This window comes from Pseudomonas sp. ADAK13, from assembly GCF_012935715.1.
Lineage (GTDB): Bacteria > Pseudomonadota > Gammaproteobacteria > Pseudomonadales > Pseudomonadaceae > Aquipseudomonas.
Genome location: NZ_CP052860.1, coordinates 341,615 through 397,671 on the forward strand (window position 1 = coordinate 341,615; position 56,057 = coordinate 397,671).

At 60.9% G+C, this 56,057-nt stretch carries 60 protein-coding genes and 1 tRNA gene (1 of these 61 cut by a window edge); 11 read left to right on the forward strand and 50 right to left on the reverse strand.

The genetic code is table 11. The features are described 5' to 3' along the window. Positions 1-126, reverse strand: the 5' portion of a protein-coding gene (locus tag HKK54_RS33885) for a DUF4160 domain-containing protein (RefSeq protein ID WP_169385986.1). Its footprint begins 108 nt before the window's first position; the window shows 126 of its 234 coding nt (coding positions 1-126); the start codon lies at positions 124-126; the stop codon falls past the left edge of the window. Positions 127-237: 111 nt separating this feature from the next. After that, a tRNA-Ser gene (locus tag HKK54_RS01595) sits at positions 238-327 on the reverse strand. A 333-nt stretch (positions 328-660) separates the two neighbouring features. Between HKK54_RS01595 and HKK54_RS01600 the strand changes: the two genes are divergently transcribed. The 3 genes from HKK54_RS01600 (at position 661) to HKK54_RS01610 (ending at position 3,421) form a co-directional block, all read left to right on the forward strand. Further along, on the forward strand, positions 661-1,350 hold the full coding sequence (locus HKK54_RS01600; protein ID WP_102369687.1) for a crotonase/enoyl-CoA hydratase family protein: 690 nt from the start codon (positions 661-663) through the stop codon (positions 1,348-1,350). A 215-nt stretch (positions 1,351-1,565) separates the two neighbouring features. Then, positions 1,566-2,321 (forward strand): lysophospholipid acyltransferase family protein, encoded by a 756-nt coding sequence (locus HKK54_RS01605; protein ID WP_169385987.1) that lies wholly within the window; start codon positions 1,566-1,568, stop codon positions 2,319-2,321. A 128-nt stretch (positions 2,322-2,449) separates the two neighbouring features. Further along, complete coding sequence (locus HKK54_RS01610) at positions 2,450-3,421, forward strand: magnesium and cobalt transport protein CorA (RefSeq protein WP_169385988.1); 972 nt, start codon at positions 2,450-2,452, stop codon at positions 3,419-3,421. Between the two features lie 126 nt (positions 3,422-3,547). On the opposite strand, the gene HKK54_RS01615 is transcribed toward HKK54_RS01610, so the two are convergent. From HKK54_RS01615 to HKK54_RS01625, 3 genes are all read right to left on the reverse strand, one after another. Beyond that, a complete protein-coding gene (locus HKK54_RS01615) occupies positions 3,548-4,276 on the reverse strand; it encodes an amidotransferase (protein WP_169385989.1) in 729 nt (242 codons plus the stop codon). Between the two features lie 95 nt (positions 4,277-4,371). Next, positions 4,372-6,516, reverse strand: a complete 2,145-nt coding sequence (locus HKK54_RS01620) for a 3-hydroxyacyl-CoA dehydrogenase NAD-binding domain-containing protein (protein ID WP_169385990.1) — start codon at positions 6,514-6,516, stop codon at positions 4,372-4,374. A gap of 16 nt (positions 6,517-6,532) precedes the next feature. After that, complete coding sequence (locus HKK54_RS01625; RefSeq protein WP_169385991.1) at positions 6,533-7,738, reverse strand: acetyl-CoA C-acetyltransferase; 1,206 nt, start codon at positions 7,736-7,738, stop codon at positions 6,533-6,535. Between the two features lie 681 nt (positions 7,739-8,419). Between HKK54_RS01625 and HKK54_RS01630 the strand changes: the two genes are divergently transcribed. Further along, complete coding sequence (locus HKK54_RS01630) at positions 8,420-9,223, forward strand: c-type cytochrome (protein ID WP_169385992.1); 804 nt, start codon at positions 8,420-8,422, stop codon at positions 9,221-9,223. Positions 9,224-9,328: 105 nt separating this feature from the next. Here HKK54_RS01630 and HKK54_RS01635 read toward each other — a convergent pair whose 3' ends face one another. The 14 genes from HKK54_RS01635 to HKK54_RS01700 all read right to left on the reverse strand — a co-directional run bounded on the left by HKK54_RS01635 (position 9,329) and on the right by HKK54_RS01700 (position 20,877). Beyond that, the gene (locus tag HKK54_RS01635; protein ID WP_010165966.1) at positions 9,329-10,132 is read right to left on the reverse strand and encodes a transglutaminase family protein; all 804 of its coding nucleotides are present in this window, start codon (positions 10,130-10,132) and stop codon (positions 9,329-9,331) included. Further along, the gene (locus HKK54_RS01640) at positions 10,129-11,079 is read right to left on the reverse strand and encodes an alpha-E domain-containing protein (RefSeq protein WP_010165965.1); all 951 of its coding nucleotides are present in this window, start codon (positions 11,077-11,079) and stop codon (positions 10,129-10,131) included. Before HKK54_RS01640 ends, HKK54_RS01635 begins: the two co-directional genes overlap by 4 nt. Before the next feature lie 3 nt (positions 11,080-11,082). After that, entirely contained in the window at positions 11,083-12,492 is a 1,410-nt protein-coding gene (locus HKK54_RS01645; protein WP_010165963.1) for a circularly permuted type 2 ATP-grasp protein, read from the reverse strand. A 425-nt stretch (positions 12,493-12,917) separates the two neighbouring features. After that, the gene (locus HKK54_RS01650; RefSeq protein ID WP_003193463.1) at positions 12,918-13,259 is read right to left on the reverse strand and encodes a ribonuclease E inhibitor RraB; all 342 of its coding nucleotides are present in this window, start codon (positions 13,257-13,259) and stop codon (positions 12,918-12,920) included. A 213-nt stretch (positions 13,260-13,472) separates the two neighbouring features. Further along, positions 13,473-13,733, reverse strand: coding sequence for a hypothetical protein (locus HKK54_RS01655; RefSeq protein WP_010165954.1), 261 nt, complete (start codon positions 13,731-13,733; stop codon positions 13,473-13,475). A gap of 79 nt (positions 13,734-13,812) precedes the next feature. Continuing rightward, on the reverse strand, positions 13,813-14,418 hold the full coding sequence (locus tag HKK54_RS01660; protein ID WP_010165952.1) for an START domain-containing protein: 606 nt from the start codon (positions 14,416-14,418) through the stop codon (positions 13,813-13,815). A 44-nt stretch (positions 14,419-14,462) separates the two neighbouring features. Beyond that, positions 14,463-14,717, reverse strand: a complete 255-nt coding sequence (locus tag HKK54_RS01665; RefSeq protein ID WP_010165950.1) for a YkgJ family cysteine cluster protein — start codon at positions 14,715-14,717, stop codon at positions 14,463-14,465. Positions 14,718-14,879: 162 nt separating this feature from the next. Next, positions 14,880-15,380, reverse strand: a complete 501-nt coding sequence (locus HKK54_RS01670; RefSeq protein WP_169385993.1) for a translation initiation factor 2 — start codon at positions 15,378-15,380, stop codon at positions 14,880-14,882. A 104-nt stretch (positions 15,381-15,484) separates the two neighbouring features. Then, positions 15,485-16,924 carry an aminotransferase-like domain-containing protein gene (locus tag HKK54_RS01675; protein WP_008434911.1) on the reverse strand — a complete coding sequence of 480 codons (1,440 nt, stop codon included), beginning with the start codon at positions 16,922-16,924 and terminating at the stop codon, positions 15,485-15,487. Positions 16,925-17,115: 191 nt separating this feature from the next. After that, positions 17,116-17,928: an OmpA family protein gene (locus HKK54_RS01680; protein WP_010165945.1), complete on the reverse strand. Its 813-nt coding sequence runs from the start codon at positions 17,926-17,928 to the stop codon at positions 17,116-17,118. Then, positions 17,925-18,287 (reverse strand): DUF4398 domain-containing protein, encoded by a 363-nt coding sequence (locus HKK54_RS01685; RefSeq protein WP_169385994.1) that lies wholly within the window; start codon positions 18,285-18,287, stop codon positions 17,925-17,927. The genes HKK54_RS01680 and HKK54_RS01685 overlap by 4 nt, the downstream gene beginning before the upstream one ends. Before the next feature lie 9 nt (positions 18,288-18,296). After that, a complete protein-coding gene (locus tag HKK54_RS01690) occupies positions 18,297-19,112 on the reverse strand; it encodes a substrate-binding periplasmic protein (RefSeq protein ID WP_169385995.1) in 816 nt (271 codons plus the stop codon). An 83-nt stretch (positions 19,113-19,195) separates the two neighbouring features. Beyond that, a complete protein-coding gene (locus HKK54_RS01695) occupies positions 19,196-20,125 on the reverse strand; it encodes an electron transfer flavoprotein subunit alpha/FixB family protein (protein ID WP_169385996.1) in 930 nt (309 codons plus the stop codon). A 2-nt stretch (positions 20,126-20,127) separates the two neighbouring features. Then, complete coding sequence (locus HKK54_RS01700; RefSeq protein WP_004371224.1) at positions 20,128-20,877, reverse strand: electron transfer flavoprotein subunit beta/FixA family protein; 750 nt, start codon at positions 20,875-20,877, stop codon at positions 20,128-20,130. Positions 20,878-21,409: 532 nt separating this feature from the next. Between HKK54_RS01700 and HKK54_RS01705 the strand changes: the two genes are divergently transcribed. Beyond that, positions 21,410-23,074: an electron transfer flavoprotein-ubiquinone oxidoreductase gene (locus HKK54_RS01705; RefSeq protein WP_008434918.1), complete on the forward strand. Its 1,665-nt coding sequence runs from the start codon at positions 21,410-21,412 to the stop codon at positions 23,072-23,074. A 54-nt stretch (positions 23,075-23,128) separates the two neighbouring features. On the opposite strand, the gene HKK54_RS01710 is transcribed toward HKK54_RS01705, so the two are convergent. Beyond that, entirely contained in the window at positions 23,129-24,019 is an 891-nt protein-coding gene (locus HKK54_RS01710) for an AraC family transcriptional regulator (protein WP_010165933.1), read from the reverse strand. Between the two features lie 181 nt (positions 24,020-24,200). Between HKK54_RS01710 and HKK54_RS01715 the strand changes: the two genes are divergently transcribed. After that, positions 24,201-25,253 carry an NAD(P)-dependent alcohol dehydrogenase gene (locus tag HKK54_RS01715; RefSeq protein ID WP_010165931.1) on the forward strand — a complete coding sequence of 351 codons (1,053 nt, stop codon included), beginning with the start codon at positions 24,201-24,203 and terminating at the stop codon, positions 25,251-25,253. On the opposite strand, the gene HKK54_RS01720 is transcribed toward HKK54_RS01715, so the two are convergent. The 6 genes from HKK54_RS01720 to HKK54_RS01745 form a co-directional block, all read right to left on the reverse strand. Then, positions 25,254-26,057, reverse strand: a complete 804-nt coding sequence (locus HKK54_RS01720; RefSeq protein WP_169385997.1) for an IclR family transcriptional regulator — start codon at positions 26,055-26,057, stop codon at positions 25,254-25,256. Between the two features lie 257 nt (positions 26,058-26,314). Beyond that, on the reverse strand, positions 26,315-27,280 hold the full coding sequence (araH, locus tag HKK54_RS01725) for an L-arabinose ABC transporter permease AraH (protein WP_169385998.1): 966 nt from the start codon (positions 27,278-27,280) through the stop codon (positions 26,315-26,317). A 19-nt stretch (positions 27,281-27,299) separates the two neighbouring features. Next, complete coding sequence (araG, locus tag HKK54_RS01730; RefSeq protein WP_169385999.1) at positions 27,300-28,808, reverse strand: L-arabinose ABC transporter ATP-binding protein AraG; 1,509 nt, start codon at positions 28,806-28,808, stop codon at positions 27,300-27,302. Then, the gene (locus HKK54_RS01735) at positions 28,805-29,794 is read right to left on the reverse strand and encodes a substrate-binding domain-containing protein (RefSeq protein ID WP_169386000.1); all 990 of its coding nucleotides are present in this window, start codon (positions 29,792-29,794) and stop codon (positions 28,805-28,807) included. Before HKK54_RS01735 ends, araG begins: the two co-directional genes overlap by 4 nt. A 36-nt stretch (positions 29,795-29,830) precedes the next feature. After that, positions 29,831-30,652 (reverse strand): SDR family oxidoreductase, encoded by an 822-nt coding sequence (locus tag HKK54_RS01740; RefSeq protein ID WP_010165923.1) that lies wholly within the window; start codon positions 30,650-30,652, stop codon positions 29,831-29,833. Positions 30,653-30,801: 149 nt separating this feature from the next. Next, positions 30,802-31,281: a GNAT family N-acetyltransferase gene (locus HKK54_RS01745; protein WP_010165922.1), complete on the reverse strand. Its 480-nt coding sequence runs from the start codon at positions 31,279-31,281 to the stop codon at positions 30,802-30,804. A 112-nt stretch (positions 31,282-31,393) separates the two neighbouring features. Here HKK54_RS01745 and HKK54_RS01750 point away from each other — a divergent pair, with 112 nt between their 5' ends. The 4 genes from HKK54_RS01750 (at position 31,394) to HKK54_RS01765 (ending at position 34,093) form a co-directional block, all read left to right on the forward strand. Further along, positions 31,394-32,038, forward strand: a complete 645-nt coding sequence (locus HKK54_RS01750; RefSeq protein ID WP_169386001.1) for an HD domain-containing protein — start codon at positions 31,394-31,396, stop codon at positions 32,036-32,038. Positions 32,039-32,151: 113 nt separating this feature from the next. After that, a complete protein-coding gene (locus HKK54_RS01755) occupies positions 32,152-33,345 on the forward strand; it encodes an MFS transporter (RefSeq protein WP_169386002.1) in 1,194 nt (397 codons plus the stop codon). 85 nt (positions 33,346-33,430) lie between these two features. Then, complete coding sequence (locus HKK54_RS01760; RefSeq protein WP_010165919.1) at positions 33,431-33,778, forward strand: hypothetical protein; 348 nt, start codon at positions 33,431-33,433, stop codon at positions 33,776-33,778. A gap of 48 nt (positions 33,779-33,826) precedes the next feature. Then, positions 33,827-34,093 (forward strand): hypothetical protein, encoded by a 267-nt coding sequence (locus tag HKK54_RS01765; protein ID WP_010165918.1) that lies wholly within the window; start codon positions 33,827-33,829, stop codon positions 34,091-34,093. Between the two features lie 5 nt (positions 34,094-34,098). Here the strand turns inward: HKK54_RS01765 and HKK54_RS01770 are convergent, their stop codons facing one another. The 21 genes from HKK54_RS01770 to HKK54_RS01870 all read right to left on the reverse strand — a co-directional run bounded on the left by HKK54_RS01770 (position 34,099) and on the right by HKK54_RS01870 (position 52,444). Further along, on the reverse strand, positions 34,099-34,827 hold the full coding sequence (locus tag HKK54_RS01770; RefSeq protein ID WP_010165916.1) for a class I SAM-dependent methyltransferase: 729 nt from the start codon (positions 34,825-34,827) through the stop codon (positions 34,099-34,101). Between the two features lie 38 nt (positions 34,828-34,865). Then, positions 34,866-35,786, reverse strand: coding sequence for a PfkB family carbohydrate kinase (locus tag HKK54_RS01775; RefSeq protein WP_169386003.1), 921 nt, complete (start codon positions 35,784-35,786; stop codon positions 34,866-34,868). After that, positions 35,779-37,245: a purine-cytosine permease family protein gene (locus HKK54_RS01780; protein ID WP_010165912.1), complete on the reverse strand. Its 1,467-nt coding sequence runs from the start codon at positions 37,243-37,245 to the stop codon at positions 35,779-35,781. The genes HKK54_RS01775 and HKK54_RS01780 overlap by 8 nt, the downstream gene beginning before the upstream one ends. Positions 37,246-37,443: 198 nt before the next feature. After that, positions 37,444-38,445 (reverse strand): ADP-ribosylglycohydrolase family protein, encoded by a 1,002-nt coding sequence (locus tag HKK54_RS01785; protein ID WP_010165910.1) that lies wholly within the window; start codon positions 38,443-38,445, stop codon positions 37,444-37,446. Then, positions 38,442-39,155, reverse strand: a complete 714-nt coding sequence (locus HKK54_RS01790) for a GntR family transcriptional regulator (protein ID WP_029615719.1) — start codon at positions 39,153-39,155, stop codon at positions 38,442-38,444. The genes HKK54_RS01785 and HKK54_RS01790 overlap by 4 nt, the downstream gene beginning before the upstream one ends. A gap of 70 nt (positions 39,156-39,225) precedes the next feature. Beyond that, on the reverse strand, positions 39,226-39,786 hold the full coding sequence (locus HKK54_RS01795; RefSeq protein ID WP_010165906.1) for a DUF1285 domain-containing protein: 561 nt from the start codon (positions 39,784-39,786) through the stop codon (positions 39,226-39,228). Between the two features lie 17 nt (positions 39,787-39,803). Then, entirely contained in the window at positions 39,804-40,409 is a 606-nt protein-coding gene (locus tag HKK54_RS01800; protein ID WP_010165905.1) for a DUF4823 domain-containing protein, read from the reverse strand. A 75-nt stretch (positions 40,410-40,484) separates the two neighbouring features. Continuing rightward, on the reverse strand, positions 40,485-41,453 hold the full coding sequence (locus HKK54_RS01805; protein ID WP_169386004.1) for a GTP 3',8-cyclase MoaA: 969 nt from the start codon (positions 41,451-41,453) through the stop codon (positions 40,485-40,487). A 114-nt stretch (positions 41,454-41,567) separates the two neighbouring features. Continuing rightward, entirely contained in the window at positions 41,568-42,224 is a 657-nt protein-coding gene (locus HKK54_RS01810) for a TetR/AcrR family transcriptional regulator (protein WP_010165901.1), read from the reverse strand. A gap of 437 nt (positions 42,225-42,661) precedes the next feature. Then, entirely contained in the window at positions 42,662-43,447 is a 786-nt protein-coding gene (locus HKK54_RS01815) for a TatD family hydrolase (RefSeq protein ID WP_169386005.1), read from the reverse strand. 63 nt (positions 43,448-43,510) lie between these two features. Beyond that, entirely contained in the window at positions 43,511-44,500 is a 990-nt protein-coding gene (locus HKK54_RS01820) for a DNA polymerase III subunit delta' (protein WP_169386006.1), read from the reverse strand. Continuing rightward, positions 44,493-45,125: a dTMP kinase gene (gene tmk / locus HKK54_RS01825; RefSeq protein ID WP_010165894.1), complete on the reverse strand. Its 633-nt coding sequence runs from the start codon at positions 45,123-45,125 to the stop codon at positions 44,493-44,495. The genes HKK54_RS01820 and tmk overlap by 8 nt, the downstream gene beginning before the upstream one ends. A gap of 19 nt (positions 45,126-45,144) precedes the next feature. After that, entirely contained in the window at positions 45,145-46,269 is a 1,125-nt protein-coding gene (gene mltG / locus HKK54_RS01830; protein ID WP_169386007.1) for an endolytic transglycosylase MltG, read from the reverse strand. Between the two features lies 1 nt (position 46,270). Next, positions 46,271-47,086 carry an aminodeoxychorismate lyase gene (pabC, locus tag HKK54_RS01835; protein ID WP_169386008.1) on the reverse strand — a complete coding sequence of 272 codons (816 nt, stop codon included), beginning with the start codon at positions 47,084-47,086 and terminating at the stop codon, positions 46,271-46,273. Continuing rightward, on the reverse strand, positions 47,086-48,330 hold the full coding sequence (gene fabF, locus HKK54_RS01840; protein ID WP_010165889.1) for a beta-ketoacyl-ACP synthase II: 1,245 nt from the start codon (positions 48,328-48,330) through the stop codon (positions 47,086-47,088). The genes pabC and fabF overlap by 1 nt, the downstream gene beginning before the upstream one ends. A gap of 110 nt (positions 48,331-48,440) precedes the next feature. Beyond that, positions 48,441-48,677, reverse strand: a complete 237-nt coding sequence (acpP, locus tag HKK54_RS01845; RefSeq protein WP_010165887.1) for an acyl carrier protein — start codon at positions 48,675-48,677, stop codon at positions 48,441-48,443. 192 nt (positions 48,678-48,869) lie between these two features. Beyond that, a complete protein-coding gene (fabG, locus tag HKK54_RS01850; RefSeq protein WP_004371297.1) occupies positions 48,870-49,613 on the reverse strand; it encodes a 3-oxoacyl-ACP reductase FabG in 744 nt (247 codons plus the stop codon). A gap of 27 nt (positions 49,614-49,640) precedes the next feature. After that, a complete protein-coding gene (gene fabD, locus HKK54_RS01855) occupies positions 49,641-50,579 on the reverse strand; it encodes an ACP S-malonyltransferase (protein WP_169386009.1) in 939 nt (312 codons plus the stop codon). Positions 50,580-50,705: 126 nt separating this feature from the next. Then, the gene (gene plsX, locus HKK54_RS01860) at positions 50,706-51,716 is read right to left on the reverse strand and encodes a phosphate acyltransferase PlsX (RefSeq protein ID WP_081480041.1); all 1,011 of its coding nucleotides are present in this window, start codon (positions 51,714-51,716) and stop codon (positions 50,706-50,708) included. A gap of 4 nt (positions 51,717-51,720) precedes the next feature. Next, complete coding sequence (gene rpmF / locus HKK54_RS01865; protein ID WP_004371305.1) at positions 51,721-51,903, reverse strand: 50S ribosomal protein L32; 183 nt, start codon at positions 51,901-51,903, stop codon at positions 51,721-51,723. Positions 51,904-51,916: 13 nt separating this feature from the next. Then, positions 51,917-52,444 (reverse strand): YceD family protein, encoded by a 528-nt coding sequence (locus HKK54_RS01870; protein ID WP_169386010.1) that lies wholly within the window; start codon positions 52,442-52,444, stop codon positions 51,917-51,919. A 105-nt stretch (positions 52,445-52,549) separates the two neighbouring features. On the opposite strand from HKK54_RS01870, the gene HKK54_RS01875 reads away from it, so the two are divergent. Continuing rightward, the gene (locus HKK54_RS01875; protein ID WP_169386011.1) at positions 52,550-53,128 is read left to right on the forward strand and encodes a Maf family protein; all 579 of its coding nucleotides are present in this window, start codon (positions 52,550-52,552) and stop codon (positions 53,126-53,128) included. A 71-nt stretch (positions 53,129-53,199) separates the two neighbouring features. Here HKK54_RS01875 and HKK54_RS01880 read toward each other — a convergent pair whose 3' ends face one another. From HKK54_RS01880 to rluC, 3 genes are read right to left on the reverse strand one after another with little or no spacing between them, the layout of a single operon-like run. After that, positions 53,200-54,192: a S49 family peptidase gene (locus HKK54_RS01880; RefSeq protein ID WP_169386012.1), complete on the reverse strand. Its 993-nt coding sequence runs from the start codon at positions 54,190-54,192 to the stop codon at positions 53,200-53,202. Between the two features lie 21 nt (positions 54,193-54,213). Next, on the reverse strand, positions 54,214-54,876 hold the full coding sequence (locus HKK54_RS01885; RefSeq protein WP_169386013.1) for an HAD-IA family hydrolase: 663 nt from the start codon (positions 54,874-54,876) through the stop codon (positions 54,214-54,216). Beyond that, the gene (gene rluC / locus HKK54_RS01890) at positions 54,863-55,822 is read right to left on the reverse strand and encodes a 23S rRNA pseudouridine(955/2504/2580) synthase RluC (RefSeq protein ID WP_004371325.1); all 960 of its coding nucleotides are present in this window, start codon (positions 55,820-55,822) and stop codon (positions 54,863-54,865) included. The genes HKK54_RS01885 and rluC overlap by 14 nt, the downstream gene beginning before the upstream one ends. Between the last annotated feature and the right edge of the window lie 235 nt (positions 55,823-56,057).

Here is a 56,057-nt window from a genome sequence, read left to right on the forward strand (position 1 = left end):
AACCACCAGCCCTTCTATCTGAACCAACGACTCTCCGTCTGGCGTTTGCACGTGAAAGTGCGGCGGCGCGTGGTCGTCGGGATAGATTTTTATTTTCCAGTTTCGTTCACTGTGAAGGGTAGCCATGGGCACAGATGCTAGAGAAAATATTTCTCTAGCACAACCCTGTATTCAAACCCCAGAAACCACAAAACCCCTGATTTCTCTCGAAACCAGGGGTTTTGTTTACATCGAATTTGGCGGTGAAGGAGAGATTCGAACTCTCGATACAATTTCTTGTATACACACTTTCCAGGCGTGCTCCTTAAGCCACTCGGACACTTCACCGTATCTCGTCAAACTGATTCAGTCTGTCGAGGCGCGCTAATGTAGTCGAAAGCTTTTCCGATGGCAAAGGTTTTTTTCAGAATTTTCATGCGCTTAGGCGGTTATGCCGTTCCAGCCCTCTGCGGCGCCATGCGCATCACGGCGATTCTGCCATTCTCGGGCACTCGCGGCGCTTGTCTATAGTAGCTGCTGCGCCCTGCCGAAGGCCGCCTGCGGGTGGGCATGCGGGAAAAGTCTGACTGGGTAGTCAGTCATGGCGCTTTACCAGGGCGGGCGCGGTGGGTAACGTCTGCCGTCTGTCCTTCTATTACAAGCATTACAAGGAATCGCGTCATGAGTGAGTTGATTGCCTACCACCTCGAAGACGGTATCGCGACCCTGACCCTGAGCAACGGCAAGGTGAATGCCATTTCGCCGGCAGTGGTCAGTGCGTTTAATCAAGCGCTGGATCAGGCCGAGAAGGATCGGGCGGTGGTGATCATCACGGGCACGCCGGGGATTTTGTCCGGTGGCTATGATTTGAAGGTGATGACCGCCGGCCCTAAAGAAGCGGTGAGTCTGGTGACGTCGGGTTCCACCCTCGCCCGCCGCCTGTTGTCGCACCCGTTCCCGGTGATCGTGGCGTGCCCAGGGCACGCGGTGGCCAAGGGTGCGTTCCTGTTGCTGTCGGCGGATTACCGGATTGGTGTGGACGGGCCGTTCAGCATTGGCCTGAATGAAGTGATGATCGGCATGACCATGCACCACGCCGGGATCGAGCTGGCACGGGATCGTCTGCGCAAGTCGGCGTTCCACCGTTCGGTGATCAATGCCGAGATGTTTAACCCGCAGGACGCATTGGGCGCCGGGTTCCTGGACAAGGTGGTCGCACCGGAAGAGTTGCAGGCCGCAGCGCTGGAGGCAGCTCGCCAGTTGAAGAAGATCAATATGAACGCCCACAAGCACACCAAGCTGAAGGTGCGTAAGGCGCTGCTGGAAGCCCTGGATGACGCGATCATTCAGGATCAGGGGCACTTGGGTTAATCAAACCTACGCCTGCCGAATCGAAGCCCGACCTTGAGTCGGGCTTTTTCTTACAAAGAATTCCGGATTGCCTACAACCGCTCTAGACAGTGTCTGTCACGTCTTGTTGAAACATGCGCTTAAACATCGCCTATCTCCTGACTCTATAGGGGCAATTGCCGAATACAGTGCACATCCGTACACTGCGCCACCTTTTGTCCCGATGGGCTGTGTCGATGCTTTTTTTGTTACGCATGTTGTTGATGGGCCTGCATTTTATGATTGCGGGCGTGCTGGGCGTGCTACTGGGGATCTGTCGGCCGTTCAATCCGGACAACAGCCGATACTGTGCGCGCCTGTATGCCGTGCCGGCGATGTGGCTGTTGCGCCTGCGGGTGAAGGCGGATGTCGACTCGCTGCGCAACAAACCCAGCAGTTGCGTGATCATTGCCAACCATCAGTCCAACTATGACCTGTTTGTGTTCGGCACCGTGGTGCCGTACCGCACGGTGTGTATCGGCAAGAAGAGCCTGAAGTGGGTGCCGTTGTTCGGCCAGTTGTTCTGGCTGGCGGGCAATGTGTTGATCGACCGGGGCAACGCGCACAAGGCCCGGCGCTCGATGCTGACCACCACCCACACGTTGCAACACGCAGACACCTCGATCTGGGTGTTCCCCGAAGGCACGCGTAACTTCGGTGAGACGTTGCTGCCGTTCAAGAAGGGCGCGTTCCAGATGGCAATCGCCGCAGGCGTGCCGATTGTGCAGGTGTGTGTCAGCACCTATGTGAAGCAGATGAAGCTCAACCGCTGGAACAGTGGCGATATTCTGATTCGCTCGTTGCCGCCGATTCCTACGAAGGGGCTGACGATGGATGATATGCCTCTCTTGATGCAGAAATGCCGCGAGCAAATGAAAGACTGTATTGAGGCCATGGATCGAGAACTGGAAATGGTCCCCTGTAGGAGCGAGCTTGCTCGCGAAGGACGTTAACGATTACGCGCCCTTTCTGGATTAAAGCGCCGCTCTCAGGTTTTTCGCGAGCAAGCTCGCTCCTACAGAGGGCGCGTTCAGGCTAAGCTGCCCAGCAACTGTCATCCAATAAAGAAGCGATCAGCACTATGGGTAGAGTTGTTGCGGCCGCCGTCTATAGCGCCGGAAAGAAAGTCACCGATATCACCCTCGACGAAGGCGCCGCCTGGGCCGCCAAGCCCGACCACTTTGTATGGATCGGCCTGGAAGAGCCCAGCGCCCTGGAACTGGCCAACCTGCAACGCCAGTTCAACCTGCACGAACTGGCCATCGAAGATGCCCTGGAAAAACACAGCCGGCCCAAGCTTGAAACCTTCGGCGATGCGCTGTTTATCGTGACCTATTCGCCGGTGCGCGATAACGGCAAGCTGGAGTTTATCGAGACCCATATCTTTGCCGGCAACGGCTACATCATCACTGCCCGCAACGGCCATTCGGCGTCCTACGGCTATGTGCGCCAGCGCTGTGAGGCGCGGCCGCTGCTGCTGGAGCATGGGGAAGATTTCGTACTCTATGCGCTGCTGGATTTTGTCACCGAGAACTACCAGCCCGTGAGCGAGGCGATTCATGCCGAGGTCGATGAGTTGGAGCGCAATGTGCTGTGCAACTCCCTGAATGAACATGACATCCAAAAACTCCACGGCCTGCGCCGCGATGTGCTGCGGCTGAAGCGTTATGTGGCGCCGATGGTGGAGATCAGTCAGGAGCTGCAGAAGCTGAGTTTTCCGTTTATTGACAAGAACATGCGTCCGTACTTTCGCGACGTGCAGATTCACGTCACCCGGCAGATGGAAGACCTGACCACCCTGCGGGATATCGCCAGCCAGACCATCGAGATTGGGGTGTTGCTGGAAGCCCAGCGCCAAAGCGTGGTGCAGCGCAAGTTTGCCGCGTGGGCGGCGATTCTGGCGTTCCCGACGGCGGTGGCCGGGATTTACGGGATGAACTTCCAGAACATGCCGGAGCTGCAATGGCACTACGGCTATTTTGCGGTGCTGGGGTTTATTGCGGTGGGGTGTTCGGGGTTGTGGGCCAGTTTCAAGCGCTCAGGCTGGCTGTAAAACCCTCTTCAATGTGCAGAAGATCAAACGGTGGGAGCTGGCTTGCCTGCGATCGCATCACCTGGGTTTTACTGAAAAACCGAGGTGTCTGCATCGCAGGCAAGCCAGCTCCTACATTATTGTGCGTCAAGCCGCGCCGGCTTCTGGTTTGTGCGCCACAAACCGCATCATCCATTCCGCCACGGTGACGCCGTGGTGGTCTCGTTCCAGGCTGGCCACACCGTTGGTGTAGACCTTTTCCCCCAGGGTTGTCTGAAGAATCTCCAGCAACTCGCGGGAATAGTCGTGGATAAATTCCGGGTGGCCCTGGAAGCACAGCACCTGGTCTTCGATGTGGTACGCCGCAAACGGGCAGAACTCGCTGGAAGCAATCACCGTGGCGTTTTCCGGCAAGGTGGTGACCTGGTCCTGGTGGCTGATCAACAGCGTCAGTTCTTCCACCACCGGGCTCATCCACGGGGCCTTGGCGTTCAGTTTGTAGTCATGGATGCCCATGCCCCAGCCCTTGGTCGCCCGCTCGGTCTTGCCGCCCAGCAGCAGTGCCAGCAACTGATGGCCGAAGCAGATGCCGATCAGCTTGTCGCCACGTGCATGGCGGTCCAGCAGGTAGGTCTTGAGGGTCTGGATCCATGGATCGGTGCCAAAGGAGTCGGCCTTGCTGCCCGTCACCAAGTAGGCGTCGAACACTTCTTCATCCGCCGGGTATTCACCCTGCACCACGTTATAGATGACGAACTCGGCGGCAATCGGCTGCTTGGAGAACAGGCGCTTGAACATCTGCCCGTACCCTTGGTACTGATCGATCAGCCCGGGACGCAGGATATCGGTTTCCAGGATGCACACGCGTAACGACATAAAAAATACCTGACACGGCGATGGGAATAATGAACACCCCCAGAGCCTGCCTTGAAATACCCTTCCAAGGCAAGCCCCGCACATGCCCAAACCCGTCAGAAGGTCGCGTTCTGTGCAGCGTTCTCCAACAACAGAGCCGGAGGCGTGAAGCGCTCACCGTATTGCTCGGCCAAGTAACGCGCCCGGGCGATGAAGTCGTTCAGGCCGTACTGGTTGATGAACTGCAGCGCCCCGCCGCTCCAGGCGGCAAAGCCGATACCGAAGATCGAGCCAACGTTGGCATCGGCCGTCGACATCAACACGCCCTCCTCCAAACAGCGCACGGTTTCAATGGCCTGGATGAACAGCAAACGGTCGCGCACGTCTTGCGGCGAGATCTGTTGGCCGGGCTTTTCAAAGCGGCTTTTCAGCTCCGGCCACAGGTGTTTCTGCCCGCCCGCCGGATAATCATAGAAGCCACCACCCGCTGCCTTGCCGGGACGTTTGTATTCGTTGAGCAACAAATCGATCACCGCAAACGCCGGATGCTGGGGTAACGGCTTGCCCTCGGCCTGTAGATCCTTGGCCGTCTGCTGACGGATATGGCTCATCAGGCTGAGGGAAACTTCGTCAGAGACCGCCAGCGGTCCCACCGGCATGCCCGCCTTGCGCGCCTCGGTCTCGATCATCGGCGCGGCCACGCCTTCGCCGAGCATGGCGATGCCTTCGTTGGTGAAGGTGCCGAACACCCGCGAGGTGAAGAAACCGCGGCTGTCGTTGACCACGATCGGGGTTTTCTTGATTTGCAGTACGAAATCAAAACCCCGAGCCAGGGTTTCGTCGCTGGTGCGGGCGCCCTTGATGATTTCCACCAGGGGCATCTTGTCCACCGGGCTGAAGAAATGCAGGCCGATAAACTTGCCCTGGTCGGGTACCGCCGTGGCCAGGCCGCTGATGGGCAAGGTGGAGGTGTTGGAGGCGATCACCGCTTCGGCACCCACCACACTGTGTGCGGCAGCCGAAACCCTGGCCTTGAGTTCACGGTCTTCGAACACGGCTTCGATGATCAGGTCGCAGCCAGCAAGATCGGCATCGGATTCGGTAGGAACAATCCGCGCGAGGATGGTTTCCCGCTGCTCAGCGGTCAATCGCCCACGGCCGACCTTCTTGTCCAGTAACCCTGCCGAGTGGGCCTTGCCCTTCTCCGCCGCCGCCAGGTTGACGTCCTTGAGCACCACCTCAACGCCCGCCGAGGCGCTGACGTAGGCGATGCCGGCGCCCATCATCCCGGCGCCGAGCACGCCGACCTTGCGTGTCACATACGGTGCAAAGCCCTTGGGCCGCGAGCTGCCGGCGTTGATTTCATTGAGCTGGAACCAGAAGGTGCCGATCATGTTTTTCGCCACTTGCCCGGTGACCAGCTCGGTGAAGTAGCGGGTCTCGATCAGGTGCGCGGTGTCGAAATCCACCTGGGCGCCTTCCACGGCGGCACACAGGATTTTCTCCGGGGCCGGGAAGCAGCCGTTGGTTTTGGCGCGCAGTATCGAGGGTGCAATGGCGAGCATTTGCGCGACTTTCGGGTTGGACGGTGTGCCGCCAGGGATCTGATAACCCTTGATGTCCCAACGCTGTTTCGCCTCCGGATTGGCCAGGATCCACGCCCGGGACTTGGCCAGCAGCTCGTCGCGGTCTGCTGCCAGCTCGTCAATCAACCCGGCTTGCAGCGCCTGCTGCGGCGTAATCTTTTTACCTTCCCACAAGTAGGGCAAGGCCTTTTCCAGCCCCAGCATGCGCACCATGCGCACCACACCGCCGCCGCCCGGCAACAGGCCAAGGGTGACTTCCGGCAGGCCGATTTGTACCGATTTATGATCCAGCGCCACGCGGTGCTGGCACGCCAGGCAAATCTCCCAGCCACCGCCCAGCGCCGCACCATTGATGGCGGCCACCACCGGTTTGCCGAGGGTTTCCAGGGTGCGCAGTTGCGCCTTGAGCAGCAACACGCCGTCGTAGAAATCCTTGGCGTGGGGCTTGTCGACCTTGATCAATTCATTGAGGTCACCGCCGGCAAAGAAGGTCTTTTTTGCCGAGGTGATGATCACACCGGCAATCGAATCCTTCTCGGCGGCCAGCCGGGCGACGATGGCCGCCATGGCCTCGCGGTACACCCCGTTCATGGTGTTGGCGCTCTGGCCGGGCATGTCGATGGTCAGCACCACAATCTGGTCCTGGCCTTTTTCGTAACGAATGGCGTCGGTCATGATGGGTTCCTTAGGCTCAGAGGCGTTCGATGATGGTGGCGATACCCATGCCGCCGCCGACACACAGGGTGGCCAGGCCGTACCGCTGCTGGCGCACCTCCAGTTCGTCGAGCAACGTGCCGAGAATCGCGCAACCCGTGGCGCCCAGCGGGTGGCCCATGGCGATGGAGCCGCCGTTGACATTGACCCGGGTGGCGTCAATGCCCATGTCCTTGATGAACTTGAGCACCACCGAGGCAAACGCTTCGTTGACCTCGAACAGGTCGATGTCTTCAACCCGCAGCCCCGCCTTGGCCAACGCCTTGCGGGTGGCCGGCGCCGGGCCGGTGAGCATGATGGTGGGTTCGGTGCTGGTGACCGCCGTGGCGACGATCCGCGCCCGGGGTTGCAGGCCGAGCTCACGGCCCTTGGCTTCGGAGCCGATCAACATCAACGCCGCACCGTCGACGATCCCGGAACTGTTGCCCGGTGTATGCACATGGTTGATGCGCTCGACGTGGCTGTAGACCCGCAAGGCCGTGGCATCGAAGCCCATCTGGCCCATCATTTCGAAGCTGGGCTTGAGTTTGCCGAGGCCTTCCAGGGTGGAGTCGGCGCGGATGAACTCGTCCTGATCCAGCAGCACGATGCCGTTCTGGTCCTGCACCGCGATCAGCGACTTGTTGAAGGAACCGTCTGATCTGGCCCGTGCCGCTTTCTGCTGGGAGTGCAGGGCAAAGGCATCGACGTCCTGGCGGGTGAAGCCTTCCAGCGTGGCGATCAGGTCGGCGCCGATGCCCTGCGGCGTGAAGTGGCTGTGCATATTGGTTTGCGGGTCAAGCACCCAGGCGCCGCCGTCGCTGCCCATGGGCACGCGGGACATGGATTCGACACCGCCCACCACGACGAGGTCTTCAAACCCGGAACGCACTTTCATCGCGCCGAGGTTCACGGCCTCCAGGCCCGAGGCGCAAAAGCGGTTGATCTGCACACCGGCGACGCTGACGTCCCAGTCCGCCACCAGGGCGGCGGTCTTGGCGATGTCAGCGCCCTGGTCGCCAATCGGTGTGACGCAGCCGAGGACGATGTCATCCACTTGCCGCGTGTCGAGGCCGGTGCGCTGTTGCAGCGCCGTCAGCAACCCGGCCACCAGGTTTACCGGCTTGACGCTGTGCAAGGCGCCATCAGCCTTGCCTTTGCCCCGGGGCGTGCGTATCGCATCAAAGATCAAAGCTTGGGTCATGATGTCCTCGAATGACTGCGCAACGAATCGTGCCCTTACCTTAGGCGCCGGGGCGCCGGATTCAATGACCGAACCGCTCATTGACCTTGACGCTCACGCTCAGACGAACGGTAGGAAGCTACGGGAATCGGCTGATTAATCGTTTTAGCTGTCTAGCCGGAGGGCTGGCGTCTGGCTGGCAATTGGCCTCATGCGTTTTTAATAAGATTTTCGCATTGAATGAGATGAAATGGATCTAAGCCATGTAGAACGAGGGCTCTAAGGTTGAATCTGTAGGAGAGGTAAAGGGTTGCTGCCGGGTTTTGCTGGAGCACCTGTAGGAACTGTAAGAAAAGAGTCATGCAGCACCGTCATAGTTAAATCGACCGGCACGCATTTGACGCTCAGGAATAACAACAAAAGGCAGTCAGCCATGTTCAAGCATTCGAAAGTACGGCAGGCGGGACTTATTCTTTTCGCCACCACCCTGATTCTGATCTTGCCCAATCTAACCAAGGTTATTGGGTGACCACTCGCACTCCACATTCTGCGCATACACAGCGCCAGGATCGCAGCCTTTGGCAGCGCCTTTCGGGATATTGCGCATAGCGATCCCGTCAGGAGCTGCCGTTTTGCGCGCCGAAATTTTGTGATTTTGCGGTATCGTGAGCTCCACCGCCTTTCCCGATATGTGGTCCTTCCTTGAAACAGATCATCGCCCTCCTGACCCTGCTGCTGGCCCTGCCGGCGAACGCCGCGCAATTGACCGTCGAGCTGGATCACGCCAGCAAAACCTGGGAAACAACCGAACTGCTCAAGCGCCCGGATGTGCAGACGGTGCAGGTCGTTGATGACGTTTCCTACAAGCGCAACATGACTTATCGCGCGGTGCCGCTGGCGGCGCTGTTGCCGGGCATCAAGCCGGAAAATCATCTGCAGGCGGTGGCCCTCGACGGCTTTGCCGCTGAACTGACGGCGGCGCCGCTGCTGTCAAAAAGCGGTGCACGGGCATGGTTGGCCGTGGAAGATCCGGCGCATCCATGGCCGCCGCTGGCAGATGGCAAACCCAGCGCCGGGCCTTTTTATCTGGTGTGGACGGACCCGCAGGCGGGAAATATCAGCCCTGAGCAATGGCCGTTTCAGATCTCCGGGATCAAGCAGTTGAAGACAGTCGCGGAGCGCTTTCCAGCGTTACTGCCGGACCCGAAGCTGGCGGCGAATGACCCGGTGAATCAAGGTTTCGCGCTGTTCCAGAAGAACTGCCTGGCGTGTCATCGCCTGAACGGTGCCGGCGATGCGCAAGTGGGGCCGGACCTGAATATTCCTTACAACCCCACCGAATATTTCGCCGGGGATTTCCTCAAGCGCTACATCCGCGACCCGCAAAGCATGCGGCATTGGCCGCAGGCGAAGATGCCGGCGTTTGCTGCCAGTGTGCTGCCGGATGCGGACCTGGACCTGCTGGTGGGGTATTTGAAGCATATGGCAGGCAGAAAGCAGCCTTAAGGCTCACGCAAACCTGTGGTGAGGGAGCTTGCTCCCTCACCACAAAAAGCTTTCCTGCCACAGGGAGCTCTCCGGCCAAGAAAAGCTCCTCTCTCCCCCGGAATCCTACTGCTGCTGCACCGAAATCACCGGTGTCGGCGCCACAAATACCTTGGCATGCATCTGCTCATGCCCTCCCCCACGGCGCATGCCCCGCACCGGGCAGGCGTCGAGGTAATCCAGGCCTACCGCCAATTTCAAATGCCGCTCCGGTCGGGCCAGTTGGTTCGTCACGTCAAAGCTGTACCAGGCGTCATCCAGCCAGGCTTCGGCCCAGGCGTGACTGGCCAGGTGCTCGCAATCTTCGCTGTACAAATACCCCGACACATAACGCGCCGGAATGCCCAGGCTGCGGGCGCAGGCGAGGAAGGCGTGGGTGTGGTCCTGGCACACCCCGGCGCGCCCGGCAAAGGCCTTGGCGGCGCAGGTGTCGACTTCAGTGGAGCCCGGCGAATAGGTCATGTACTGGTTCAGCGCGTGCATCAGGTCGATCAACGCACTGCGGTCGCGACGCTGGTGGCAGTGTTTTTCGGCAAAGCTGCGCAGGGCGTCGTCCGGTTCGGTCAACCGGGTGCAGCGCAGGAACGGGAAGGCCGACTGGCTTTCATGCTCGGCCTCGCGCAATTCGTCGATATCCACCTGGCCACGGGCCCCAATGATGATGGCTTCATGGGGTTCGTCCAGGGTCAACACGTGCAGGATATTGCCGAACGGATCCAGTTGCGCCCGCACCGGCCGAGGCAGGTCCAACTGCCAGCTGAGGACGTGCTGGCGCTCGCTGTCATGGGGCGTGAGGCGCAGGTACTGGATGCTGGCACGCACCTGGTCTTCGTAGTGGTAGGTGGTTTCGTGGCTGATGGAAAGTCTCATGCCGCCTCCAGGTAGGAACTGTAAATAGCGTCACCCAGCTCGCGCACGAGTGGGATGAAGTCGGTCAGCCAAGCGTGCAGGCCTTCCTTGAGAATTTCGTCGATGGCGGTATAGCGCAGGCGCGCGTCCATCTCGGCCGCCAGGCGCTGGGCCGGGCGACCGTTGATGCCGGGCAGGCTGCCAAGGATCTGGTCGATCTCTTCACTGCACGCCCGCAGCGAACGCGGGACATCGGCGCGCAGCAGCAACAGCTCGGCGACTTGGCGGGCGCCGGGGGCGTCACGGTAGATTTCGGTGTAGGCCTCGAACGACGACAAGGCCCGCAGCAATGCACTCCACTGATAGTAGGCGTGGGCGGTGCCATCGGTGACCGCTTCGGCCTGGTCGCCGGCCATCTCGTAGCGGGCATCCAACAGGCGCAAGGTGTTGTCGGCCCTTTCGATAAACGTGCCCAGACGAATGAAGCGAAACGCGTCGTTGCGCATGATGGTGCCGTAGGTGGCACCCCGAAACAGGTGGGACCGCTCCTTGACCCATTCGCAGAACCGGCTCATGCCGTAGCGACTCAGGCCTTGCTGGGCGATGTCGCGAATTTCCAGCCAGGTGGCGTTGATGTTTTCCCACATGTCGGCGGTGATTCGCCCACGCACGGCATGGGCACTGGCGCGTGCAGCGCCGAGGCAACTGTAGATGCTGGCCGGGTTGGCAGCATCCAGGGCGAAGAAGTGCAGCAGGCGTTCCGCATGCAGTTCACCGTGGCGCTCGCGGTAATCGTCGAGGGTGCCGGTGATCAGCAGGGGCATCGCCAGTTCATGCAGGCCATCACCGCGCCCGTCCTGGGGCATCAGCGACAGCGAATAACTGACATCGAGCATGCGCGCGAGGTTTTCCGCGCGCTCCAGGTAGCGCGACATCCAATACAAATCCGAGGCAGTTCTACTCAACATATTTCAATCCTCGACCACCCAGGTGTCTTTGGTGCCGCCGCCCTGGGACGAGTTGACCACCAACGAGCCTTCCCGCAGCGCCACACGAGTCAGGCCGCCGGGGACCACACGGGTTTCCTTGCCTTGCAGCACAAACGGGCGCAGGTCGATATGGCGTGGGGCGATGCCGTTTTCGACAAAGGTCGGGCAGGTCGACAGGCACAGCGTTGGCTGCGCGATGTAGGCATGTGGCTTGGCCTTGATGCGTGCACGGAAGGCTTCGATTTCCGCCGCCGAGGCTGCCGGGCCGACCAACATGCCATAGCCACCGGAACCCTGGGTTTCCTTCACCACCAGTTCCGGAAGGTTGGCCAGCACGTGGGACAGTTCGCTGGGATTACGGCACTGGAACGTCGGAACGTTCTTCAGGATCGGCTCTTCATCCAGGTAAAAACGGATCATCTCGGTGACGAAGGGGTACACCGATTTGTCATCCGCTACCCCGGTGCCGATGGCATTCGCCAGTACCACATTGCCCGAGCGATACGCCGCCAGAAGGCCCGGCACGCCGAGCATGGAATCCGGGTTGAAGGCCAGCGGGTCGAGGAACGCGTCGTCGAGGCGGCGGTAAATCACGTCGACCGCCTTGGGCCCGTCGGTGGTGCGCATGAACACACGGTCATCGCGCACGAACAGGTCGGCGCCTTCCACCAGTTCTACACCCATTTCCCGAGCCAGGAACGCATGCTCAAAGAACGCGCTGTTGAAACGCCCAGGCGTCAGCACCACCACACTGGGGTTATCCAGCGGGCTGGAGCTTTTCAGGGTGTCGAGCAACAAGTTGGGGTAGTGATCGATCGGCGCGATGCGCTGGGCGGCAAACAGTTCGGGGAACAGGCGCATCATCATTTTGCGGTCTTCGAGCATGTAGCTGACGCCGCTGGGGGTGCGCAGGTTGTCTTCGAGGACGTAGTAAGTGCCGTCGCCATCGCGTACGAGGTCGACGCCGGAGATGTGGGAATAGATGTCGCGGTGCAGGTCCAGGCCCTGCATCGCCAACTGGTACTGCTCGTTGGCCAGGACTTGCTCGGCGGGGATGATCCCGGCCTTGATGATGCGTTGTTCGTGGTATAGGTCGGCGAGGAACATGTTCAGCGCCTTGACCCGCTGAATGCAGCCGCGCTCGACGATCCGCCATTCACTGGCCGGGATGCTGCGGGGGATCGTGTCGAAGGGGATCAGGCGCTCGGTGCCTTGCTCGTCGCCATACAGAGTGAACGTGATGCCGGCCCGGTGAAACAGCAAATCGGCTTCGCGCCGGCGCTGGGCCAGTAATTCAGGGGGCGTCTCGGCCAACCAGCGGGCGAACTCGCGGTAATGGGGGCGCACCTGCCCTGCCCCGTCGTACATCTCATCATAATAAGTGCGGATCATGCCGTACTCCTTGTCACCCGGACGCAAGAACCATCGCAAGGCCCGTGCCAGCGGCATAAACACTTAAGTATCAATCAGTTGGATATAGGCCCAGGCCATACCGCACCGTCCCGGTGCAGCAAATGCCCGCTGTCATGGGCGGCGCCTCATTGCAATGCAGGCCCTGACTATCAACAGCATAGTCAGAGTTGATTTCACTGCCCGGCAAACCCTGGGGATAATCACCCCCATCATCTGAACAGGACGCGTCCTACAGCTTCATCCATTGCGCACTACCGCTTGTACTGAATCGCTCTCCTCCTTTGCGATCTTCCCTTTGGCCACCCTGCTCGGGTGGCTTTTTTTTGCGCAGGATTTTTCCCGCGCCAGAAACAAAAACGGCCGACCCAAAGGTCAGCCGATACGCTGTGTTGTTGCTCATGTCGCTACATGGGTAACCCACGCACCTCCTGTTTCACGCCCCATCCCTCAATGATCCCGCCCAAGGGCTCGACCACCGCCTCAAAGTCCTGCTCGAAGTCTCCTATGCCGTCGTAGGTGGCGAACATGATTTTGCTCAGTTCCAGGTACCAGGCGCCGTCATCCCGCGCGCTGACCTGGGCATTCAGGGATTCCCCACGAAACCGACCCGCAGCCCGCCGCGCACGTTCCTCATCCGGGAAAATGGCGTAGAACTCGATGGGGTGGAAACGCGAGAAGTCAAAGCCGCCCTCTTTCATGCGGCGCAACACATTGGTGCTGATGTCTTCTTGATAGGCTGTGCTCATGAAACGTCCTCCTCAAACCGATGGATAGACTTTCCGTGCTTCCCAAGGCCCGCGCTGCAAGGGCGCGGGTGTTACGGCAATGACGTCGCCGCCGGGAGACAAGCATGTAGCTGACAAGACCAGACCTTAGCGATTCATTCGCTGATCTCCCTTGCAGAGTAGCGCGAAGCTATCAGCTCCACCAGAGGCTGTTTAAAGACGTACAGGGAATGTTCAGGCGGCGGGAGAAATGTCGAGGATTTGAATACTGTTTTGGTCTTTCAGGCTTTTTACCGTGGGCTCGGCCGTGCGGCCTTCCAGGTCGTTGAGGTCCAGTTCAGCGGCCACTGGGAGCAACTTTGCACGGATCATATGGGCAGCCTCTTCCAGGCTGGGTCTTTCGCCGCAGACGAACTGCTCCACGGACTGCACGCCATGATCATCAACGAAGGTAATTTTCCACGTTTGCATCAGTGCCTCCTCGATAAAACCCATGGGTGGGCTTACCTCTATCTGGACCTTGAGGGCTCGGAATTCGTTCCACTCAAGGCCGGAGGCACCTGATCAGCTGCAGTTACTTCTCAGCGTGTTCTTTCAGGGCTTTCAAGGTGTTGAACGGTGCGTCCACCACGAACTTGTTGGCCAACCACGACGGTACGCTGCCACCTGGCTCGGTGTGCACCTGGTAGGTCACTTCGGTCAGGTTGTCGCCTTTAGGCACCAGTTTCCAGTAGCCGTCGACCTGGGCCACACGCACATAGCCTTTGACTTCAGGCTGGTAGGTCGGCACTTCCAACAGCTTGCGGGTCACCGTGCCGTCGGCGGCCTTGGTGGTGGTGATTTCCAGGATCGAGTCACGATCGGTCACCGGGAACGGTGCCTTGAACTGGGTGTAGGTCCAGCTCTTGTCGCCTTCCTGCTTGAGGAGTTTTTGCGACTTGCATTCGTGGATCCAGGAACAGGCCCCCGCCACGTCTTCCTGCAATGCCTGGATCTTGGCCAGCGGTGCCTTGATGGTGGTCACACCGCGATAAGCCTTGTACTTGGAGCCGGCGATTTCACTCAAGGAGACTTTGATACCGTCTTCATCCTTGGCGGTCTGCCAATCTTCAGCGTGTGCAGCAGCAGCGAACAAAACGCTAAAACCGCACAACACCGCAACTCGTTTCAGTGAACCCATGGTCTTATTCCTTATTGTTGAAGTTCAGTACTTTGAACAGCCCACTAAGCCGCCGTCATCTGTTCCCACCAGCCGATCAACTTGATCGCTTCTTCCTGGCTGTTGCCACAGACCTCGAGATCCGCCTGGAACGAACTGCACACCGCCGGCCGCTCAGGCTGGCCAAACAACTGGCACAGTTGTTCGACCGACAGATGCAGGCAGCGTTCGCCCGCTGGTTTGCCGGCAGGCATTCCCGGCAATGGAGAGCTGATGGATGGGGCAATGCAGCAAGCGCCACAGCCTTCACGGCATTTCATGACGAACAGATCCTCGACAACTCAGTGTTGATGGCCACGTAAGACTACGCCCTTAAACAGACGTTTTAAATTGGCTTAACAGGGGTTTTTAACCGAAAACAAAAGTGACTGACCAGTCTGCGACAGAAGGTCAGGGGTACGCGTCACTTTTACTCGTCGGGTTTATTGCTTGAACTGGAAATCCAGCGCCGCGCCTTCCACTTCGCGCCGTTCTTCGTTGCGCAGTTGCAGCTGCATTTCATTGCTGAGCAGGCGCCCGTTAATCTGGAACGCGCTGTTATCGGTGGGCTTTTCGGCAAACATTGGCGGCAACAGCGGCACATTCTTCGGCTGCGGCATGGTGCCGAGGGGCTGCAGATGGCGAACCATGTTCGACGGCAGGCTCAAATCCAGCTCTGCAGGCGGCAACTGAGTCTTGGCGACTTCGTGGGCTGATTTGGATTTGCTGGCGATAGGCGCACGCTTTTTGGTCGGTGCGGCTTTCTTTACCGGTGCTTTCTTTGCCACCGGCGCCTTCTTGGCCGGGGCGACTTTTTTCGCCGGCGCCTTTTGCTGGGTGCTGGCAGCAGGCGCTGTTTCACTGGCAGGCGCCGCCAGGACGGCACCCGCGTTACACAGGCTTAACACGCAGATCAGCAGTGCAGCAGGAAAGGTATAAGTCATATCGCCAGCAGCATTAACGGCAGAAGGCCATATGCTCGCTTGTTGGGGCCAGCATGACAAGCATGCTAAATAGCCAGCTACCCTTTATGTCCCCTTTCCACGCCTCAAAAGCCTGCCGCAGTCTCCTGGCACAACTGGCTCGCCAGCATGCCGAGGGTCATCAACGCGCGCTCGGCCTCGCGGTTCCACGGTGTACCGCAGTTCAAGCGAATACAGTGGTTGAACTGTTCCGTATTACTGAAGATCAGCCCCGGTGCAATGCTGATGCCCTGCTGCAAGGCGCGCACGTGCAGTTCCTGGGTATTGACCCGCCCGGGCAAACTGACCCACAGGATAAAACCGCCGGTCGGACGGGTCATCTGCGTGCCTTCGGGAAAGTACTGCTGCACCGCCAACTGGAAGGCGCTGAGATTTTTGCGGTATTCCTGGCGGATATAGCGCAAATGCCGGTCATAACCGCCGTTTTCCAGGTAGGCCGCCGTGCCCATCTGGGTCACGCTGCAAGCCGAATGGGTGCTGAACATTTGCAGGCGCTGGATTTCCTGCTGGTATTTGCCGGCGATCATCCAGCCGATGCGGATGCCCGGTGACAAGGTCTTGGAGAAGCTCGAGCAGTAGATGACCCGGTCGAGGCGGTCGTAGGCTTTCAGGGCCTTGGTGCGGCCCAGCTCGAACATCAGTTCGCCGTAGATATCGTCTTCAACCACCTGGATATCGAAATCCGACGCCAGGCGCAGCAGCTGTTTCTGCCGCTCTTCGGGCATGGTGCCGCCCAACGGGTTGCTCAGGCGCGTGGTCAGCACCAAGGCCTTGATCGACCATTGGTTGGCCGCCAGTTGCAGGGCTTCCAGGCTCATGCCGGTGGCCGGGTCGCTGGGGATTTCGATAACTTTGAGGCCGAGCAGATCCGCCAGTTGCAGCAAGCCGTAATACGTTGGCGATTCGGCGGCGATCAAGTCGCCCGGCCGCGTCAGCACCCGCAACGACATCTGCAACGCGTCCACGCACCCGTGGGTGATCACCACTTCGGACGGATCGACCACCACGCCGGCATCGCGCATGCGGATTGCCACCTGGCGCCGCAGCGGTTCAAAACCGGGGCTGAACATGTAGCTGAACGCCCGCGGGCTCTGGAAGCGTGTGACCTTGGCCAGTTGCTGGTGCAGCGCCCGTACAGGCAAATAATCGACACTGGGCACGGCGGCGCCCAGCGGGAACACGCCTTCGCGGCGGGATTCCACCAACACCTGTTGAATGATGCTGCTGCGGGTGACCAACCCTGGACGCTCGACCCGGGCGATGTCCGGCGTGGGCGCGGTAAGCGCCGGCGTCTGGTGCACGTAATACCCGGACTGCGGCCGCGCACGAATCAAGCCCTGGTCTTCCAGGTTCGCGTAGGCCTGCAACACGGTGGCGTGGCTGACGTTGAGCTGGGAGCTCATTTTGCGCACCGAAGGCACGCGCTCGCCCGGTTGATAGACACCGCGGCGAATATCCTCAGCCAGTTGCTGGGCGATACGTTGGTAAAGCAACAGATTGGTCATGACGCAGCACTCGATTTCACGGGTATTTTATTTTTGTGTGAAACATACCGGCACAGTTTAGAAGTGTACGGGGACAGTTGCCACAATAGTCGAGCACGGGCGGCAGTGATAGAAAAAACTGTAAGGGTGGCGAACTGAATCGCAGGCACAAAAAACCCGGGAGATTCCCGGGTTCCTGTGACACTGGTTGTTCAGCGGGCGGCGCCCAGCTGGCCTTTCTCATCGGAGAACACAATCTCCACCCGGCGGTTCTGTGCCCGGCCACGCTCAGAAGCGTTGGCTTCAACCGGGTACTGATCGCCGTAGCCTTCGACCTGGATGCGTTTTTCATCGATGCCCAGGTCGTTCAGCACATCCGCCACGGCCTGCGCGCGGTCCCGGGACAGTTTGAGGTTTTCCGGCTGGCCACCGGTATTGTCGGTGTAACCCTCGATGCGCACTCTGCGCTTGGGGTTCAATTGCAGGAACTGCACGACTTTCAGCACCGTGCGGTTGGCCGAGTTTTGCAGCTCTGCCTCGCCGGTGTCGAACAGCACGTCACCCAGGGTCATCACCAGGCCACGATCGGTCTGGACGGTGGTCAGGCTGGCGATCTGTGCCTCCAGCCATTTGCCCTGTTGCTGCACGCTGCTCAGCTTGGCTTCCCGCAGGGCCAGTTGCAGGCGCTGGCGTTCCAGCTCCAGCTTGACCCCGCGTTCCTGATTCAGCGCCTGCTCGGTGTGTTCCCGGGCAATCGCGCTGTAGCGCTGGCTCAGGTAAGCGTAATGGGCCACATCGGCGCCGCTGCCCCAGAAGCTGGAAAAACGCTCGGCACGGGCCAGGGACTCACCGGCGCGGATCACGTCCTTGGGCGCGATACGCAGCACATTTGAATCTTCCTTGACCTTCTGGAAGTCACTGCTCGCCTGTTGCAACGCGACGTTACTGTCAGGATGGGTCGCGCAACCGCCGAGCGCGCTGCCCAGCAACAGCACACAGCTCAACCCTCGGATCAACGGGCTCATTGGGCATCTCCCAACTGCAGTTGCTTGCGCAGGCGGGTGATACGGGTGTTGAGCACGTTCAGTTGCTCCTGGCTTTTGCGGGTCAGCACCCGCGCTTCTGCCAGGCGGGCGTCCAGCTCGGCTTCTTCAGCCTGCATGCGGGCGTCCTTGTAGGATTGATCGGCCATGTCGGCCTGGGCCTGGGAGAACTTGTCTTCAGCCAGCTTCAGCTCGGGCGAGTCATCGGCGACGGCGCCCACGGCGTTGGCTTGTTCCAGCGCTTGCTGGGTCAGGCGTATTTGTTCATTCGGCGCAGGATCGGCTGCACATCCCGCCAGAGCTACAACGGCGAGGGCCGCGAAAAGAGGTCGAATAGTCACTGAAAATCCCTACTTTGTTGGGGTGCCGACGGGTTGCTGCAACTGCGCTTTCCAGCGCGCAAGATTGCTCTGCAGCGCGGTTTCCGCCAGACCGGACGCGGGCAATTCTGTCATCTTTTTGGCGAGCTGTCCGCGCAACCACGGATCGTTGCAGGCCGAGTTGTGGGAAATGGCCAGGTACAGGCCCGGCTGGTCGATGGGTATTTCGCGCGCCACCAGGTCGTTACTCATGCCCAGGGTCTGGGCCATGGCCATGCCGGAATAACGCCCGGCGAGCACGTAGTCCACTTCCCCCAGCAGCAGTTTCTGGAACGCCGGGGTCAGGCTGGGCAGGCGTTGCAGGGTCAGTTGCTCACCGGCGAAGGTTTCGAAGTCGCGGCTCAGGCGCGCCCGCTCCGACACCGCGCCCTTGTGACCCTGCAGGTCGCTGGCCTGGTGGTAGGCCAGGGCCGAGTCCTTGCGGGTCCAGACCAGGTAATCGGTTTGCACCAGCGCCGGGTGGATGTAGTCGAGGGCGTCCAGGGCGTCGAGGGTCAATGGCGCGTCGGCGAGGATATCCATGCGCCCGCTGCGCACCTCTTCCAGCGCCAGGGAGCGCTTGCCGCCGTACAGCAGGTCGATTTTCACCCCGAGGTCCTTGGCCACTTGCTGCAACACGTCAGCGGTGGCGCCGATCAGGTGCGTGGGGTCCTGGGGATCACGCCACAGGTAGGGCGGTGCGTCCGGGCTGCCGGTGATCACCAGGCGATCACACTTGCCGGCCGCCAGCGACACGGTCGGCAGCAGTGACAGGGCCAGCAGTACAGTCCAGGGGCGCAATTCCATGGCTTGGTTCTCCCATTCAAAAATTGCCGGGCAAAAAAAAGCCCGGTCAAAAGACCGGGCTCTTTATAAGTGAAGCGGCTGGATTAGACCAGCTTCTCCAACTCGGGTACGGCTTCGAACAAGTCCGCCACCAGGCCGTAATCAGCCACCTGGAAGATCGGTGCTTCTTCGTCTTTGTTGATCGCAACGATCACTTTGGAGTCTTTCATACCGGCCAAGTGCTGGATCGCGCCGGAGATACCGACCGCGATGTACAGCTGTGGCGCAACGATCTTGCCGGTCTGGCCGACCTGCATGTCGTTCGGTACAAAACCTGCGTCGACGGCAGCGCGGGAAGCGCCGACCGCAGCGCCCAGCTTGTCGGCCAGGGCGTACAGGTGCTTGAAGTTGTCACCGTTCTGCATGCCACGGCCGCCGGAAACGACGATCTTGGCAGCGGTCAGTTCCGGACGATCGGACTTGGCCAGTTCTTCGCCAACAAAGCTGGAAGTGCCAGCGTCGTGAGCAGCCGCAACCGCCTCAACCGCAGCCGAACCACCTTCAGCAGCCACCGGGTCGAAACCGGTGGCACGCACGGTGATGACTTTTACCGAGGCAGTGGACTGCACGGTAGCGATGGCATTACCGGCGTAGATCGGACGCTTGAAGGTGTCGGCGCTTTCTACCGAAACGATCTCGGAGATCTGGTCAACGTCCAGCTGCGCAGCAACGCGCGGCAGGATGTTTTTGCCGTTGGAAGTGGCGGCAGCCAGGATGTGGCTGTAGCCAGCGCCCAGCTCTGCCACCAGCGGGGCAACGTTTTCCGGCAACTGGTGAGCGTAGGCCGCGTTGTCGGCGACCAGGACTTTGCTCACGCCAGCGATTTTTGCAGCGGCTTCAGCAACGGCGCCAACGTTTTGGCCGGCGACCAGGACGTGGACATCACCACCGATTTTGGCGGCAGCGGCCACGGTGTTCAGGGTGGCCGGGGCCACAACCTTGTTGTCGTGTTCTGCGATTACCAAGATAGTCATGATTAGATTACCTTCGCTTCGTTTTTCAGTTTCTCGACCAGTTCAGCCACCGACTTGACCTTGATGCCCGCGCTGCGTGCAGCCGGCGCTTCGACTTTTACGGTCTTGTTGGTGGAGGCGGTGGAAACGCCCAAAGCATCCGGAGTCAGCACTTCGAGAGGCTTCTTCTTGGCTTTCATGATGTTTGGCAGGGACGCGTAGCGCGGCTCGTTCAAACGCAGGTCGGTGGTGACGATGGCTGGCAGTTTCAGGGAAACTGTTTGCGCGCCGCCGTCGATTTCGCGGGTCACGGCAACCTTGTCGCCGCTCACTTCGACTTTCGAAGCGAAGGTGCCCTGGCCGTAACCGGTCAGTGCAGCCAGCATCTGGCCTGTCTGGTTGTTGTCGCTGTCGATGGCTTGTTTGCCGAGGATCACCAGCGATGGCTGTTCCTTGTCGACAACAGCTTTCAACAACTTGGCAACGGCCAGGGAAGTCAGCTCTTCAGCGGATTCGACGAGGATGGCGCGATCGGCACCCAGCGCCAGGGCGGTACGCAACTGCTCTTGAGCAGTGGTCGGACCGATGGAAACGACGACGATTTCAGTCGCAACGCCTTTCTCTTTCAGGCGTACGGCTTCTTCCACGGCGATTTCGCAGAACGGGTTCATCGACATCTTGACGTTAGCGAGGTCGACGCCGGAATTGTCCGCCTTGACGCGAACTTTCACGTTGTAATCGACAACGCGTTTGACAGCTACAAGAACCTTCATGGATTCCTCGTTACTCTCCGGTGAAAAGAAAGTCGCCTAGGCGAACCTGGCGGTTGATGCTCATCGGCACACAAGGGCACCTCCAAAAACGTCACGGACTCACACAACAATGGGATAGCGATGACCGTTCGTCAGTGGTGACCAAGAAGTCATTCTTTATCGCAGCGTGTAAACTGCGCGCCATCGTTTGGGCGCGCGTCACCTGTCTTGCTTTTGGACGTGCTCTTGAAACCTGCTGTCTGCCTACGGTAAGCGCAAAACCGACCGTATATTGACCGGAACACCTATTCTGGTCAATACGGCAAAATAGCCAGTCATAAGCCGCGCCTCTTTGATTTACCTAGCCTGCGGGCAATTCAAACAAACGTTTGTATTGGACGCTGAGAGTGGTGTAGATATAATGCGCCACCTAGAGAGAAAGGTGGGTCGTCCCCTGCCCCTTGCATGAAATTTCTGCAGGCACTGTGGGACGAATTACCGAACCTCCACCCATTAGAAAAAAAGCCGTTGAGCCTTGAGTAGGAGATAGCCTGTGGAACGCGAATACATGGAATTCGACGTGGTCATCGTCGGCGCTGGCCCGGCAGGCCTGTCTGCCGCCTGCCGATTGAAGCAGAAGGCCGCCGAAGCCGGTAAGGAAATCAGCGTCTGCGTGGTCGAAAAAGGCTCCGAAGTCGGCGCTCACATCCTGTCCGGTGCGGTGTTTGAACCCCGTGCCCTGAACGAATTGTTCCCGGACTGGAAAGAACTCGGCGCCCCGCTCAACACACCTGTTGTGCGTGATGACATCTATGTACTGCGCTCCAGCGAAGCTTCCACCAAGGTGCCTGACTTCTTTGTGCCCAAGACCATGCACAACGAAGGCAACTACATTATCTCCCTGGGCAATCTGTGCCGCTGGCTCGCCCAGCAGGCCGAGAACCTGGGCGTGGAAGTCTACCCGGGCTTCGCCGCCCAGGAAGCACTGTTCGACGAGAATGGCGTGGTGCGCGGGATCATCACCGGCGACCTCGGTGTCGACCGTGAAGGCAACCCGAAAGAAGGCGTCTACACCCCAGGCATGGAGCTGCGTGGCAAGTACACGCTGTTCGCCGAAGGTTGCCGCGGGCACATCGGCAAGCAACTGATCCAACGTTTCAACCTGGACAGCGACGCCGACGCCCAGCACTACGGCATCGGCCTGAAAGAAATCTGGGAAATCGACCCGGCCAAGCATCAGCCAGGCCTGGTGGTACACACCGCCGGCTGGCCGCTGGACATCATGAGCGCCGAAAACACCGGTGGTTCGTTCCTCTATCACCTGGAAAACAACCAGGTGGTCGTCGGCCTGATCGTCGACCTGTCCTACAGCAACACCTTCCTGTCGCCGTTCGACGAGTTCCAGCGCCTCAAGCATCACCCGGTGCTGGCCCAGTACCTGGAAGGCGGCAAGCGCATCAGCTACGGCGCCCGCGCTATCTGCAAAGGCGGCCTGAACTCGCTGCCGAAAATGGTCTTCAAGGGCGGCGCGCTGATTGGTTGCGACCTCGGCACCCTGAACTTCGCCAAGATCAAGGGCAGCCACACCGCCATGAAGTCCGGCATGCTCGCCGCTGACGCCGTGGCCGACCGCCTGTTCGCCGAATCCGAAGGCGGCGACGAACTGACAGCGTACGTCGACAGCTTCAAGAACAGCTGGCTCTACGAAGAACTGTTCGCCAGCCGTAACTTCGGCCCGGCGATGCACAAGTTCGGCCCGATCATCGGTGCCGGCTTCAACTGGTTCGACCAGAACATCCTCGGCGGCAAAATGCCGTTCACCCTGCACGACACCAAGCCTGACTACGCCTGCCTGAAGCTGGCCAAAGACAGCAAGAAAATCGACTACCCGAAACCCGACGGCAAGCTGAGCTTCGACAAGCTGAGCTCGGTGTTCATCTCCGGCACCAACCACGAAGAAGAACAGCCGTGCCACCTGAAGCTGAAAGACCCGAGCATCCCGATCGGCACCAACTTGCCGCTCTACGATGAACCGGCGCAGCGCTACTGCCCGGCCGGCGTGTATGAAGTGATCACCAAGGAAGACGGCGAGAAGCGCTTCCAGATCAACGCCCAGAACTGCGTGCACTGCAAGACCTGTGACATCAAGGACCCTTCGCAGAACATCACCTGGGTCACACCGGAAGGCGCGGGCGGGCCGACTTACCCGAACATGTAAGTCACTGGCTTGAACAAAAGGCTCCCGAATGGGGGCCTTTTTATTGCCCGATGATCAGGCCGCCCGCTCCTCGCCGGGGCTGCGCTCGAAGTAGCGCTTGTATTCCCGGCTGAACTGCGACGTACTCTGATACCCCACGCTATGCGCCGCCTGTGCCACGCCCATGCCTTCCACCAACAGCAACTGCTGCGCCTTGAGCAACCGCAGGCGCTTGAGGTACTGCACCGGCGACAACAGCGTGCAACGCTTGAAGTGCTCATGAAAAGTCGACGCACTCATGTGCGCATAACCCGCCAGCGTCTCGATATTCAGCGGCTCGGCGTAATGCGCATGCAGGTGGTTCAACGAGGTCGCCACCCGGGAAAACTGCCCCTGCTGCTCCACCAGCGCCCGCAGCACATCGGCCTGTGGCCCGCGCAACGCCGTGAACAATAATTCCCGCACCCGCGCCGGGCCCATGATCCGGCTCTCCAGCGGATCGTGCAGGCACTGCAGCAGCCGTTCGACACAGCCACGCATGGCGTCATCCAGCACCACCGAGCTCATGGACTCCAACGTCTGCGCCGCCGGCGGTGGCCCGCTCTGGATGCCCATCGCCATCACCAACTCACCCAGCACCACCCGGTCAATGCCGACCGTCACGCCTAAAAGCGGCGCATTGGGCATGGCAAAGGTCTCGCATTCGAACGGCACCGGCATTGCCTGAATCAGGTAATGCCCGGCGCCATATTCCAGGGTACGCGGGCCCAGGTAGGCGACCTTGCTGCCCTGGGCGACGATCATCAGGCTCGGCTCGTAAATCTGCGGGCCCCGCGCCACGTCGCAACTGGCGCGCAATACCTGCACGCCGGCCAGGTTCGTGGGCGAGAAACCATCGCGGGGCGTCAACGGTTCGATCAGGGCAACCAACGCGGCATTGGCGTCGACATGGCGGGTCAACAACATGGCAAAAACTTCGCGAAAAAGGGGATGTGACCATCATCGCAGGTCTGGCGCCACAGTGATCCAATCCAGGGGCACTCCCGGACGAATAGGCATGAGACTCGGAGCAATCGCCATGGCCGCCCCCAGGCACGGCGCGGAGAATGCGCCACCTCACCTGTCACTGCTCCTGCGAGGTTTCTCCATGTACACCGCTATCGGTTACGCCGCTCAATCGGCCACCACTCCCCTCGCCCCCATGTCCTTCGAACGCCGCAGCCCGCGCGCCGATGACGTGGCGATCGAAATCCTCTACTGCGGCGTCTGCCACTCCGACATCCACCAGGCCCGCAACGAATGGGGCATCGCCGTGTACCCGCTGATGCCGGGCCACGAGATCGTCGGCAAAGTCACTGCCGTCGGCGCCAATGTCACCGCGCATAAAATCGGCGACCTGGTCGGCGTTGGCTGCATGGTCGACTCGTGCCGTCATTGCGACGCCTGCCACGCGGACCTCGAGCAATACTGCCTCGAAGGCCCGACCATGACCTACGCCACCCCGGACCGGATCGACGGTAGCAACACCATGGGCGGCTACTCCGACAGCATCGTGGTCAGCGAGCACTTCGTGGTGAAGATCCCGGCCACGCTCGACCTGGCCAGCGCCGCGCCGATCCTCTGTGCCGGCATCACCACCTACTCGCCGCTCAAGCACTACGGCGTGAAGGCTGGCGACAAGGTTGGGGTGCTGGGCATGGGCGGCTTGGGCCACATGGGCATCAAGTTTGCCAAGGCCATGGGCGCGGAAGTGACGCTGTTCACCCGCTCCGCCAGCAAGGCTGAAGAAGGCCGTCGCCAGGGCGCCGATCACGTGATCGTGTCCACCGATGCTGAACAGATGAAAGCCGCTGCCGGCCACTTCGATTTCCTGCTGGACACCATTCCGGTGCAGCACGATTTGAACCCCTACCTCGACGTGCTGCGCTTTGATGGCGTGCACATCCTCGTGGGCTTGATCGAGCCGGTCGACCCGCCCGTGAATGCCGCCAAGCTGGTGCTGGGCCGCAAGGTGCTGGCCGGTTCGCTGATCGGTGGCATTGCCGAAACCCAGGAAGTCCTGGATTTCTGCGCCGAGCACGGCATCACCTGCGACATCGAAATGCTCGACATCCGCCAGATCAACGAAGCCTACACCCGCATGATTGCCGGTGACGTGAAGTACCGCTTCGTGATCGACATGGCAACCCTGAAGGCCTGATCAGGCCTTCGCGCCCAACTCCGCTGACAGCCGTGCTGCGACCTGTTTGATCACAGGGATCAGCTCGGCCATTTTTTCCAGCGGCATGTAGGGCACGGTACTGGCGATGCTGATGCCGGCGACGATTCGCCGGCTGGCATCGCGCACCGGTGCCGCGACACAACGGATCGACGGTTCGTTGTCTTCCAGATCGAACGCATAACCGCCCGCCACGTACTCCTGCATGCGCTGTTCGAACTGCGCCCAGGACTGCTCGGGGTGCTGCGGCCACTGCAGGTTTTTCCCGCCCGCCGGCAGGCTGACCTCATACAGGCGCTGCCACTCTTGCACGCTGTCATCCAGCAGCAACGCCTTGCCGATCCCGGTGCGCGCCAACGGCATGCGATGGCCCACACGCGAGCGCATTTCCGGGCCGTTGCGACCAGGATTTTTGTGCAGGTACAGCACGTCGTCGTATTCGCGAATGGCCAGGTGGATGGTGTCGCCGGTCAACGCCGACAACTCATCCAGATACGGCACCGCCAGGCTCACCAGCGGCAATTCTTCCCGTGCCTGGAAACCCAGCTCGATCAGTTTGGGGCCCAGCAGGTAGCCGACTTGCGGCACCACGCGCAGGTAGCGCTCTTCCACCAGGCAACTGGCCAGGCGGTGGGTGGTGCTGCGGGTGGTGCCGATGCGCCTGGCGATTTCCTTGAGATCCCGCGCGCCGGCTGCCACGGCCTGCACCACGCCCAGGCCACGCAGCAGGGTCTGGGTGCCGGTGGGCGCGGCGTCTTTGACGGGAGTGTGGGCGTTTTCCTGCATATCGGGCCTATTGGGAAGTACGAAAACGGCGCCATTATGGGCGGTCACGGTAACTGTGGCGAGTGGACTTCTGTGGTGAGGGGGCTTCTGTGGTGAGGGGGCTTGCCCCCCGTTGGGCTGCGTAGCAGCCCCAAGAGAGTCACCCCATTTTTCCAGACAGATCAGAGTTGCATGGCTTTGGGGCCGCTTCGCAGCCCAACGGGGGACAAGCCCCCTCGCCACAAAAAGCCCGCTCACCACAAAGTACCCGTTGCCCCTTAGCGCTGTTTCATGCGGTCGATAATGACCGCCAACAACAGGATCGACCCACGAATCACGTACTGGTAGAAGGTGTCGATGTTCTTCAGGTTCATCGCGTTCTCGATGATCGCCAGAATCAGCACCCCGGCAATCACATGCCGGATCATCCCGATCCCGCCGCTCAACGACACCCCGCCCAGCACGCACGCCGAGATCACCGTCAGCTCGAACCCCTGGCCAATCATCGGTTGCCCCGAGGTCATGCGCGACGCCAGGATCACCCCGGCCAACGCCCCGATCACCCCGTGTACGGCAAAGATGATGATCTTGGTCCGGTCAACATTCACCCCGGCCAACAGCGCCGCTTCCTGGTTGCCCCCGATGGCCATGGTGTTGCGCCCGTAGGTGGTGTAGTTCAGCAGCCAGCCAAAAAACACAAAGCACAACACGGTGATGATGATCGGTACCGGCACGCCAAACAGCTGGCCGTTGCCGAAGACGAAGAAACCTTCGTCCATCACGCCCACCGCCTTGCCGTTGGAAAAGATATACGCCAGCCCGCGCACGATCTGCATCGTCGCCAGCGTCGCAATCAACGCGTTGATCCGCAGCTTGGCGATCACGATGCCATTGATCAGCCCCACCACCAGGCCCATGGCCAACGCCGCCGACACGCCGAAGAACACGCTGTCGGTGTCGCGAATCACGATCCCCGCCACCACGCCCGAACAGGCGATCACCGAACCTACCGACAAGTCGAAGTGCCCCGACGCCAGGCAGAACAGCATGGTGCAGGCTGCAATCCCGACCGTTGAAATCGCCAACCCGAGGCCGCGCATGTTCAGCGGTGAAAGGAAGTTGTCGATGAAAATGGCACTGAGCACAAAGATGCTCAAGGCCGCCAGCAGCATGACCCAATCATCGAGAAACTTGCGCTGGTTGAAACCCGGCCAGAAGCTTCTCGCGGTTTTTACCTGTGACATACCCTACCCCTCGTATTCTTCAATCCCGCGTACGCGGAAGAGCCAGTTGCAGCAGCCGTGCTTCGTCCGCTTGATCGCGGGTCAATTCGCCGGTCAGGGCGCCTTCGCTCATCACCAGGATGCGGTCGGAGATGCCCATCACTTCCATCAGGTCGCTGGACACCACGATCACCGCAATGCCGCTGGCCGCCAGGTTGTGGATGATCTGGTAGATCTCCGACTTGGCACCGATATCGATGCCGCGGGTCGGCTCGTCCAGCAGCAAGACTTTCATCGGCATCGACAACCAACGACCCAGAATCGCCTTCTGCTGATTGCCGCCCGACAGGAACAGAATCGGTTGGTCGGCCGACGGTGTGCGCACGTTCAGCGCGCTGATTTGCCGCTGGGCGTTGCTGCGTTCCCAGCCGCCCTGGATCAGCCAACCGAAGCGCGCATGGTCGCGGCGCGCACTGATGTTGATGTTCTCCGCGACACTGGCGCGGGGCACGATGCCTTCCTTCTTGCGGTCCTCGGGGCACAGCAGCACACCGGCCGCAATCGCATCCCGCGGGGTCTTGAACGTCTGCGCCTCACCGTGCAACACCAGCGCACCCTGGGTGCTGCGCGACAGCCCGGCCAGCAGGCGCAACAGCTCCGTGCGCCCTGCCCCGACCAAACCGAACAGCCCGAGAATCTCGCCTTTGTTCACCTGCAAACTCACCGGTTCCTGCAACCCCGGCCCAAGCAAACCTTCTACCCGCAACGCTTCACCGGAGTGTTCGCGCGGCCGGTAGTTATAGATGTCCTGGATGTCGCGCCCGACCATGCAGTTAACCAACTGGTCGACGTTCAACTGCGCCATGTCTTCAAACGTGCGCACGAAGCGCCCGTCCTTGAACACCGTCACCGCATCGCAAATCCGGAACACTTCTTCCATGCGGTGCGACACGTAGAGGATCACCCGGCCTTCATCCCGCAGCCGGGCGATGATCACCATCAGCCGCTCGATCTCACGGGCCGAGAGGCTGCTGGTGGGTTCGTCGAAGGCAATCACATGGGCGTTGCGCGACATGGCCTTGGCGATTTCCACCAGTTGCCGCTGGCCGAGGGACAGGCTGCCCAGGCGCATGTTCGGATCGATTTCATCCGCCAGGCCCTTGAGCAGTTCCCGTGCCTTGCGCACCATCGCGCCGCGATTGACCACGCCGAAGCGCGACGGCATATGGCCCAGCAGCAGGTTCTCGGCGACGGTCATTTCCGGCACCAGTTGCAGCTCCTGGTGAATCACCGCGATGCCGCTGGCGATGCTGTCGGCCGCCGACTTGAAACTGACGCTGCGTTCGCCCAACTGCAGACTGCCGCTGTTGGGCGGATAAAAACCGCCGAGGATTTTCAGCAAGGTCGACTTGCCCGCGCCGTTCTCGCCCATCAGCGCATGCACCGAATGGGGCCGCGCTTCAAAGCTGATCTGCGCCAGGGCTTTCACCCCGGGAAACTCCTTGCCGATGCCGTTGAAACGCAGGCTCTCTGCGGCGGCGCTGTTCATTTCCACAGACCGATCTTGCTCAACTCTTCCTTGAAGTTGGCTCGGGTGATCAGGGTCACGTTATCCAGCGCGGTGAACTTGGCTGGCTCCGTGCCTTTGGTGACCCACTCGAACATCGAGGTAGCGGTTTTATAACCGGAGGCATCCGGGCTGAGCAGCATCGAGCCGTAGAAACCGGTGTCGGATTTTTTCAGTTCTTCGATAGCGTCAGTGCCGTTGATGCCCACGCCAATCACATTCGGCGCCTTGAAGCCGGCGCTTTCGGTGGCGCGCACGCCGCCCAGCACGGTGCTGTCGTTCATGCCGCCGATCAGCAGGTTTTTCGCGCCGCTGGGCAGTTTCACCAGGGCAGAGTTGGTGGAGTCCATGGCGCCCGGCACGTCGAGGGTTTTCTGTGCAGTGAACAGGATATGGTCGACCGGCAGGCCGGCGGCCTTGAGGCCTTCTACCGAACCGTCGGTGCGTTTCTTGCCGGTTTCCAGCTCGTCGAAGGTGTTGATGACGGCGTAGGTGTCCTTCCAGTCCCACTTGCGATTTTTAGCCTCGGTGGCCATGGCTTCGCCTTGTTTCTGGCCAATCTTGTAGGCGTCCAGGCCGACATAAGGCACGTCTTCCATGGGCTTGCCCTTGGCGTCGACGAAGCGGTCGTCCACCGCCAGCACTTTCAGATTATTGAGCTTGGCCTTGGCCATGATTGCCGGGCCGAGGGACACGTCCGGCGGGCAGATCACGAAACCCTTGGCGCCGTTGGCGGCCAGGGTGTCGATGGCAGAAAGGGTTTTCTCACCGTCAGGCACGGCGATCTTGATCACGGTGAAACCATGATCCTTGCCGGCTTTTTCGGCGAACGCCCATTCGGTCTGGAACCAGGGCTCTTCAGCTTGCTTGACCAGGAAGCCGATCTTTACTTCTTCAGCGAATGCGAGGGTGCTGAGACTGCTGAGAGCAACGGCGACCGCAAGGGTGCGCACTGTCTTCTTGAACATAAACCACCTCTTGTTGTTATTGGAGAGTTGTTCGGCTTAATCGTGGTACATCACCGACCGCCCGCCATCGATCATCAGGCAGGTGGCATTGATAAAGGGCGCCTCATCGGTCGCCAGAAACAGTGCGGTCATCGCCACTTCAATCGGCTGGCCGATGCGCTTGGGCGGGTGCAGGTCGAAGGCGCGCTGACGCTCGGCGTGGGGGTCGGCAAAGCCGTTCCAGTAATCGACGTTGAGTTGGGTTTCGATATAGCCCGGCGCAATGGCATTCACGCGGATGCCCTTGGGCGCGTATTCAATGCCCAGGGCACGGGTCAGCCCGAGTAGCCCGTGCTTGGCCACCGGATACGGAAAGCAACCGGGAATGATGTGGCTGGAGTGGGTAGAGGCGATGTTGATGATGTTGCCGATGCCCTGCTCGATCATGTGCGGCAACACAGTGCGGCAGCCGTACCAGGCGCCGTCGAGGTCGATGGCGAAGCAGCGGCGCCAGTCTTCGTCGGTCATTTCCAGTGGGTCACGGAACACGTTGACGCCGGCGCAGTTGACCAGCACGTCCACGCGACCAAAGCGTTCAATGGCCACGTCCACCAGGGCGCGCCATTGGTCCTTGGAGGTGATATCGACGGGTTGTGCGTAGATCTCGGCGCCGCGTTCGCGCCAATGGGCGGCGACTTGCTCGACCTTCTCGCCCTGGATATCACCGATCACCAGCCGCGCCTGCTGGGCCTGGAAGCAAGCCACGATGGCCTCGCCAATGCCCTGGGCAGCGCCGGTGATGACCACGACTTTGTGCTTCAGTCGCTCGCCGTAAGTCGGCTCGGGCACCGGAGGTAACGACAACGGTTGTGCCTGCATCGCTTCACCTGTTTTGTTTTTGGTAGTGAGTGCTGATGCCCAAGACTATAAACCCAGAAACCGGAACATCTCAATATATAAATTATCATCCCACATAGTGAACAAAATCATAAAAAAACCGGCTGTGATCGCCGGTCCTTTATACGCGTTTAACCCTGGGCAAAATCCCGCAGTGCGTCGCCTTCCATGCGGTAGCGCACCCATTCTTCCTGGGGCTGGGCGCCGATGGATTTGTAGAACGCGATGGCCGGTTCGTTCCAGTCCAGCACGCTCCACTCGAAACGCCCGCAACCGTTGTCACAGGCGATTTTCGCCAGGTGGCGCAGCAGTTTCTTGCCCGCCCCGCCGCCGCGCTGCTCCGGGTTGATGTACAGGTCTTCGAGGTACAGGCAGTTGCTGCCGAGCCAGGTGGAATAGCTGAAGAAGAACACCGCAAAACCGATCGGCAACCCGTCCCGCAGGCAGATCAGGCCGTGGGCCGTGGCGCCTTCGCTGAACAGGCTGCGCTCGATGTCCACCACGCTGGCGATCACCTCGTGGCGAGCTTTTTCGTAGTCGGCAAGCTCGGTGATGAAGGCCAGGATTTGCGCAGCATCGCTGGGCACGGCGGGGCGAATCTCGATGGTCATGGACTGGCCTTGTCAGGAAAAGAAAGCACACATACTAAGGCGGTTTAATGACCGATTGCAGTGCAATTTCATTCGCGGCTAACCTGCAGGCTATCGACCGTTGAGAATCCCCATGCCCTTCACGCCACTGACCGACCTTGCCGCGACTTTATTGCCCTGTGCCCTTGAGCCTTCGGAAGATGGCGCCCACGACCTGTCCCACTTGCAACGCGTGTGGCACAACGTGCGGTCGATCCAGGCCGAGGAAGGCGGCGAACTTGAAGTGCTGCTGGCGGCGGTGCTGCTGCATGACTGCGTGGCGGTGGAGAAGAATTCGCCGTTGCGGTCCAAGGCATCGAAACTGGCGGCGGACAAGGCCGGGGAGATTTTGCAGGGATTGAAGTGGCAGCCCGGGACGATTGCAGCGGTGACCCACGCCATCGAGACTCACAGCTTTTCGGCGGGCCTGACGCCGCTGACCCTTGAGGCGAAGATTGTGCAGGACGCCGACCGTCTGGATTCCCTCGGCATGATCGGCGTGGCCCGCACGTTTTATATCGCCGGGCGCATGGGCAGCGGGCTGTATGACCCGGCAGACCCAACGGCAAGGCACCGCGAGTACGACGACAAGCGCTTTTGCCTCGACCATTTCCAGACCAAGCTTCTGCACCTGGCGGACGGGTTTCAGACCCCGACCGGGCAACACCTGGCGCGGGTTCGGCATGAGCGTCTGAAGGGATTCATGGACCTGTTTATCGAGGAAATCGGCACACCCTGAAAGCGCCGTTACTCCGCTGCGGGCTAATGCAAAAACCGCTAACCACAGAACAAACCCGCAAGCCGTGCATGGTAAAAAGTTGGGCATAAATCCAACAAACTCCAGGCACCTTCATGCACTCCTCACCTGCGGTCGGCGGAAAACTGTTCGGCCTTTTCTGCCTCGCCAGCTACTTGCTTTCCCTGTCCTACGGCTCGACGTTTTTGCTGTCGCTGCTGATCCATTCCCGCGGCGGCAACGAACACGACGCCGGCAGCGTGATCTCCATGGCAATGCTCAGCACCTTTGTGGCGGTGTTGGTTTCCGGGCATCTGGCTGACCTGTTGGGGGCGGCCAGGTCGATCGCCCTGCTCGGTGTGCTGCTGGTGGTGGCGTGCCTGGGCTTTGCGCTGGCGCCGGGGTTTGGCGAAGGGCTGATGTTTTTTGGCTTGTCGCTGGGGTTGGGCTGGGGCGTGTTCTACACACTCGGGCCGATCATCGTGGCGATGCTGGTGGAGCCGGCGCAGCGTGCCAAATATTTCGCCCTGCTCTCGGGCAGCATGATGACCGGGATCGGCTCCGGGCCGCTGCTGGGTCGGGCGGCCAGTGCCCTGGATTTTTCCCTGACGGCAGCGTTCCACATCGCAGCACTGGCGAGCCTGGTCGGTGTGGTGATTTTCTGGCGGCTGGGTGCCGCACTCAGTCAGCACACCGCGCCGGTGTCGAAGATTTCCTGGTCGGCCACGCGCAAGGTGCTGTCGTCGAGGGCGGTGTTCGCGATCATCATGGTGGGCCTCGGCGGGTGCGTGTTTGGCGGGCTGTCGAGTTTCCAGACGAGCTACGCGGCGGTGCACGGGCTGGACTATTCGCTGTTCTTTCTGGGCTTTATGAGCGCGGCGATTACCAGCCGCCTGTTGATCGCCAGCTTCGTGGTCAAGCGTGATCCGTATTGGGCGGCCTGTGTGTTGTCCGGGTTGATGCTGGTGTCGATTTTCCTGTTCGGGTTCAAGGTCAGTAGCAGCTTCAGCTACCTGCTGGCGGCGGTCACCCTGGGCGTGGGTTATGGCCTGACGTATTCGGTGATCAATGGCCTGGCCGCCAACGAGGCACCGGCGGGCACCACGTCCCAGGCGTTGCTGCTGTTCAGCCTGGCGTACTTTATCGGGGTGTTCGGCTTCCCGCTGCTGGCGGGCAAGGTCATCGTCGAGTACGGCATGCCGACCCTGTTGATGAGCGTGCTGGCCGTGGCGTTGCTCAACTGGCTGATCACGGTGGCGCGATTGATCTGGCGGCGAATCGCGTCACACAAAATCTTACAAGCGACGTAACACCGTTCGTCGGTATCGAGGCACGAATCGCAAACAGGGGCGGACCAATATCAGGTAAGGACATTAATCATATGGAGACACCATCATGACGACTTCCAAATTTGCCGCCCTCGCCCTCACCGGTTTGCTGTCTGCCGTTTCGCTGAGCAGCTTTGCCGCCACCACAGGCTCCAGCACCGGCCCCACCGACCCTGTCGGCAGCCCGCCCAACCCGGCGACCCAGGAGTCGAAAGACTCGATGGGCACCGGCATGGACACCAACGGCGGCGCCATCATCGACAACAGCAAAGACCCGCGCACCCAGGGCGACGATACCAACCGCAACAGCGGTGCGGTGCCAAACGGCAAAATGGGCCCGGGTGCCACTTCGCCCTCGATCAACAAGGGTGACGACTCCAACATCCCCGGCGCGCCAAAACAGCCAGCGCCTTAACGCGCGGCACAGACGAACACCCAACCATTTCCCAGTGAAGAGGTATGCATGAACGTCGATCACAACCTTGAAAAAGAAGTCCTGACCCGCCTGCTCCATGCCCACCCTAGTGGGCTGGGCAAGGAAGTGCTGGACAACTACCGGGGTGAAAAAGTGGTGGCCAGCGCCCTGGCCACCTTGCAGGACCGCGGCTGGATCAAGGAAGGCCATGTGACCTGCAACGAAGCCGGTGAACACGCGCTGAACCTGCCGATCAAGCTCACCGCGTCCGGCGTGGAAGCGGCCCGCAAGCTGGAAAGCGAAGCGGGCCAATAGCGGTGTCAGCGGTGAGCGGCGACCAATAGCATCATCGGTCGTTCCAGCTCTTCGGCCAGTGCCGGGCGGGCCTTCAGGTCCGCCTCGCTCGGGCCCCACTCGTTCACATGGCTCAAGGTAAAACCCGCCTCGATCAACAGCGTCAGCAACGTGCCCAACGTGCGGTGCTGCTTGATCACGCCCTCCGCCAACCAGTTGGTGACCCGCGGCCCTTCCAGTTGATAGCTGTCCACCGGCCAGCTTTTGCGCCCTTGCTCATCAATCAGCCAGCCCGGTTGCCGGGGCGCCATGAAGATCGGGTGCTCGATGGAAAACACTAACCGCCCGCCCGGCACCAACGCCTGATGGATGCGCGCGAACAGGCCTTTCAGATCGACGATGTAATGGAAAGCCAGCGAGCTGTAGGCCAGGTCGAAGGTAGCGGCAGGAAGGTCGAGGTGTTCAAGGTCGGCGATGGCGTAGGTGATGGCCGACGAGGACGTCATCTCCTCCGCCCGCGTCAGCATCTTGTGCGAGACATCCAGCCCCAGCACCTGCTCGGCGCCCTGCTCCTGCGCCCAGCGGCTGAACCAGCCGTAGCCGCAACCCAGGTCCACCACTTTCAACCCCGACATGAGCGGCAGCATCGCCTGCAACGCGGGCCACTCCGGGGCGCCGGCGAGACCTTCCACCGAGCGGCCCATTTTGCTGTAGCCCTCGAAGAAAACGTCGGTGTCGTAGATGTTCTGGGTCATGACGCTGCTCCGTGCTGAATGGCGACCATTCTGCCGAATCAGCCCGCGCTCAACAACGCATCCACTTCTGCCGTACCCGGTGAGGTCGCCGGGCCCCAGCGCGTGACGGCGAGTGCCGCCGCCGCATTCGCGCGACGCGCGGCCACCGCCGGCGCCAGGCCATTCGCCAGGCCTGCGACAAACACCCCGGCGTGGGCGTCGCCCGCGCCGTTGCTGTCCACCGCCTTGACCTTGAACCCCGGCACATGCTCGGCCTGACCGTTACGGCTGACCCAGCAGCCATTCGGCCCGTCGCGTACCACCAGCAAGGTGTTGGCGGGCAGGTGCTCGTTGAGCTTGAGCAATGCGCCTGCAAGATCGCTGGCGCCGGTGAATGCCAGGGCTTCCGGGCCGTTGCTGGTCCAGATGTCGATGCGCGGCAACAAAGCGACCATCAAAGCCGAGTCCGGCGCCTTGACCAGCGGGCCCGGGTCGAACACCACCGTGATCTGGCGCGGCAATGCCAATAGCCAATCGAGCAACGCCTGGGCCTTGCCCTCCAGCAGCAAGCTGTAGCCGCTGACGTACACATAGTCGTCGGCGTGGGGCACGGCATTCGCCAGGTCTTGCGCCAGCAAGTCACCTTCGGCGCCGATATGGGAAATGAAGGTGCGCTCGGTGGTGGCTTCGGTCAGGGACACACACAGGCCGGTGTCCTTGTCGTCGCTGGCGGCCAGGGCCATTTCAATGCCCTCGGCCTGCATCGCCGCGCGCGCCAGGTCGCCGAAGCGACCGGTGCCATGGCGGCCCAGATAGACCACCGGCAAGCCGTTGCGCCGAGCGGCGGCCATCACGTTGAAGCCGCCGCCGGCTTCGAAGCTGGCGGAATTGGCCAATACATCGCCGCCAGTGGCAGGCAACGTGTCGAGGGACATGACCAGGTCAACGATGACCTGGCCGCTGTGCAGCAATCTAGACATTAGCGCTCTCTACCAAAGCCGGGCGACGATCAGCCGCGCCACCCAGTACCGCATAAATCCCGCCGGCCACCAGGAAGGTGACGATCCAGCCCAGGCCGTTGTGGCCCAGCCAGGAATCGGACAGCGGCCCGGCGAACCAGATGTTCTCGGCCGTGGTGCCGATGGTGGTGAAGCTGAAGCCCAGCACAATCGCAATCGCCCAGGCGCCAAATGCGCGCCACTCAACCCCGCCGCGGTACCAGTAGGCACTGCTTGGCGTCACGTCGAGCAGGTCTTTGGGGCTGTAGTAGTGGCGATGAATCAGGTCGACCACAAAGATCCCGACCCAGGCGGTGATCGGTACGGCCAGCAACGAGATGAACGTGATGAACGGGCCGTAGAAGCTGTCGGCGATCAGCATGAAGTAGATCGAGCCGGCGAAGATCGCGACGATGTCGACGATCACCGCGTGCACACGCTTGACCTTCAAACCGAGGGTCAAGGTGGTGAGACCGGCCGAGTACACCGACAGGTTATTCGACAACAGCAGCCCGCCAAACGCGGTGATCAGGTACGGCACCGCCATCCAGGTCGGCAGCATGTCGCGGATCGCGATGATCGGGTCGGTGGCCGACGCCAGGTCGTTGTTGCCCACCGACAGCAGGCCGCCGAGGGTGATCAACAGCACCAGCGGAATCCCCGCACCAAAGGCGGCCGACGCCACCAGGCGCACGGCCTTGACGCTGCGATGCTGGTAGCGCGACATATCGGCACCGGCGTTGGCCCAGCCGATACCGGTACCGGCCGCCATGGTGCCGATGCCGATGATCATCGCGCTCATCGGTGCAGGCGTGGCGTTGAACACCGCACTCCAGTCGATGGTGGCGCAAAGGAAACCGCCCACCAGGATATTCAGTGCGCCGAACACGTAGGTGGCCCACTTCTGGATCACCAGCAAGGTGGCATGGCCCAGGCCGGAGACGGCCAGGGTCAGCAGCACGAAGAGGCCGATGAACAGCAGGGTCAGTACCGGTGCACTTTTGGCCGCAACCGGCGAGTTGAACAGGATCGAGCACAACGACAGCAGCACGAATGCGGCGGTGGTGGTGTTCACGGTTTCCCAGCCCAGGCGTGACATCAGCGACACCAGCGTAGGGCCGATATTGCCGCGCACGCCGAAGATCGCCCGGGACAGGGTCAGGCTCGGCGCACGGCCACGACGGCCGGCGATGGAGATGATGCCCACCACCGCAAACGAGCCGGCGGCGCCGAGGATCGCGACGATGATCGCCTGCCAGATCGCCAGGCCGCGAAACGCCACGAGGGTCGCGCCCAAGGGCAAACCGAGAATGCTGATGTTGGCCGCAAACCAGACCCAGAACAGTTGCAGCGGATGGCCGTTGCACTCGCCTTCCGGGACCGGCTCGATGCCGCGTGTTTCCAATTGCCCGGCGCTTTGGCCGGAAGAGGACGTACTCATGGTGGGGTGCTCCTGATGCCTGTTTTTTTGTGGTTGTGGCAGGTTGGCAAGTTGAATCTGTGTTCCGGTCTTCCTGACTCGACTGGATCAATGTGGGAGCTGGCTTGCCTGCGATAGCGTGGTGTCAGTCGATGATTCATCAACTGATCGACCGCTATCGCAGGCAAGCCAGCTGCCACATTTTTCGATCTGCGGTGCTCAGCGCAGCTCGAGCAGGCCTTGGACCAAGGGTTGCAGGTCCAGGCCATTCACCTGTTTGACCTGCTCGATCATCGCCTCAGGCCAGCACTGCATCCCCAGGCACGCGCCGAGCATCGCGCCGAGAATCGCAGCGATGGTGTCGGTGTCGCCACCCAGGCTGGCGGCCATGCACAGGGCCTCGAAGGCGTTCACTTCACCCACCGCGACTTGCTGCGCGAGGGCAAACGACACCACCACCGATTCCTGGGACGCGACGGAGGTGCCGATCAATTCGTAGAGCAAATCGGTAAACAGGGCCGTGTCGCCGCTGTCGACGCTCAAGGTGCGGGCCCAACTGATGCGGGTGGCGATGCGCCCGCCGGCAATCCAGTGGCCGTGGTTTTCCGCTTGCTGGGCGATCTGGGTGCCAATGTTCAGCGCTTCGCCCAGATCGACACCGTTGATCCCGGCAGACACCACCGCCGCCACCGCTGCGGCGCTGGAAATGCCCAGGTTGGTGTTGTGGGTGACCTGGCACGCCTGGATCACCGCCTGGATGAACTGCGCCGGGTCGTTGACGTCGGCCGCGATGCCCACCGGGGTGATGCGCATCGCGGCGCCGTTGGTGGTGCCGTAGCGCCCGGACTCTTCCGGCGTGTGGCCAGCCAGGATCATGTCGATCGCGCGTTTAGTCGAGGGGCCCAGCAAATCCTGGGAACCCTTGGCGCGCATCACCGCTTCCCAGTCGATCAGGCGCTGAGCGAGTTCGGTGGGTTCAATCTTTCCCTGCCCGTCGACCAGCAACTGGCCGACGAGGATCGCCTGTTCGGTGTCATCGGTGATCGAGCCCTTGGGCATGTTCGGCGCGATCGGCTGATCGGCGTCGGCATCTTCCAGGGCGGTGATCGCGCCGAAACGCGCCTTGACCTGCTCGCGGCTCAGGGACTGGGTGGGCATGCCCAATGCATCGCCCAGGGCCAGGCCGTAGAAGGCGCCGAGGGCACGGGTAGTGGCGGTCATGTCGGTGTTCCAAATTGAAGGTGCAGGCGAAAATGCAGAGGGTCGAGCAGGCTTTCGACGGATTCCATGAACCGGTCCTGCCGGTCGTAGGTGGTGCGCAGGGCCTTGAGAAACACCGTGCCCACCGGGCGGCCCAGCAATTGGGCGTCTTCTTCGTTCAGAGGCTCGGCACCGATCCATTGGCTGCCGGTGGCGCCGACGAAGCCGTAAGCCGCCAGGGTGATGGTCAGGGAGTTATCGATCAAGCCGACGTGCGGCAGGCTTTCCAGGCCACCGGAGGCCGGCATCAGCGAGCGCTCCAGGGACACGAACGTGCCGTCGGCGGCGCGACGGCGGCGGTCGAGGGCGATGAATTGGTCAGTGCCGTGACTGCTGAGCAGGTCTGGCCGGGTGACCGCTTCCAGGCGCAGGATTTCGGAGGTCACCACCGCACCAGTGTCAGCCAGGGCCTGGGCCCAGCCGCTGCGCTGGTCCAGCACCATGCCGTCGAAGGTGACGATGGAGCCGACGCCGCTTTGGGTGGCGATGTAGCTGCGGCGCTTGAGCTCGGCCAGTGCTTCACGCAGGGTGCCACGGCTGACGGAAAACTCTTCGGCCAACTGATGCTCACCCGGCAGCAGGACACCGTCGGCCATCACTCCACCCTCAATCCGGCGGATCAGCTCGTCGACGACGCGTTTTTTCTTATCAAATCGGACATGTCTAATCATGTACAAATTGATAACCGAAAGCGCCCGGCTACAGCAAGCGAATTATTTCAGGAGAAGGGAAAATTCAGCCTCAGGGTTCCAGGCCGATGGGGAAAAATACCCCGCCGCTCCAGACGCCAAGCCAGTTCTTACCGTTGATCGGACGGGTCACCGCCAGCTCCACCAACTGATAGAACGCGTTGCGGTGAACCAGGGCTTCGAGGTTGGTACGCACCCGCACATACGGCGAGGGTTCCTGGGTGTCCGGGTCTATCACCACTCGCAGCGGATGCTCGATACCGGCCTCGACCTGTTCATCCACGTTGGTGGTAAAGCGCAGGACCTGGCTTTCGCCCTGCCCTTCGACTTCCAGGGTGACGGCGACAAAGGGCGCATCATCGACCTTGATCCCGACCTTTTCCACCGGCGTGATCAGGAAATAATCATCGCCATCGCGGCGGATGATATTGGAGAACAGCTTGACCATCGGCTTGCGGCCAATCGGTGTGCCCATGTAGAACCAGGTGCCGTCGCGGGCGATGCGCATGTCGATATCGCCGCAAAACGTCGGGTTCCACAGATGCACCGGCGCGGGCCCCTTGCCCTTGGGCAATTGCGCCAACAACTCATTGGCCTTGGCCGAATCGGTCATGGGGTACTCCTTGTGTCTTACTGATCGCTCATGCCCAACAGGCTGCGCGCGTAGTGCGCCAGGGGCTTGCCGATCAGATCTTCAGGCTTGTTGTCGTGGAACGTCAGTAAACCGCCACGACTGCGAATCCGCACAGTATCAATCAAATACTGGGTGCTGGTCTCGATCAACATGACCTGGATGGTCCCGGTGTCGATACCCAGGCGATCCACCGCCTCCTGGTCAGACCATTCATCAGCGTTGCCGATACGGTCATCCGCCTGGGCGAAACGGCAGTACAGCAGGTAATGCGCGCCGGCCGCGCGGGCTTCCGACATCGCCTGTTCCAGGCCTTCGGGCTTGCGGGCGCGGCGGACCATCGGGAAATATTCGACAAATCCATTGAACGCTTCCTCGGCCACCACGTTAGGCCGCGGATACGCGCTGCCCGGCGGGGTAAATGCGCCCTGGGCGATGAAGACGAAGGAGTCCGGTTGTATGCGAACCGAATTGACGCGGCGGGTATCGCTGTGGTCCAGCAGGCCGGCATCGCTCATCTGATAGCGCGTGCCTTCGGCCATATCACTGACGGTCATGCAGCCACCCAGCGCGAGTGACGCCAGCACCAAAACCAGACTACGCATCCTAATTCTCCAGAAGCCGGTGACGGAAAACCGGCGAATGGGCACGAGATGCAGATTTTGCGCCAGCTTGCGGGACTAGCCGCCGATGATCTTCATGATGGTGGCGCCGCCGGAGAATGCCACTTCCTGCTTGTCGCCCAGGGCTTTGACCAGCAAGCGCTGCAAGGCCGGCAGGGCCTGGTGGCGGGGTTTGTCCAGCAGGTCGCCGACGTAGTGGCGGTTGCTCGACGACAGGCAGCCATGCAACCAGCCGGTGGACGACAGGCGCAAGCGCGAGCAGGTCCGGCAGAACGGCACGCTTTCATTGGCGATGACGCCAAAGAAACCCTTGCCGGGCACTTCGTAGCGAACGGCGGTGGCGTCCACCGGGGCATTGGCTTGCAGGTATTCATGATGCTCCCCTATCAGGCTGAGCAATTGCTGGAGGCTGACGAACTGCTGCAGGAACGCGTTGGAATCGGTGGCCAGGTGGCCCATGCGCATCAATTCGATAAAGCGCAGCTCGTAACCACGCTCCAGGCAATAGTCGAGCAGCGGCATCACCTGGTCGAGGTTCTGGCCGCGCAACGGCACCATGTTGACCTTGATCTTGATGCCGGCGGCGCTGGCCTGGTCCATGCCATCAAGCACGGTGGCCAGATCGCCACCCCGGGCGATGCTGCGGAAGGCGTTGGCGTCCAGGGTGTCGAGGGACACGTTGATCCGGCGAATCCCGGCGTCCACCAGCAGCGGCAATTTGCGCGCCAGCAGTTGGCCGTTGGTGGTCAGGCTGATGTCACTCAGGCCCATCTGCCCCACCGCGCCCATGAAGGCTTCCAGCTTGGGGCTGACCAGTGGTTCGCCACCGGTAATGCGCAGGCGCTCGATGCCCGCGGCCTCGATCAGGTACTCGACGCCACGCGCCATCGCCTCAGCCGAGAGTTCATCCTGCGCAGCCACCAGCCGCTTGCCGTTGGGCACGCAGTAGGTACAGGCGTAATTGCAGGCTGAGGTCAGGCTGATCCGCAAATTGCGGAATCGCCTGCCTTGACGATCAACGATCATGAACCACTCCGGCAGAGGATAATTTGGGGGCGCGCTAAAACCTGACTGAAAAATCAAGTTTTAGCAAGAGTCCTTGCCTGAGTATATTCCTGGGTTACTGCGCAAGGCAGTAAATCATTGGGCAGCTGGGGTTTCGGCGTTCGGCAGATCGGTGCTGTGCTTGCGCTTGTTGCCCATGCGCACGCCGATGTCCATCAGGAACTGGAAGAAACCTTCCTGGTCTTCCAGCACATTGCTCCAGAACGGCGAGTGATACAGCGCCACGGCGCCGTGCACCAACGCCCAGGCGGCGCAGTAGTGGAAATACGGCGGCACGTCTTCGAGCTTGCCTTCGCTGATGCGGCCCTTGATCAGCAGGGTCAGGCGTTCGAAGTTCGAGGCACGGATCTTGTGCAACTCCTCGACCATTTCCGGCACCTGATGGCCCTTGACCACTTTTTCTTCCAGGCGATCAAACAGGCGGTAGCGCTGCGGGTCACGCATACGGAACTCGAAGTAGGCGCGGGACAGCGCCTCCTTGTCCTTGTCGACATCGGCCGAATGCAGCAACTCGTTCAGGTCGCGCTCGTAGTCGAGCATCAGGCGCAGGTAGATCTCGGCCTTGGACTTGAAGTGCTTGTAGATGGTGCCTTTGCCGATACCCACGGCATCCGCAATCATCTCGACGGTGACGCTGTCTTCACCCTGGTCGAGGAACAGCTTGAGTGCGGTGTCGAGAATTTCCTGCTCGCGGCGGCGAAACTCACGGACCTTGCGGGGTTCTTTGTGCATAAGAAAAAGGTCTGCAGAGGTGGATATTGGGAGGGTGGTGTGCCCCAAGCCGTGCTTGTGGGAACGTTTTACCCGGTGCGCGGGATTATCCCGACTGAACGGTCGTTGGGCAACGCCTATATGAACAACCTTTGCACTTAACTTACAGCGCGCCAACGAATAAGCCGATTTGAGTCAGAAATAAAACAGCCCGCTGCCGCCTGTGCATCGCAATCAATGAGAACTCAACCGAAGCGGGCGTATTCCAAATCTGTTTAAAAAACGATCAGATGTGGCTGGACTGAATCGGATACTGATCAATACTTGAAATGTCGGCGTGGCATCTCCCCCAAGTGACGCGTCGACCTGGGTACCGACGGACTGCGTACCCTTGTTTTACTCCTAATGGTCTTAGCCCGGATTCCCCCCCCAGAACCCGGGTTTTTTTTGCCTGCGATTTAGTGGCCGACGTGGGCCAGCGGGAACAGACGCTTGAAGTTTTCGGTGGTCTGTTCGGCAAAACGCTCGTAAGACTCGCCCCGCAGCATCGCCAGGTAATCCGCCACATCCCGCACGTATTCCGGCAGGTTGGGCTTGCCGCGATGGGGAATCGGCGCCAGGTACGGCGAATCGGTTTCCACCAGCAGGCGGTCTGCCGGCACTTGCCGTGCCACATCACGCAGGGCGTCGGCATTGCGGAAGGTGACGATGCCCGACAGGGAAATGTAGAAACCCAGGTCGAGCGCGGCCTTGGCCATGTCCCAGTCTTCTGTGAAGCAGTGCAGCACACCGGCTTGGGGCAACGCAGCTTCGCGCAACAGGGTCAGGGTGTCGGCACGGGCACCACGGGTGTGGACGATCACCGGCTTGCCGGTTTGCCGGGCCGCTTGCAGGTGCAGGCGGAACGACGCCTGCTGCAACTCGGCGGCTTCCGGTTCGTAGTGGTAATCCAGGCCGGTCTCGCCGATGGCCACCACGCGCGGGTGATTGAGCTCGCCAAGCAGCCAGTCGAGGGCCGGGGCTTCGCCGGGCTTCAGGTCCAGCGGATGAATGCCCACCGAGCAGTCGACGTCGGCATAACGATCGGCCAGGGCTTTGACGTCGGCGGCGTTTTCGGCGCTGACGCCGATGCACAGGAAGTGCCCTACGCCGCGCTGACGCGCTGCTTCGAGGGCGGCATCGAGGGAGCCACCGTGCTGGGCCAGGTCGAGGCGATCAAGGTGGCAATGGGAATCTACGAGCATAGGGATCTACAACTTGAGTCACGGGAAGTGTCTGGCCAACGATACACCCGTCGGCCACTGAAATTAACGCCGGCCGAGCAAGCCGACCCACTGCACCAGCAAGGCCTCAAGCAACAGCACACGGTTGAGGTTGGCCTTGCCCAGTACTTTCTGGCGTTGGGCGAGGATCCAGTCCTGAATGTTCAGGACCTTGTCCTGGGCACTCTTCTGCGCCAGGTATTGCACCACCTTGCGCATGTCCGGAAGGCCCAGGCCGCTTTCGTCCTGGGTCAGCTGGTAGCGCAGGACCAAGCTCGACCAGTCGCAGAACCAGTCGAACAGCAGCAGCAAGGGAATGTCTTTCCAGGCGGTTTCGGCCAGTTGCGTGGCCGACACTTCCTGCTTGAGCAGTTTCTTCACGCCGTCCACCACCAGCGCACGCTGTTCCCGCACGCCCTGGGCATGGAGCTTGACGGCGGCCAGGGGCGAACCGGCGGCCAGGGTCAACAGCTCGACGCGCTCGGCCTCGCCGCACTCCGGCAACGCCTGGGCCAGCCACTGCAGGCTCATGGCTTCGCTCGGCAACGGGCAAGCCTGTTGCACGCAGCGGCTGCGGATAGTCGGCAGCAGGCGGCTGGACTGGTGGCTGACCAGCAGCAGCACGGTATCGCCGGACGGTTCTTCGAGGCTCTTGAGCAAGGCGTTGGCGGCGTTGATGTTCATCGACTCCACCGGCTCGATGAGTACCACCTTGCGCCCGCCCATCTGCGCGGTCTGCACCACGAAGCTGACCAGATCACGCACCTGGTCGACCTTGATCGCCTTGTCGGCTTCTTCGGGTTCCAGCAGATAGTTGTCCGGGTGGCTGCCGGCCTTCAGCAGCATGCAGGATTTACATTCGCCGCAGGCCTCCAGGCCGTTGGGCCGCTGGCACAACAAGCTGGCCATCAACCGCTCCGCCAGGGCGCGCTTGCCGATGCCCGCCGGGCCGTGAAGCAAGTAGGCATGGGCGTGCTGGGCACGGCCCGCCAGTTGCTGCCAGAGACTGTCCTGCCACGGGTAGGCTTCAGCCACGGACACGCTCCACGAGTTTCGGCAACAGGGCGTCAATCGCCTGTTGTACGTGAGTCAGGGGCTGCGCGGCGTCCAGCAGGTAATACCGGGCGGGGTCGGCTTCGGCACGCTTGAGAAACGCACCGCGCACGGCCTCAAAAAACACTCGGGTTTCAAGCTCGAAACGATCCAGGCGACCGCGGGCGGTGGCGCGGGCCATGCCGACTTCCACCGGCAGATCGAACACCAGGGTCAGGTCGGGCCGCAGATCGCCCTGGACGAAGGTTTCGAGGGTCGCAATGCGCTCCAGGGATAAGCCACGACCGCCGCCCTGATAGGCATAGGTGGAATCGGTAAACCGGTCACAAATCACCACCGCGCCACGGGCCAGGGCCGGGCGAATGACTTCGGCCAGGTGCTGGGCGCGGGCGGCAAACACCAGCAGCAGCTCGGTGTCGGGATTCATCTGTTCGTCGCCCGGGGTCAGCAGCACTTCACGGATACGCTCGGCCAGGGGCGTGCCGCCGGGCTCACGGGTCAGCAGCACCTCGATACCTTCGGCGCGCAGGCGCTCGGCCAGGTATTCACGGTTGGTGCTTTTGCCGGCGCCTTCCGGGCCTTCCAGGGTAATAAACAAGCCAGTCACAGGCAGTCCTTAGTCAGAGTCATTGCGGGCTTTGCGGCGCGGTGTCATCGGGTGCGGGAGACAGCTCGGCGGGCGTATCAACCGGTGCGTCCTCAGGTTTCGCCGCCGGTGCGGGCGCCGGACTGGAACGGTAGTCAGCGCGGCGCTTCATCTGGAACTCACGCACCGCAGCGTTATGCGCATCCAGGTTGTCCGAGAAAATATGGCTGCCGTCGCCACGGGCGACAAAATACAGGCTGCTGCCCGCCACCGGGTTCAGCGCGGCATGGATCGCCTCACGCCCGACCATGGCAATCGGCGTCGGCGGCAGGCCGGCGATCACGTAGGTGTTGTAGGGCGTGGCTTCCTTGAGATGGGCACGGGTCAGCTTGCCGGTGTAGCGCTCGCCGAGGCCGTAGATCACGGTCGGGTCGGTTTGCAGCAGCATGCCGATCTGCATGCGCCGTACAAAAACCCCGGCTATCTGGCCGCGCTCTTCGGCCACGCCGGTTTCTTTCTCCACCAGCGAGGCCATGATCAGCGCTTGATAGGGCTCGGTGTACGGCGCGTCGGCCGCACGCTTGCTCCACTCCTGGGCGAGGACATCGTCCAGACGGTTGTAGGATTTTTTCAGTAACTCGACGTCGCTCATGCCGCGCACGAAGCGGTAGGTGTCCGGGAAGAAGCGGCCTTCGGGAAACACACCGGGGTGGCCAAGTTTTTCCATGACTTCGCTGTCAGTCAGGCCCGACAGGGTTTGCTCGATCTTCTCGTGCTTGGCCAGGGCGGCGCGCACCTGACGGAAGTTCCAGCCTTCTACCAGCGTGATGCTGTACTGCACCACTTCGCCACGCTGCCACAGGCCGATCAAGCCTTCGGCGGTGAGGCCTGGGGTCATGCGATATTCGCCGCTGTGCAGCGGCTGGCCGTCGAGATTGAAGCGCCAGTAGAGACGCAACCAGAACGCATCCTTGAGCACGCCGTCATTTTCCAGGCGATTGAAGGTGCCGGTGGGCGTCGCGCCGGCCGGTACGTCCAGCAATTGCTCCTGGGTCAGATTCAAGGGCTGCTCAAGGGCCGAGTTGAGCTTCCAGGCCGAAGCGCCCAGCAGCAAACCCGCCAGGACCAGACCGATCTCCAGCAGCAATACAAATTTACGTCTCAAATCAAATATCCAATAGTGCGCGAACAATGCCCTGCAGTTTACGGGTGAGCGGCCCAACCGGCCAGCTCATCGCAGCACATCCGCGCACCGGCCAAATGCCATATACGCTGTTGCACACAAAGACTTCGTCGGCCTGTTGCAGCTGTTCAACGCTGATGTCGGCCACGCTCGTAGGGATGCCCAGCACCTGCGCCTGGGCCAACACCTCGGCCCGCATGACGCCGGCGACACCGCAGCGATTCAGATCAGCGGTAAGCAACACGCCGTCACGCACCAGAAACAGGTTGCTGAAGACGCCTTCGACAACTCGACCGGACATATCCAGCATCAAACCTTCGGCGTGATCGGCGTCCTGCCACTCGTTGCGGGCGAACACCTGTTCCAGGCGATTGAGGTGCTTGAGACCGGCGAGCAAGGGCTGCTCGGACAAACGGGTGGTACACGCAAACAGGCGAATGCCTGAAGCTGCATGTTCCGGGGGATAAGTGGCAGGCGGGCTGCCTTGCAGAATGCGCCGCGCGGGAGCGCCAGCGCTGATGCCATAACCGCGCTGGCTGTCGCCACGGGTCAGGATCAACTTGAGTACACCGTCACCGAGGGCGGCGGCATAGGCCAGCAATTCGCTGCGAATCAACGGCTGATTCGCAACAATCGCCAACCGCCTGCAACCCTCTTCAAGGCGCTGCAGGTGGCGGTCGAGCAGCACGGGCTGCCCGGCCTTGACGGCAATGGTCTCGAACAGCCCATCACCGTATGCCAGGCCACGGTCTTTCAGGGGCACTGCGCCCGCCGGCTGACCGTCGACCCAGCTTTCCATCACTCGGCGAACCGGCGGAACACCAGGGAACCGTTGGTGCCACCAAAACCGAACGAGTTGGACAACACCACGTCGATCGGCATCTTCTGCGCTTCGTGAGGCACGAAGTTCAGGTCGCAGCCTGCATCCGGCTCATCGAGGTTGATGGTCGGCGGAGCGACCTGATCCTTGATGGCCAGCACACTGAAGATCGCCTCGACCGCGCCCGCCGCACCCAACAGGTGGCCGGTCATGGACTTGGTGGAGCTGACCGCCAGCTTGTAGGCGTGCTCTCCGAACACCGACTTGATGGCCTCGGCTTCCGCCAGGTCACCCGTCGGCGTAGAAGTGCCGTGGGCGTTGATGTACTGCACCTGGTCGATGTTGACCTTGGCATCACGCAACGCGTTGGTGATGCAGCGTGCAGCACCTGCACCGTCAGACGGTGGCGAGGTCATGTGGTACGCATCACCGCTCATGCCGAAGCCAATCAGCTCGGCGTAAATGGTAGCGCCACGGGCCTTCGCGTGTTCCAGCTCTTCGAGGACCAGTGCACCGGCGCCGTCAGCCAGCACAAAGCCATCACGGCCCTTGTCCCACGGACGACTGGCACGGGTCGGCTCGTCATTGCGGGTCGACAGTGCACGGGACGCGCCGAAGCCGCCCATGCCCAAACCGCAGGCGGCCATCTCGGCGCCGCCGGCGATCATCACATCGGCTTCGTCATAGGCGATATTGCGCGCCGCCATGCCGATGCAGTGAGTACCCGTGGTGCACGCCGTGGAAATGGCGTAGTTAGGCCCCTGGGCACCCAAGTGGATGGACAGGAAACCGGAAATCATATTGATGATCGAGCCAGGCACGAAGAACGGTGAAATTCGACGAGGGCCGGAATCATGCAACGTGCGGCTGGTTTCTTCGATATTGGTCAGACCGCCAATACCCGAACCCATGGCCACGCCGATGCGCTCACGGTTGGCGTCGGTAACTTCCAGGCCGGCATTACGCACCGCCTGAAAACCGGCTGCCAGGCCGTATTGAATGAACAGGTCGAGTTTGCGGGACTCTTTGACCGAGAGATATTCCTCGACATTGAAGTCCTTTACCGAGCCGCCAAAACGGGTGGAATAGGCAGAAAGGTCCGTGTGTTCGATCAGACCAATACCACTGCGGCCAGCCAGAATGCCCTGCCAACTGCTCGGCACATCCGTACCCAGTGGCGACAACATACCCATACCGGTGACTACGACGCGTCTACGCGACACAGCACTCTCCTTTTTCTAATGACGACACTTTGCATCAGGCTTAAAGGAAAAAACCGCACGCCATAGGGCAGTGCGGTTTTTCCATCACAGCAAGCGACGATTACAAACTATTACGCCTGGTGGCTAGTAACGTAGTCGATAGCAGCTTGAACGGTAGTGATTTTTTCAGCTTCTTCGTCCGGGATTTCGGTCTCGAATTCCTCTTCCAGAGCCATCACCAGCTCAACGGTGTCAAGGGAGTCGGCACCCAGGTCTTCAACGAAGGAAGCAGTGTTGGTCACTTCTTCTTCTTTAACGCCCAGTTGCTCAGCAACGATTTTCTTGACGCGCTCTTCGATGGTGCTCATACCTTGTTTTCACTCCTAATGGACAAATTCAGGCAGCTGGCCAGTGGGTAAGTGTATAGAAAGGCTTTTCAGCTTTTCAACTGAAAGCTTCACCCTCGTACCCTATCGGCCATCTGCCTATAAATAGATTGCAGCTTTATAACGGATTTTAGACAGCTCGTATGACATTTTTTTGAAGCGATCCGTCACAATTTAACTCATGTACATCCCGCCGTTCACCGGGATTGTAGCCCCAGTCACGTATGCCGCACCGTCGGATGCCAGGAAAGCGACCACATTCGCGATCTCTTGAGCCTGGCCCAGACGGCCCAGCGGAATCTGCGTCAGCAACGCTTCACGCTGCGCTTCAGGCAGTTCGCGGGTCATATCGGTGTCGATGAACCCTGGGGCCACCGAGTTGACCGTAATCGACCGCGAGCCCACTTCACGCGCCAGTGCACGGCTGAAACCTTCCAGACCGGCCTTGGCGGCTGCGTAGTTTACTTGGCCTGCGTTGCCCATGGCACCCACTACGGAGCCAATATTGATAATTCGACCCCAACGGGCCTTGGTCATGCCGCGCAAAACACCCTTGGACAGGCGAAACAGACTGTTCAGGTTGGTATCAACGACGTCATGCCACTCGTCGTCTTTCATGCGCATCATCAGGTTATCGCGGGTAATGCCGGCGTTGTTCACCAGAATAGCCGGTGCACCGAATTGCGCCGTGATTTCAGCCAATACAGCCGCCACGGACTCATCGCTGGTCACGTTAAGCTCAAGACCGGTGCCCTGAACGCCGTTTTCCTTCAAGGTCGCGGCAATACGCTCAGCGCCGGCGGCGGAGGTGGCGGTACCGATGACGACAGCGCCCAGACGGCCCAGCTCCAGGGCGATCGCCTGGCCAATGCCACGGCTTGCGCCGGTAACCAGTGCAACTTTACCTTGCAGACTCATGCAGGCTTCTCCTAGGTTCGGAAATTATCAGGCCAGGGCTGCGCGAGCGGCAGCGAAGGCATCCGGGGTATTGAGGTTGGAAGTCGACACGCCTTCGGCGCAACGCTTGTTCAGGCCGGCCAGGACTTTGCCCGGGCCGCACTCTACCAATTGGGTGGCGCCGTTGGCAGCCAGGGTCTGCACCGACTCAACCCAGCGGACCGGCTTGTACAGTTGCTCCAGCAGGTCGCGCTTGAGGGTTTCCAGGTCGGGAGCCACTGCGGCACTCACGTTCTGCACCAACGGGATCTGTGGCGCCTGCCAGTTGATGGCGGCGACGGACTCGGCGAAACGCTCGGCAGCCGGGCGCATCAGCTCGCAGTGGGACGGCACGCTGACCGGCAGCGGCAATGCACGCTTGGCACCACGGGCCTTGCAGCCTTCGATGGCGCGCTCTACGGCGGCCTTGGCACCGGCGATCACCACCTGGCCAGGGGAGTTGAAGTTGACGGCGCTGACCACTTCGCCCTGGGCCGCTTCGGCACAGGCGGCGATCACGTCAGCATCTTCCAGGCCGAGAATGGCAGCCATGCCGCCCTGCCCGGCTGGAACCGCTTCCTGCATCAACTGGCCACGACGCTCCACCAGCTTGACCGCTTCACCGAGGGTCAGGCTGCCAGCGGCCACCAGGGCGCTGTATTCGCCCAGGCTATGACCGGCGACGTAGGCCGGATGCGCACCGCCTTCAGCCAGCCACAGGCGCCACAGGGCGATGGAGGCGGTCAGGATGGCCGGTTGGGTTTTGTCGGTTTGGTTGAGCAGCTCTTCCGGCCCTTGCTGGGTCAGTGCCCACAGGTCGTAACCCAAGGCATCGGAAGCTTCCTTGAAAGTGTCCAGGACCAGCGGATGTTCCGCGCCCAGCTCGGCCAACATGCCGAGGGACTGCGAACCCTGCCCTGGAAAGACGAATGCGAGGGATGTAGACATGTAACAAGCCCCTAATGATCTGGTCGTCGGAAATTGGCGCCCCACATGTGGGAGCGCGAGAAACTGACAGATTGGATGGTCAATTGAACTGGCCGGTCACATTTAAGCATTTCCGGCCCGATTCGCCTAAGGCAACAGATCCTCAAGGCGGCCATGCAAGCGTTGCGGCAGGTTTTCCTGGATCTCGATCAGGGCCCGCTGGATGGCACTTTGAAAACCCTGCACCCCCGCCGAACCGTGGCTTTTGACCACGATGCCCTGCAAACCCAGGAAACTTGCGCCATTATGCCGCGCCGGTGCCAAGTCAGCCTGCAACCGCCGCATCAAGGGCAGCGCCAGGGCGCCCACCAGGCGTGAAGCAAGGTTGCGTTTGAACAAGGCCTCGATGCGCCCGGCGATCATCGTCGCCAGCCCCTCGCTGGACTTGAGCAGGATATTGCCGACAAAACCGTCGCACACCACCACATCCGCTTCGCCGCGATACAAACCGTCACCCTCGACAAAGCCGATGTAGTTCAAGCCTCGCGCGCCTTGCAGCAGCGTCGCCGCCAGCTTGACCTGCTGATTGCCCTTGATGTCTTCAGTGCCGATATTCAGCAACGCCACCCGAGGCCGGGCCACGCCCAGTGCTTCGGCCGCCACCGAGCCCATCAACGCAAAGTGCAACAGATGCTCGGCACTGCAATCGACGTTCGCCCCCAGGTCCAGCAACTGGCAATAACCTTGCTGGGTCGGGATCGCCGCAACCATCGCCGGCCGGTCAATGCCCGGCAGGGTCTTCAGCACATGCCGGGACAACGCCATCAACGCCCCGGTATTGCCGGCGCTGACACAGGCCTGGGCCTTGCCGTCGCGCACCAGCTCCAGGGCCACCCGCATCGAAGAATCAGGCTTGCCACGCAAGGCCTGCGCAGGCTTTTCATCCATGGTGATGGTTTCGCTGGCCGGTGTAATAGTCAGGCGCGCGCGATCCACCGCCGGATGGCTGGCAATCAGTTCTTCAAGTAAGGAGGGTTGACCGACGAGGGTCAGGTGCAGCGAGGGCGTGGCAGACAGGCAAGCAATGCAGGCCTGAACAATGCTGCGGGGACCGAAGTCCCCGCCCATTGCGTCAATCGCGATGACTTGAGCAGACAAGTGATTACTCGTCAGCGCCCTTGTCGATCACTTTACGGCCACGGTATACGCCTTCTGGCGATACGTGGTGACGCAGGTGAACTTCACCGGTGGTTTTTTCTACAGACAGAGTGCTTGCCGTCAGGGCGTCGTGCGAACGACGCATGTCACGGGCAGAGCGGGATTTTTTGTTCTGCTGAACAGCCATAATTGATTAACTCCTAAACGTTTGGGTCACGCTTTAACTGCGCCAATACACTGAACGGGTTGGACCGCGTTACCTCGTCCTCGCTCGGTTCGGGCTCATCGAGACCCGCCGGCTGCTGGCATTCTTCCGGATGATGAGCAGGCACAATGGGCAAGGCGAGCAAAAGCTCCTCCTCGATCAGTGACTGCAGATCCAAAGGATCTTCGCCCAGTTCCAGCACGTCATAACCTTTCGGCAACGACTGGGTATTCGCACCCTCTTTCACCACAGCATAACTGCATTCGCTGTGGATCGGCAGGGTGACCAGCTCAAGACAACGCTGGCAAACCATTTTGACTTCGGTGTCGATAAAGCTGTGGATTACCACAGACTTACGTTCATCTCGTTCAAAAATAAATTTAGCCTGCACCGTACCGACATTGTCGGAAAGCGGGTCGCAGAGTCTCTCCAAATCGGCCAGGAGCAGCTCACCTTGAAGGGTGGTGCCACGATCAGCCAATTTGCGCGGGTCAACGTGAGGTGGAATCGGGTCATTCAACATAGGCGCAGCATTATAGGGATGCACCCGGCCATGTCAAAGGAAATTCAGCCCTGTCCGTCGCTGGGCCTCCCCGCTAGAATCCGCGACTGCCTTGAGGAGACGCCCATGCTGCCTTTATTACTCGCTTCCAGCTCGGTTTATCGCCGGGAATTGTTGAACCGCCTGCACCTGCCGTTCATCTGCAGCTCGCCGGATATCGACGAAAGCCACCGCCCGGACGAGTCCGCCGTGGAACTGGTCAAGCGCCTCGCCGAAGAAAAGGCCCGCGCCCTGGCCAGCAGCCATCCGGGGCACCTGATTATCGGCTCGGACCAGGTCGCCGCGCTCGACGGCCAGATCATCGGCAAGCCCCACACCTTCGAGAACGCCCGCGAACAGCTGCTGGCGGCAAGTGGCAAGCGCGTCAGCTTCCTCACAGGCCTGGCCCTGCTGAACAGTGCCACCGGGCACTGCCAGGTCGACTGCATCCCCTTCACCGTGCACATGCGCACACTGGACGCGGCACGCATCGACCGCTACTTGCGGATCGAACAACCCTACGACTGCGCTGGCAGCTTCAAGGCCGAGGGTTTGGGGGTGAGCCTGTTTCAAAGCACTGAAGGGCCGGACGCGACCAGCCTGGTGGGCCTGCCACTGATTCGACTGGTGGACATGCTGCTGGCCGAAGGCGTGCAGATTCCCTGAGAACACCCCAAAACAAATGTGGGAGCAGGCAAGCCAGCTCCCACATTTTGAGTCATGCCGCTTTCAAGGCTTCAGCGCAGGGTCGGGCCCTGGAAGCCCATGTACAGCGCCAGCTTCTCAGCCACGCTGGCACCCAGCTTCTTGGAGAAACGGTCAAACGGCGATTCCTGAACGGTGAAGTCCACCAGCTCTTTCTCGCCAATCACGTCCCGCGCCACCGAACTGGCACTGCCCAGGCCGTCGATCAGACCCAACGGCAGCGCCTGCTCACCAGACCAGACCAGGCCGGAGAACAGCTCCGGATGCTCTTTATCCTTGAGCCGGTCACCGCGCCCCTGCTTCACGCTGGCGATGAACTGCCGATGAGTGGTGTCCAGCACACCCTGCCAGAACTGGGTTTCATCCGCCTTTTGCGGCTGGAACGGATCCAGGAACGACTTGTGCTCACCGGACGTGTACGTACGCCGCTCAACCCCCAGCTTCTCCATGGTGCCGACAAACCCATAACCCGCCGCCGTCACACCAATGGACCCCACGAGGCTGGCCTTGTCGGCGTAGATCTGGTCGGCGGCGCTGGCGATGTAATAGGCGCCCGAGGCGCCCAGGTCGGAGATCACCGCATAGAGCTTGATGTCCGGGTGCAGCGCGCGCAGGCGACGAATCTCGTCATACACATAACCCGACTGCACCGGACTGCCGCCCGGGCTGTTGATGCGCAGGATCACGGCCTTGACCTTGGAATCCTCGAAGGCGGCCCGCAGGCTGCTGACAATATTGTCGGCACTCGCAGACTCCTTGTCGGCAATCACTCCGCGCACTTCGATCAACGCCGTGTAATTACCGCTTCGGGTGGCGCTCTTTTCCATGTCCATCAACGGACTGAAAAGCGCCAGCATGCCCAGCAGGTAAATAAAGGTCAGCAGCTTGAAAAAGATCCCCCAACGCCGGGAGCGACGCTGCTCCTGGACACTGGCCAGCAGGGTTTTTTCCAGCAACTTCCAGCTTTTGTCATCGCCATTGTTGTCGGAGCTGGCCTTCTCAGGCGCTTTCCACTCATCGATCATGCCATCTACCCCAGCAGAGACTTAATGGGCCCGGCTGAGCCAGGCCTGCAATTCAGAAAAACGGTCAATCGTCAGTCTCGGCTCGTACGCCTGCAACGCCTCGGCAGACTGGGCGCCGTAGCTGACCGCCACCGAGTCCATGCCAGCATTGCGCGCCATCATCAGGTCGAACGACGCATCTCCCACCATCAACGCCTGCCGAGGCGACACACCGCACTGAGCGAGGATCTGTTCGAGCATCAGAGGATGGGGTTTGCTGGCGGTTTCATCCGCTGCACGGGTTGCGTCGAAATATTCTTCCCAGCCATGGGCCTTGAGCACCCGGTCCAGGCCGCGACGGGCCTTGCCGGTCGCCACCGCGAGGTGATAACCCTCGGCGCGAAATGCCTCCATGGCCTGGGCCACGCCCTCAAACAGCGGCGAAGGCTGGGCGTCGAGCGCCATATAGTGATCGGCGTAGTGCTGACGAAACGCTATCAGCTCCTCGTCGCCAATCTCCGGATACAGGGTGCGGATCGCTTCCGGCAAGCCCAGGCCGATAATGCCCTTGACCGCCAGGTCGTCGCACAGCGCGTAACCGGAACGGGTCGACGCAGCGTGCATCGACTCGACAATCCGACCAATGGAATCACACAACGTGCCATCCCAATCGAAGATCAGCAGCTTGTAGTCAGGGTGCGACACTCAGGCGCTCCACGGTCTTGGCCCACATCTCATCGACAGGCGCTTGCAGCTTCAATTCGCCACCATCGGGCAGCGGCACGGTGAGCATGTAGGCGTGCAGAAACAGGCGCTTGCCACCCAGGTCGCGAATTTCCTTGGAGAAATCCTCGTCACCGTATTTGGTATCGCCGGCGATGCAGTGGCCTGCATGCAAGGTGTGCACACGAATCTGGTGGGTACGGCCGGTGACCGGCTTGGCCTCGACCATGGTCGCGAAGTCACCGAAACGGCGCAGCACCTTGAACAGGGTCAGCGCCTCCTTGCCCTCCTCGTCTACCTCGACCATGCGTTCGCCGGAACGCAGGTTGCTCTTCTGCAGCGGCGCACGGACGCTCTTGATCGAGGTTGCCCAGTTGCCGCGCACCAGCGCCATGTAGCGCTTGTCCACGCCATCACCGCGCAGGGCGGCATGCAGGTGGCGCAACATGCTGCGCTTCTTGGCGATCATCAGCAGGCCGGAAGTGTCGCGATCCAGACGGTGGACCAGCTCCAGCTCCTTGGCGTCCGGGCGCAACTGACGAAAGGCTTCGATCACCCCGTAGTTCAGGCCGCTGCCGCCGTGAACGGCGATGCCACAAGGCTTGTTGATCACGATCAGCGCCTTGTCTTCGAAGACAATCGACGCTTCAAGGCGCTGCAACAGGCCCTGGGCCAGAGGGACGGGCTCGTCCCGCTCAGGCACCCGCACTGGCGGCACACGGACGATATCGCCCGCCTGCAGCTTGTACTCAGGCTTGATCCGGCCCTTGTTCACGCGCACTTCGCCTTTACGCAAAATGCGGTAAATCAAGGTCTTGGGCACGCCTTTGAGCCTGGCCAGAAGAAAGTTGTCGATGCGTTGGCCGGCATATTCCGGCGAGACCTCAAGCAGCTGGACGCTGGGGGTCTGGGGGGCGGTAGTCGTCATGGCGGCGATGATAACAATTTTTTATGGAATTGAAGCACTTAATCATTGCTGCTATAGTCGCGAACGCCGCCAAAAGCGGCCTGGACAGAGGACTAGCGGCAAACTGCCGGCCCTGACCATCGCAATTCATCAGGACGCGAGGCCGTCCTACGGGGCTTTCGCCACCCTGGAAGGCTCAAGATTGTAACAAGCGCAGGTGACATGAGGCCTGAAGCGAGTGCAAAAAGCAGAGTGA

Coding starts and splice junctions, on each gene's coding strand:
- HKK54_RS01765 (WP_010165918.1), top strand. CDS start 33,827: ATGAACGTCGATCACAACCTTGAAAAAGAAGTCCTGACCCGCCTGCTC.
- HKK54_RS01600 (WP_102369687.1), top strand. CDS start 661: ATGAGTGAGTTGATTGCCTACCACCTCGAAGACGGTATCGCGACCCTG.
- HKK54_RS01660 (WP_010165952.1), bottom strand. CDS start 14,418: ATGGGTTCACTGAAACGAGTTGCGGTGTTGTGCGGTTTTAGCGTTTTG.
- HKK54_RS01735 (WP_169386000.1), bottom strand. CDS start 29,794: ATGTTCAAGAAGACAGTGCGCACCCTTGCGGTCGCCGTTGCTCTCAGC.
- HKK54_RS01690 (WP_169385995.1), bottom strand. CDS start 19,112: ATGGAATTGCGCCCCTGGACTGTACTGCTGGCCCTGTCACTGCTGCCG.
- HKK54_RS01870 (WP_169386010.1), bottom strand. CDS start 52,444: ATGTTGAATGACCCGATTCCACCTCACGTTGACCCGCGCAAATTGGCT.
- HKK54_RS01700 (WP_004371224.1), bottom strand. CDS start 20,877: ATGAAGGTTCTTGTAGCTGTCAAACGCGTTGTCGATTACAACGTGAAA.
- pabC (WP_169386008.1), bottom strand. CDS start 47,086: ATGGAAAGCTGGGTCGACGGTCAGCCGGCGGGCGCAGTGCCCCTGAAA.
- HKK54_RS01795 (WP_010165906.1), bottom strand. CDS start 39,786: ATGACCGATTCGGCCAAGGCCAATGAGTTGTTGGCGCAATTGCCCAAG.
- HKK54_RS01740 (WP_010165923.1), bottom strand. CDS start 30,652: ATGCAGGCACAACCGTTGTCGTTACCTCCGGTGCCCGAGCCGACTTAC.
- HKK54_RS01650 (WP_003193463.1), bottom strand. CDS start 13,259: ATGAGCACAGCCTATCAAGAAGACATCAGCACCAATGTGTTGCGCCGC.
- HKK54_RS01790 (WP_029615719.1), bottom strand. CDS start 39,155: ATGATTAGACATGTCCGATTTGATAAGAAAAAACGCGTCGTCGACGAG.
- HKK54_RS01780 (WP_010165912.1), bottom strand. CDS start 37,245: ATGAGTACGTCCTCTTCCGGCCAAAGCGCCGGGCAATTGGAAACACGC.
- HKK54_RS01815 (WP_169386005.1), bottom strand. CDS start 43,447: ATGCTCGTAGATTCCCATTGCCACCTTGATCGCCTCGACCTGGCCCAG.
- araG (WP_169385999.1), bottom strand. CDS start 28,808: ATGAACAGCGCCGCCGCAGAGAGCCTGCGTTTCAACGGCATCGGCAAG.
- HKK54_RS01880 (WP_169386012.1), bottom strand. CDS start 54,192: ATGATCGATGAGTGGAAAGCGCCTGAGAAGGCCAGCTCCGACAACAAT.
- rluC (WP_004371325.1), bottom strand. CDS start 55,822: ATGACGACTACCGCCCCCCAGACCCCCAGCGTCCAGCTGCTTGAGGTC.
- HKK54_RS01755 (WP_169386002.1), top strand. CDS start 32,152: ATGCACTCCTCACCTGCGGTCGGCGGAAAACTGTTCGGCCTTTTCTGC.
- HKK54_RS01655 (WP_010165954.1), bottom strand. CDS start 13,733: ATGGGTTTTATCGAGGAGGCACTGATGCAAACGTGGAAAATTACCTTC.
- HKK54_RS01710 (WP_010165933.1), bottom strand. CDS start 24,019: ATGTTGTTGACCCGCCATGTCGACGCCAATGCCGCGTTGGTTGCCCTG.
- fabG (WP_004371297.1), bottom strand. CDS start 49,613: ATGAGTCTGCAAGGTAAAGTTGCACTGGTTACCGGCGCAAGCCGTGGC.
- HKK54_RS01715 (WP_010165931.1), top strand. CDS start 24,201: ATGTACACCGCTATCGGTTACGCCGCTCAATCGGCCACCACTCCCCTC.
- HKK54_RS01810 (WP_010165901.1), bottom strand. CDS start 42,224: ATGCACAAAGAACCCCGCAAGGTCCGTGAGTTTCGCCGCCGCGAGCAG.
- HKK54_RS01750 (WP_169386001.1), top strand. CDS start 31,394: ATGCCCTTCACGCCACTGACCGACCTTGCCGCGACTTTATTGCCCTGT.
- fabD (WP_169386009.1), bottom strand. CDS start 50,579: ATGTCTACATCCCTCGCATTCGTCTTTCCAGGGCAGGGTTCGCAGTCC.
- HKK54_RS01775 (WP_169386003.1), bottom strand. CDS start 35,786: ATGTCTAGATTGCTGCACAGCGGCCAGGTCATCGTTGACCTGGTCATG.
- HKK54_RS01875 (WP_169386011.1), top strand. CDS start 52,550: ATGCTGCCTTTATTACTCGCTTCCAGCTCGGTTTATCGCCGGGAATTG.
- HKK54_RS01635 (WP_010165966.1), bottom strand. CDS start 10,132: ATGAGACTTTCCATCAGCCACGAAACCACCTACCACTACGAAGACCAG.
- HKK54_RS01620 (WP_169385990.1), bottom strand. CDS start 6,516: ATGACCGACGCCATTCGTTACGAAAAAGGCCAGGACCAGATTGTGGTG.
- HKK54_RS01625 (WP_169385991.1), bottom strand. CDS start 7,738: ATGACCCAAGCTTTGATCTTTGATGCGATACGCACGCCCCGGGGCAAA.
- HKK54_RS01720 (WP_169385997.1), bottom strand. CDS start 26,057: ATGCAGGAAAACGCCCACACTCCCGTCAAAGACGCCGCGCCCACCGGC.
- HKK54_RS01770 (WP_010165916.1), bottom strand. CDS start 34,827: ATGACCCAGAACATCTACGACACCGACGTTTTCTTCGAGGGCTACAGC.
- HKK54_RS01745 (WP_010165922.1), bottom strand. CDS start 31,281: ATGACCATCGAGATTCGCCCCGCCGTGCCCAGCGATGCTGCGCAAATC.
- araH (WP_169385998.1), bottom strand. CDS start 27,280: ATGTCACAGGTAAAAACCGCGAGAAGCTTCTGGCCGGGTTTCAACCAG.
- HKK54_RS01610 (WP_169385988.1), top strand. CDS start 2,450: ATGGGTAGAGTTGTTGCGGCCGCCGTCTATAGCGCCGGAAAGAAAGTC.
- HKK54_RS01675 (WP_008434911.1), bottom strand. CDS start 16,924: ATGACCAATCTGTTGCTTTACCAACGTATCGCCCAGCAACTGGCTGAG.
- HKK54_RS01645 (WP_010165963.1), bottom strand. CDS start 12,492: ATGATCCGCACTTATTATGATGAGATGTACGACGGGGCAGGGCAGGTG.
- HKK54_RS01800 (WP_010165905.1), bottom strand. CDS start 40,409: ATGCGTAGTCTGGTTTTGGTGCTGGCGTCACTCGCGCTGGGTGGCTGC.
- HKK54_RS01615 (WP_169385989.1), bottom strand. CDS start 4,276: ATGTCGTTACGCGTGTGCATCCTGGAAACCGATATCCTGCGTCCCGGG.
- HKK54_RS01665 (WP_010165950.1), bottom strand. CDS start 14,717: ATGAAATGCCGTGAAGGCTGTGGCGCTTGCTGCATTGCCCCATCCATC.
- HKK54_RS01785 (WP_010165910.1), bottom strand. CDS start 38,445: ATGACCGCCACTACCCGTGCCCTCGGCGCCTTCTACGGCCTGGCCCTG.
- HKK54_RS01640 (WP_010165965.1), bottom strand. CDS start 11,079: ATGTTGAGTAGAACTGCCTCGGATTTGTATTGGATGTCGCGCTACCTG.
- acpP (WP_010165887.1), bottom strand. CDS start 48,677: ATGAGCACCATCGAAGAGCGCGTCAAGAAAATCGTTGCTGAGCAACTG.
- HKK54_RS01680 (WP_010165945.1), bottom strand. CDS start 17,928: ATGAGCCCGTTGATCCGAGGGTTGAGCTGTGTGCTGTTGCTGGGCAGC.
- HKK54_RS01670 (WP_169385993.1), bottom strand. CDS start 15,380: ATGACTTATACCTTTCCTGCTGCACTGCTGATCTGCGTGTTAAGCCTG.
- HKK54_RS01805 (WP_169386004.1), bottom strand. CDS start 41,453: ATGATCGTTGATCGTCAAGGCAGGCGATTCCGCAATTTGCGGATCAGC.
- HKK54_RS01760 (WP_010165919.1), top strand. CDS start 33,431: ATGACGACTTCCAAATTTGCCGCCCTCGCCCTCACCGGTTTGCTGTCT.
- HKK54_RS01695 (WP_169385996.1), bottom strand. CDS start 20,125: ATGACTATCTTGGTAATCGCAGAACACGACAACAAGGTTGTGGCCCCG.
- rpmF (WP_004371305.1), bottom strand. CDS start 51,903: ATGGCTGTTCAGCAGAACAAAAAATCCCGCTCTGCCCGTGACATGCGT.
- HKK54_RS01605 (WP_169385987.1), top strand. CDS start 1,566: ATGCTTTTTTTGTTACGCATGTTGTTGATGGGCCTGCATTTTATGATT.